A 51,839-nucleotide genomic window follows, 5' to 3' on the forward strand; every position below is an offset into this window, starting at 1 on the left:
AGCATGGGGTGCTAGGGGTCGAGTGTTCGAATCACTCCGTCCCGACCATATTTTTCAATGACTTAGCCCAATCTGCAAAGGTTGGGCTTTTTCATTGGTGGGGAGTTTTTCGGGACTTCATCCCATTTTCCTTTTCAAGATTGTCAGCACCGGTCCCCGCGAGTCGGTTGCTGATACCATATTGGCTGCCTCAATCAGATGCCCGAGCTCGGCGCCCGAGTAGTGGCTGGTGATGCTGCCGTTCTTGTGCCCCAGTAAAGCCTTGCGGTCTTCCTGAGAGACACCTGCCGCCCGAAGGCGACGGCCAAACGTGTGTTTCAAGTCGTGCACCCTGATGGATGCATACCCAGGGTGAGCGGGGCGAAGGTTTTCCTCCTGCCAGAGTTTCGCCGCTCTCACCCGTGCTTTCTTCCAGGCCGAGTCGTTCATGCGGTGCATCGCGGTACCGTTGTAGGGGAAAACCCACTCCTTGCTCAGGCCGCGCTGCTTATCAATGATCGACTTCGCCACGTTGTTGAGCACAACCAACCGCTCGTCGCCATTCTTCACACCTGACCGCTCGTTCCTCCCGCCGAAGTCGGACGGTATCAGGAACACGCTGGTGCCAAGCTCCGGCACCAGAATCTCCCAATCCCACCTCAGCTTGCAGACCTCCTGTTCACGGCAACCAGTGTTCACCTTGAACAGGGCCATCGTCTGCAGGTGTGCAGGCAATTCCCCGAACAGGATTGATTGCTCTTCCCAGGACATGGGGTAGGGCTCCCGCACCTTTTTCTTCAGGTCCAGCTTTGTCAGCATCGGCACCGAATCCAGCCAGGGCCTCCGCTCCTCATCCCGCCATTTCCTTGCACAAAGTGAAAGCACCCGGATCACCCGCTCGATCGATATGTTGATCGTGCGGGGCGCCACCGGCTTCAGCTGCTTACCGCACGGCAGCACCATTCCCTTCAAACGATCCCTCACGAATGGTTCAAGGGCCTGGTCATCGATGTGAGTCAATGGCAGGTCTTTGAGATAAGGGTGAAGTTGCTTCAGGTGATGTGCCGTCAGCTTGATCGAGGGTTGGTCCTTGCTCTCGATCAGGAACCTCGTAGCCGCTTCTTCCCAGGTGCGGGTACGCCGCACGCCGTATACCTTCTGCTGCCGAAGCTGCTCCAGACGGTGGATTAGGTACTGCTCGGCCTCCTGCCGGTCACTAGTGCCAGTGCTTTCTCGAAGTCGCTCACCTCTGAAAACCTTGTCGATTTGCCAGACTCCACCTTTCTGGTAGAGACCGGAGATCGCTTTTCTCGCCATGGTTTACCTCCTTTGAGTTCACCCTGGCGCTCGCTGCAAGGGCGATTGTTGTCCTGATTGGCTGCCTTTTCAATCGACTTGCTAGCGACGTATGCGTCTGCCCACTCGTCCAGTTCGATGCGATCAAACGCTACGCCTTGTTTCCCGATGGGAAATTCCCGCACGTTTGGCCTGACCGTTTTGTTGAATTCGTCCCGGCACATGCCGAGATATCCGGGTGCATCCATGAACCGGATGAACCGCGGCGCGATACTTGCGATTTTTGCCGCTGTGGCGTTTGCCATGTATTTACTCCACGGCGCCCAGCTACGGGCGCGCCTTTTGAATGATGTAGATGACGATGCAGCCGGTGGCGGCGAGCCAGGTCATCGAGCCGAAGCCCGCGGTGATCAGAGCAGCATCGGTGCCCGTGGTGAGCATTTCCGGAGCCACATAGGCGAACCAGAGGAGGGTGACCAGCAGGTAGGCCAGGGCACCCATCAGGATCTGGAATAGTTTTTTTGCAGACATGGGGGCTCCATGCCGCGCTTGGCGGCAGAAGGTGGTGATGGTTATATGTTTGTCTTGGCCAGAACGGCGTCAGCAACTGCCATTGCGGCCTGGGCGTCATCGACGTAAGCCGGATCAAATCCACCTGCAAGGTGAATCGTTGCCTGGCAGGCACGCAGGTTCTCGCGTGTGAGCTTCAGCGCCGCGATCAGCTCTTCGTGCAGTGCGCGTTCCTCCCGGCCGATATCCCAGAAGCGCTGTGCCCAGTGGCCGACAGGCGGCGGGTTGTTGTTCTGCGCACCGCAGGCCAGGGCCCCGACAACGCAGTCCAGAAGGTCGCGTTTGTAGGCGTTGTCACCATCAAGGCCCAGGCCTTGGCGGCGCAGTGCGTCGAGCGCGTTATTCAGGTTCGCTTCAGGCGAGGGCAGCACCAGGTCGAAGTCAGCCTTACCTGGCCGGCAGACGACAAGGAACATCTGGCAGTCGAGCGGCAGGGCCTGGGCGATATCGGAGATGGCATCAATCGCCACTTCACGCAGCAGGGATTTTTGATCAGGCATAGGAGTTCCTCGCCCGCCGTTCACCGGCAGGCTGTAGGGGGATTGGGGTTAGTGTCGAGTTGTCGCTGGCTTGCCTGATCCGATAGGCGACACAGCTACCATTGCGGCCAGCACCTCTCGCATGTCATTCCATGAAACGCCGGTAAACCTGCCGTCCGGGGCGCACAGCTCTAGCATTTTCTCGCCGCCGCGAAGCAGCATCAGGTCGGTTGGATTGAAGATGCTTTCGAATCGCTGGATTTCGCCGCGCAGGTAGACGATCAGATCGGCGCGGCTTTCCTCAATTGATGGCGCAGTGATGATTTCCCGAAGTTCCGCCATTGCAGCCCACCCATTCGCAAGCTGGATTGCCGAGGCTCCTCGGCTGGCGTCAGCAGCAAGAGCGGTAATCAATAGATCCAATGGCACGCTTACCATTTTTTCTTGTTCGCTCATGGCCTTGGCCCTCGATACACCAGCCAGGCCATGTAGAGCAGGGGGAGTATCATGGCTGAACCCTCTTGAACTCGACGACCCAGACCCAGGGGTTGGCTTTCCATGACTCGGCGCCGTTGATGGAAGACCAGAGGTCGGCGAAGTCCATCCGGGCGTCTTCAATAGCCTGATCGGGCGCATCTACCCACCACCGACTCCCCCACATCGCTTCGCCGCGAGTGCCCACGCCCTCGGCAGTTACCTGTTCTGGGCTGATGTCCTGCAACCGCTCGACGCGCACGTCCGTGATCTCCAGCAGGATCCGGCTGGCCCAGCGTGGCATGTGGATGCTCGGGCGGGACCGGCGCGGATAATCCCAGTGGGCAACGGTTCCGTCGTACTCCGGAGCATTGCTACCGGAGTACAGGACCGGCTCCCCGTCGGCGCTGTATCTGGAAAGCACGACGCCGTCACCGGTTTGCTCGTCGATCTCGGTTGTCTCGCGCACCCACAACCGGTCTCCGCGGCGTCCATAAGGGCAGGCACCGAAGGCGCCCAGCTGTGCGGCGCATTCATCCTCGGTGCTGGCCGAGACGACGAATCCATACCGTCGACCGTGCTGGCCTACCGCGACCCAAGGCCGTTCCCCGCCGCCCTTGCACAGGCGCGGAATTTGGTCGCCCTTGACCACGCGCCGCGTGACCGTTTTCCTTCCTTCCAGGATGGCGCGCACCATCGGGGCCGAGAACAGGATCGGCCGTTCCTTTATTTGAGTCATGAGTCGTCCTTGCCGCTATAGCGGCTGACTTTGAAAGGGGGAGGGGTTACGGCTTGATTGGGTTGAGGCGGGCTACTTCGGCGAGGGCAGCTTCATACGCCCGGTAGGCGAAGGTCTTCTCGTAGCTGCCGCCGCCAGCACGACAATACTGGCCATGCTCTTCCCACCAATATTCAAAGACTGCCTCAAGCTCAGGCATCACCACCGCTACCGGCGCTGGCTGCTCGGCGTAGAGTGGGCGTATCTCGCGCATTATTCCGAAGCGATTGAATTTGCCTGCTTCGTGCGAGTGCAGTGCGCGTTCCATTTCGCTGCACTGCGCCCACTCTGTCCACGTGGAGCCATCGCGATTGGTCTTTTTCCTGATCTGCCACGCCACGGGCTCTACTTCTTTGCTCATCACTCACCATCCTTCGCGGCTGGCGCGGATTGGTGGGCCATGTATGTGTGCATGCGATCAAGCAACCAATTCCATTCTTCTCCACGCTCAATGGCACCATAAGCGTGCTCGATCAACATCAGCGCCTTGGTCAGCTCGGATTGCAGGTAGACTATTTCGTCGACGTGCTTAACCGCTTGGGACGTGTGACGCTTTCGGTCCTGGCGCTGGTTTTCGAGCAGCCCATTCAGCCGCTCAACCTCAGACTGTAAAGCCTTGCGAGTTTCCTCGGCGGCTTCCATGTAGTCGTTCTTGTGCTGGCGAAGGTGTGCGACCTCAGCCTGTAGCCGGGTGACGGTTGAAGTGCAGGCATCAAGACAAGCGTTCCATATGTCGGCGCCATGCCAAACATTCACGACGCCATATTTACCGATGCGCTGCATAATTTCCGAACAATTCGCGTTCGTCGCACGATCTGGTATCGCCTCCCCGCCAGCAGGCGGCACAGGCTCAGCCAGGGCGGCGCGAGTGTACGAGCCGTTCCCGCCGCACTCCGGACACTTGCTGTTCTGGCAGAGAATCCCATTGCTGCACACGATGCGCTGGTTATCCAGGGCGGCTCGCAGCTCAGACAATGAATTTACTGCTTCACGGTGCAGCCTCGGGATGTACATGCCTGCCAGTCGCTCCGCCAGCTCCCGCGACAGGGTTACGGTTTCATTCTTCATGGCTTGCTCCATTCTTCGGCGCGCTGGCACTTGCCCTTGCAGCCATCGGTGATGTTCCGGCATGAGCCGCAATCCACATGGCTTGCTGCCTCGGCGGTGGGGTTGAGGGCGGCGCGCGCTACTGTGCCATCCTCAATGAAATCCGGTTCGTCCCAGCACCAGAGAATATTCGTCGGCTCGCCGCTTACGGTGTCCCAATTCCCACTTTCGAAGTGGTAATGCTCACCGTCCGCATAGAACTTCAACGCAGCTTCCAGCTCATCAACCCGCTGATCCTGCACTGTGAGGCGGGCTTGCAGGGCTTGGTTCTCGGTGGCAGTTCGCTCCAGCAGATTCGCCAGGCCCTCGATGTGTTCCTTCTCGGTCAGGCCGATATTGGGCTTGGCTGTGGCGAAGCTTCGGGAGTAATCGAGGGCAAGCTGAATATTCGGCGCGATTTTGTTTTCTGCGGGCATGGCTATGTCCTTTGCCGGGGCATGCCCGGGCGGTGGAGTGAGGGAGGTAGGTCAGCTGTACGGGCTGGGTGTGATCTGCTTGAGGAGGCGCTGGCCGATCCAGCGAACGACGGTGACGGCCTTGCTGTTGCCGATGGCCTTGTAGCGCGGGCCGTCTGCGTCTTTGACGTACCAGGCTTTGCTTTTCTTCGCCTGGCGAACCTCCATTCCAACGGCAATGCACTGTTCCGGAGTCTCGCCGGCGTCCAGCTTTCGCCATCCGTCCCAAGCGATAAGCGTGTAGTCATCAGGCATTCCCTGGAGGCGCTCACACTCTCGGGGGGTGAGGCGCCGAACACCAGCGCCGCTCTGGGTTATCGGTTGTCCGCGTCCTGTTCCGTCCTCGCTGCCGTCGAAGCCGTCGGCCTTCAGCGTGTGCGTAATGTCGCCAGTAATGCATACAGCAACCTGGCCACCTCCATTTGCGTGGCTGCCAGCGTGGTTCATCGCGCGGAGTGTTGGCGATATCGACCCAGCATCGGCGCCGTGGTCCTTGCAGGAAAACGCCAGCACCGCGTTTTCCTGACCGTTGTTTCTCCCGAGCGCGAAGGCGGTGGTATCGCTGACACCAGGGTCTTGCGTACCATGGACAACCAGTAGCCCAGATTCAGCATCCTGTTGGGTGGCGCTTCCGGCGGCCTTGCCGTTTGCATTCAGTGTTCCGGCGACGATGAACGCTTCGGAGTCGGCCCGATGGCTGCACTGTGCCTGGGCCCGGAGTGCTGGGGCAGTAATGGGGATATCGTCGAGCGAATACCCTCCGGACTTTCGACCGCCGCCGGCGATGGTCGGCGCGACGAAGAAGAACGTCTCGCTCTCCATGTCCATGCGGGTGTCTTTCGCGGTGAGCGTGGCCGATCTCTCAACTGATCCGCCCAGGCTGTGGCCGCCGAAGGCCGGGATGCCCCCGAACATGATCACCGCCGGGCCTTCGTCACCCTCGCAGTTCGGGCAGCCGTAATGCCCTAGGGACTCGGGGAAGACGTACCCGCACCCGCACTGGAGCGCAGGGCCGAAAGGAGCTGTTCCGGTAACGTCTTGCCCCTGGCCTCGGCCCGGCGCAGTATCCCGGCGCACGCCTTCGCGCTCAAAAAGTACCTCGGTGGGATCGAATCCGTCTCGAGCACTTGCGACAACGAACACACGGCGGCGTCGTTGGGCCAGGCCGAAATATTGGGCGTCCAGGACCCGCCACGCGATTGTTCTTTTGGGTCCATACACACAACCAGCGTCCGGCCATTTCTTCCCTGAAGGCTGCAGTTCGCAGTCTTCCCCAGCAAGCGCGCCAAGAAAACATCCGAAGGCGTTCCCTTTGTCGCTGAGGACGCCGGGGACGTTCTCCCAGACGATGACGCTGGCGGGCTTTCGCTGGCCGGCGCGAACATAGTCAACTGCATCTGCAAGCTCCACGTATTTGATGGTGAGGGCACCGCGGGGATCGGTGAGGCCTTCGCGCATACCGGCCACGCTGAAGGCCTGGCAGGGGGTGCCGCCGACCAGAATGTCCGGCGCGGGGATCTTGCCGGCCAGCACCTGGGCGCTGAGTTTGGTCATGTCGCCGAGGTTCGGCGTGTTCGGGTAGTGGTGCGCCAGGACCGCCGAGGGGAACGGCTCGATCTCGGCGAGCCAGGCGGCCTTCATGCCCAGCGGGCGCCAGGCCAGTGTCGCGGCCTCGATGCCGGAGCAGACCGAACCGTAGGTAATTTCCATGAGGGATCCTCGCCGGTTGGCGTGATTCGAGTTTGTGGGCTATTGGTTGATGGCCCGGCATGGGGCCGGATCAGGCGGCTGGCGCGGCGTCGTGGAAGACGTCCATCTGCGCTGCGCCGTCGAGCCAGGCCGCTGCGATGCGGCGTTCGGCCATGGCGGCGTATTCGGGATTCAGCTCACACAGGATCGACTTGCGACCCTCCTGCATGGCGACCACCGCCGTGGTACCGGCGCCTCCGAATGGGTCGAGAACGATGCCGCCTCGCGGCGCTCCGGCCAGGATGCAGGGCCGGATCAGGTCTGGCGGGAAGGTGGCGAAGTGGGCTTCCTTGAACGCATGCGTCGCTACCGTCCAAACGCTACGCTTATTCCGTGTCTCGATGTCCCATGAGCTTTCATCCCGGTCAGGCCGGTGCGTGCCTTTGGTCTGGCCCGGAATCGTTTGCTCTCGCTTCGAGTCATCTCGCTTGAAGCTGTCACGCCTGGAGCGCTCGGCGCCGTCTTTGTGAAAAGCACCGTGGCCACCGTCGCCGGTTGAGGTGTCCCAGCCGGTCGGTACCGTGACTCTCGATCGGTTGCGCTCCTTTGCATCAGTGCCATGGCCCCAGCCGACGCCGTTGTTCGGCGGCACCGTGTTTCCTGTTTGGGTTCGCTTACCGCCGTCCGCGTTGTCGAAGGTGGCGCCGTTGACATAGGCGCCGCCACGAAAACCATTGGAGCTTCCCTTGCCGGTTAGGTTGGCTGGCTCCCGAATCGCATCGCTGTCGTAATGGTACCGGCGCGACTTGCTGAGCAAGAATAGATACTCATGGGCCTTTGTGCATCGGTCCCGCGTCGACTCCGGCATAGGGTTCGGCTTGTGCCAGATTATGTCCTGACGTAGATACCAACCGTCATCCTGGAGCGCGAAGGCCAGCCGCCAGGGCATGCCCATAAGGTCCTTCGGCTTGTAGTCGGCATGAGTGGTGGCTTTCGACTTCCGCTGCGACGCCATCACCTGGCGCTGGCTAATGGTAGACACACCAACGCCCATATCGTCACGCCCATGTGCGCCCCAGCTCCCGGCATAGCTATCGCCCATATTCACCCAGGCGGTGCCGTCATCGCGAAGTACTCGTCGCACCTCGCGGAACACTTCGACCAGGCGAGCGATGAACTCCGCCGGCGTTTCTTCCAGGCCGATCTGTCCATCGACACCGTAATCCCGCAGCCCGTAGTAGGGCGGGCTGGTTACGCAGCACTGCACTGACTGGTCGGGCAAGGTCCGCATCATGTCGATGCAGTCGCCGACCAGGATCTGGTGGGAAGGGGTCATGGTTGATTTCCAAGCAGGCGCCGCCCTCCGTGACCGGTGGTGGCATTTTGGTTTTGGTTGGGGTATTACGGGTGACCGGCATGGAGCCGGACAGGGAGAAGCATTTGAGAAAATTGCTGTTACTTATAGCTGCCATGACACTGGCAAATTCGGCAGTGGCGGAAATCCTAGATCCTGTGCCTGCGAAAGTTTGTTCATTGCTTTCTGATGCCGGACTCAAAGGGCGAAAATGGGTCGAAGACTATGGCGATGGCTCCGCTGGATGCGCGAGTGATTACAAGGACATCGGAACAAGCAATGATTTGGCGAACAACTTAGCCTATTACGTCACCGGGGTTAGCCAGTACGTAATGGAAGTGAAGTTGGTCCTGAACTACAACCAGCCTCGCCAATCCAGTAAGGCAACCGCAGCGCTTCTAACCGCCTCAAAAAAACTCTCCGAGCGAGCCCTGGGTGCAGGCTTGCCTGAATCCGTTGTAACGCTGATCAAGCGCGGTGAGCATGGATCCGCAAAGGTTGGGAGCGGCGTGGTAGAAGTGGTGCGGGAGGATTGGCCGACTGGGAAAGGCTACGAAGTGCACGTCATGATGCGCTGACCCAAGGATCAATTATCTGATCTTCAGGTTCGCCTGGATCTTCGGCAAGCCGCTTCAAGCCAGCAGCCCGTATAATGCGTGACACTTTTTCATTAACAACAAAAGGTGTCGTGACATTCCTCAACATCCAAGTCTGCGTCTCGAAGTCGGCGCGGATTAGGTTCATCAGCAGGCGCTGGTGAACGTCCTGCTGGTTGTTGATGCCGTGAGCCTTCATGACCTTCTTCAGGTCTGGCTTGAACACGCCGGCTACTTCAACCGTGAACTTCTCGATGCCCAGCGCGGCGTTCTTGGCTGCTTCCTTCTCGCGCTTTCGCCGCTGCTTGAGGGCTTCCGCCGTGGGCTGTTGTTCTTCGGGCATGGCCTACCTCTTCAATTCCGCTGGATGGCAAGTCCAGCCAGGTCTGTCGTTTGCGTTGTTGAATGCGAAACCGTTTCACGCTGCTACCTTCACCTGGTTCCAGGCGCCGACGGCAGCCAGTAGCGCAGACAATCGCGCTTCGGGTACCGGCGTATCGCCGGGCACCGCCAGCCAGCCCATGCCGATCCGGTGATTCGGGTTACAGTCGGCCTTCACCTCTTCGTAGAAATGCTCAAGGACATCCGAGAGCCTTTCCACCATGTGCACGCCGTCCGGCCTGATGTCGATTGACTTGATGTACTGGGCGCCGTCTTGGCGGACGCAAATGCCTGCGATGTAGATTGTCCAGCGGTGAGCAACATCACAGAGAGCGTCAGCCACCGGCTTCGAAAGGATCTGCTTGCCGTTCTTCCAGTTGATCATCACTTGAAGCCCGCTCGGGTCGATGTTGATCACTGCTGCGTGGTTGGTGTTCACCAGGGCACGCATGCTGCGCTCTAACCGGACTCGCCGGTTGCATGGTTTGCGCTTGCTCATAGCGCGTCCGCCATCTTGCGAAGCGCTCGGCGTTCGGCCAGGGTCAGCTTGCGTGGTTTTCGCTTGAGGACCGTTTCAGGGTCTATCCGGGTTGAGCGGGGCGGCGGCAGGGGGTTGCGTGGTGGGCTGCGCAGTTCGTCGATCCGTCCACCGGCCGCCAGGAACTGGGCGACCTGGTCGGAGAGTGCGTCGGCTTGTGGCCGGTTGTGCTCGACCAGGCTGAGGTGGTTGCTGATCATGCTGCTTTACTCCTCAACTTGCGCTCGTAATCGTCGACCAGCAGCTTGAACTCCCACAGTTCTTCCTCGAGCTTTTCGATGTAGTCATCGTCACGCTGAAACTCTCGCAGCCAGAGTTGGCGGCCAACGGGTTTCAACAGGGGGCAGTACATCCCGAGGTGCCACCACTTGCGGCCTGTGATCCACATGCATCCCTGGACCTGGTCGATCACATCGCTGGCGTCATTGTCGATGTGGAAGGCCCTGAGTTTGTCCGGGGCCAGGAAGCACTTGTACTCAGCGCCACCGTCATCACCGATGAACCCGTCTGCACTGGCACCGAACACGCCGTCGTCCGTTTTTACCAAGCCCACCTGGGTGACGATCAGCCCGGTCTGGATTTCGTGTTCCATCCGCGCCTCAGGCTCCAGCTCATGACCCCGGCGCATTTGCCAGGTCTCGAACCCGCCTTCCAGCGGTGCACCGCCAATGCGCTCAACGGCCAGCTCGAATGCGTAGGTAAGCGCTGCGCTGGATGGCTCGCCGACTTTCTCGCCGTCCAGTGCGCGCTGGACGACTTCGGCTTTTGGCGCTGCCTTGTACCCGGCCAGATCCCGGGCGCGGGATTCGCTGTGGCCCGCAAGGAGCGCGTCGACGTAGGTACGCTGTTGCGCGGTGAGCTCGTTTACCTTGGAGCGAGCAGTGCTGAACATACTGGCTGTGATGACCCCGGCCCGGCCTTGCAGCCACTCGGCGGAGCCTTGCGTGCAATTAACGATAATCATTGGTCAGCCTCCGCGAATTCAACTTCATCATCGACCGCGCTTAAGGTGTCTTTTTCGGTAACTGGCTCTGGCTCTGGCTCTGGCTGCGAAGCTGCGTCTTTCAGCGCTACCCCCCGGGCACCGACTGCAAGCTTGAACGCTTCGTAGGAGGTCATGTCCTTGACCTCGTTGATGGCAGAGACACCGGACTTCCAAATTTCGGTGAGCGCTTCCGGCGTGGAGGCGGCTTCGGCCTGGATGATCCAGTGGGCCGCCAATGCAGGGTCGTGTGGTGCGGGTGTTGGTCTGCTGGCCTGCTGTGTTTCCTGCGGCCGAAGTTCCTCAGGCAGATCCTCAATATCCTGCGTGAAAATGTCCGAGGCGGCGGTGACGTTTAACGTCATGGCGATCATGGCTCGCTTGCAGGCCATTTTGAGCACGGTGTTAGCCAAGTCTGCTGCCTCGGTGCGCACCTGCTGGGCTGTTTCGACCTTGCCCTTGTATTTTTTGTATTTGGTGCGGCGCATCTTTTCAGGAGTCGAATCGAACTCCTCCTGGCAAACGGCGCCGCGCCATTTGTATTTCTCCTCGCCAGAGGAACACTCTCCAACCCCCTCGCCAAGGTCGATGCCTGTGGTCTGATGTCGACCAACACACGTCACCCGATAACGAGCCGTTGTTTCGGTGGAAAGATCTTCAATCCGGTAATTCTGGGCGACCCTGAATGTGACGCACAGCACCTCGGCGCCTGGTTTATACAGCGTGGGCTTTGGAGTGCCTGGGATCGTGCCGTAGTGAGTATCCCGCTTCATGATGCCTTGCATCACTTCCTGAACCAGGTTGACGCGCTGGCGGATCTCAGCGGCAGAGAAGCGATGAACCTCTGCCGCTGTAAGCCCGGCGCTCTCGCGTGCTGGCATTTGGATGATCTCGTTCATGACGACCTCAGTACTGAATGGAAATGGCTGGGATCTTGCGCTGGGCGATCAGAGTGATTGCCTGCTTCGCGCACTCCTCGGTCATGCCGCCGGCGATGAAGGCATCCAGGGCGGCGCGGTTGATCTTGGCTTTGTGCGCCTTGTCAGCCTCGCGCAGCCGCTCCTGGCGCAGGATTTCGTCCGCTGCGGCTTTCTGGCGGGCAATCTCGTCGAGGCGCGCCTTTTCGACGGCCTGCTTCTGATCTTCGATTGCTTGAAGGCGGTCGCGCTCGGCTTTCTGGTCCGCCTCGATCTTCTCCCGCCTTGCCTGTTCGGCTTTGCGCTCCGCTTCGGCGGCGGCCAGCTTCAGGTCGTTTTCGCGCTTCTCGGCCGCGGCCTTTTCGTCACGGGCTCGCTGCTCTTCTGCTTCACGCTCCCGCCTGGCTTTCTCTTCCGCTTCGCGGGTGGCGCGCTCGGCGGCTTCCCGGGCGATGCGTTCCTCGCGATCTTTTTGCTCCCGGGCCTCAGCCTCGGCGCGCAGGCGGGCCAGCTCGGCCTGTTCAGCCTCGAACGTTTCCCGCTTTACCAAGGCTGCTCGTAGCGCGGCCAGAACCTTGTCCTTGGCATTTGCTGCCTCGGCTTCGAATTCCTCCCAGTGGGCACCGAGCTGCATGCCTTCGGCTTCGGCGATCAAGCCTTTGATATGCAGCGACGTCAGCTCGCCCAGGTCGTCCGCAAGCGACTTCAGCCAGTCCAGGCGTTCGGTATGCTTGGCGACCCGGGCGTCCTCGGCTGCCTCCCACTCGTTCAGCGGACGGCGGACTTCTTCCTGCCATGCCTCCAGGGTATCCCGAACGCGCTTGCGCTCGGCATCGATCTTCTTGGGCACTTCCTTCAGGTCTGCCACTAGCTTCTTGCCGACGTCGTCCAACGCCGTCTTCGACCGGGCGACCTTGTAGGCCATCGACGCAATCGCCTCGCGACCTTTGCGGGTGCTGATGTCTGGCGTGAAGCCGTCGATTTCAGTGCGGATCTTTTGCAGCCACGGCTCCAGGCCTTTCGGGGCGCTGTAGACGGCCAGAGCTGTTTCGGCTGGCGGTACCGGGGCCAGTTCAGTAGATGCGGACACGGGGAATCCTTGCCGCGACATGCGCAGCGCTTGAAGGGTTGGTTTATTGAGTGATGTGACCGGCGTAGGCGCTGGCCAGCATCCAGGCGGTACACAACAGAAGGACGATGGCTGAGCCGCGCCAGGCGTAGAGCCTGCGCAGGCGTTGGTTTCTGGTCATGGATCATGCCTTCCTTCGCCGTTGCACTTGTGGCAGGCGCCGGTGGCGCTGTGATATGGGCCATGGCTAACGTAGCTTCCGGAACCCTTACATTCGCGGCACACAACCTTGCCACGCTCGCGCTGTAGCAGCTTGCGGAGGTTCGATACCTCGTTGTCGCGTGGATCCTCAACTGGGATATAGAACGCTTGGCTGATGTTCTCAGACCAGACAACCACATCCGCAGCAACCGCCCTGATCTGTTCAGGTGTTGCTGTAATGCCGTGCTCATCGAAGGATTCGGAGAGTCCCTCGGCATAGTAGTCAGCCCTTGAGTAGCTCATGGCCGAATCCTCACCGCAATACGGCCGCCTTTCATGGTCACCGCAAGGGGCGCCTTCAGGTCGCGCACCAGGTCTTCACGCTTGCGGCCAATAACCTCATTGAACGGCAGGCCGAAGCCGAGGATTGCGATTCGACGCTCGATGTCGTCCATCTGCTCGTCGATCAGGGATTTAACCGGTGCAGTACTCATGACAACTCCTTGCGCCTAGCTACGATCTTGTTGAGGCGCTGGCAGTAGTGGTTGAATTCGTCGATGCTGATCAACTCGCCAGTCATCATGTTGTTGATCATGTTCTGGACGACGGCTTGGGCGCCTGGCTCGCTGTCGGGGTGCTCCAGGCTTTCCAACGCTTGGTCGATGAGGATGTGAGGACTCACAGCACGTCGTCCTCGGCCTGGGCGATCAGGGCGTCGTCGGCCAAGGGCTCAAGCAGGGCCTGTGCGATTTCGCCTCGCTTTCCGAATGGGTGGTCGCTTGGCCCCAGAATCTCTGCGACGGCGTTCTGGTCTGGCCGGCTGTCTATGGTCATCAGCAGCCAGCCGAGCGCCGGGGTGACCACATCGCCGTCGGCAAGCCTGCCATTCGCATACTCATCGATTGCTAGGGCCAGCTCAGCGACCGTGACGCCTTGCGGCTTGCGCATGCGGCGCTGGAACATTACGTCGGTCTTGAACCGGACCAACTGCTCCACCGCGTTGTACAGCCACTCAGCCCGTGCTACCTCTTCCCGCGTCTCACTGACCGGAGGAGGCAACTTCGCGTCGTGCATGGCCTGACAGATATTCAGTGCTGCGTTCATGGTTGCCTCCAAGTGGCGTTATCGGTGGGCGCGCTTGATTTCAGCGTCCCGGTCGATGCTGCTCAGGCGGGCCCAGCGGTCGTGCTGATGGTTGTGATCGTCCAGCGCCGCCTGATTGCCGTTGCAACACTGCTCGCAATATCCTTCGTGCAGCGTTTCTGTAGGGTCGCCGCACTGTGGGCAATGGAACTGTTCATCGCACATGGCGACCTCCAGTGTTTGGGGTTAGGCGGCGTCGGCTTTCGGCTCGTCCTTGTCGTACTTCTCGCCGCAGAACATGCAGTAGCTGCCGAGCATCGACATGTCCTGCTTCTTGCGCTGGAACCCGTCGCCTTTCTTCTTGGGCACTTCGTACTCGATGTGCAGGTTCAGCTTGTTCTTCATGCTCACGGTGCCGCCCAGGAGCCAGGCGAACCCTTGCAGCTCGACGGAGAAGTCGCGGGAGCCTTCTGGCAACTTGGCGCGAATCTTTTCCTTGGCTGCCGCTTCAACTTCGGTTGCGCAATTGCACATGCTGGTTTCCTCAGTGGTTGATCCAACAAAACTCGCAATGCACTCGTCCGCTCCGCTGGTTGCCGTTGGGCGCGGAGGGGAGTGCATTCGGGTGTTGTCGGGGAAGGGGATGCCGGTTACGTCTCCGGCGCGGGCTCTCACCGCCGTATTACCTCGTCGTCTGGATCACGCACCAGATCATCGAAGTGTCCAGGCTTATCCGCAGGGGCGGCACCCAACCACCCGGGTCAACTGGCCGGTGCTGTAACCATGCAATGGAAACCGTAACGCTCCAGATGCTTCCGTTATAAACCCACGGTTTGCTTGGGTGATGCAGGTGGGCGGTTATAGGCCGCAGTTTCGTCCGCATCGGAAGTCACACATAGCCGGGGTCATGCCTTACTCGTGCGGCGGATCACTCTGTGAGCTGATCGCCCCCTTTCTCCCAGGTGCCGGCTAGCGCTTTCGCGGTGCCGTGTGACTTCCGATACGGCCTGAGCATGCCTTCCGGCGACAGGGGATCGGGCAGTTAACGACAGGCTGTCGTGGCGCTGGTTGTTCAGTCGTAAATGCCGTAGCTGAAGTCGTCTTCATCACAGTCGACGATGATCTTGGATTTACCGAAATAGAGTGCTGCGACCATCTTTTCGAATGGAGTGCGGAATTTCAGGGTTTGACTGATCTTCTCGTTGTCAATTTTGGCGGCGTACACCGATCCGACCTCATGACCCTTTTCGTTTCGGTCTTTCCCGTACCGGTCGAAGCTGATGTGGATCGCGTTATCGAGCATGTACTCGCTGCGCTCGGAGCTTCGGGAGTAGGTTGAAATCCCGTGATCCTTTGGCTTCTTGTCGAAGTAGATGTGCATGCCACCGTAATCGGAAGGCTGGAAGCGAATATCCGGGGCCTCCCAATGCTCTTCGGCTGCGGATTCTTTGTGATCCTCGACGAAGGCTTCCAGCAGATCCTGCAGGCTGATCACTTCCGGCATCGCATCTTTGGTCAGTACCTCATCGATGTGCTGTTGGGCCAGGCGAACCATGTCGGCCTCAACGCCGCTGTTTTCCCACTTATCCTTCAGCGCGGCGGCAATCATGGCGTTGTAGCGGGTCAGTTCGAAGATTTCGGTCAGATTGGCCGGTAGTGCTGCCTTGATGGCTTTCGTAATCTGCTCACCCATATCGCCATAGCGGCCGAAGCAGCTATCGATCACGCTGGTGAACATTTTCTTTACGTGGTCGTCGATGATTTCGACCGGCTTATCGCTGGCTGCGAAAGCGCTGACGCGCTCAACGAGAAGCTGTTGAAGTGTTTGCTCGCTCATTTGGTGCTCCGTGCTTGATCGGTTGTTTTCCCAATGCCCACCGCTCTGGATGGGCATCAGTGAAAAGGTCCGTCATGCTGCGAACAGCTCTTGCTGGTGCGGCTGGGGCGTGCAGCGCTGGATTCCGGCACGAATGGCTGACTCCAAAAGCTCGGCGCCTTGCTCAAGTTCAGGGAAGGCCCCGGCGAACTCGCTCACTGCACCGCGAAGTGCTGTCGCCTCACGCTGCAGCGCTGGGATCACGATGCTGCGCATGTTTCCGACGGTGCGCAGGTCAAGGCTGCATTCCCGGCAAAGCCGGATGTAGTCGAGCATGTATTTGGGCATTTCCGTCTCTCCGTTGATTTTCCGGATGACCCTGTCGCCAAGGCCAGCCAGTGAAATCAGATACGCTGAGAAATAAAATCCAGCGCCTCAGCGTGGCTTTTTATGAAGATCGACTGGGTGTCTTCACGTGCTCCAGAAGAGCCAAATACGATTCCACGCTCGTGGATAACAACCGCGCTTGGAGTCTTCTCAGGTTTGAAACCTTGGTGGGAAAGGGTTCGAAAAATTGCTGTTCTTTCTGCCGCTTTGTACGCGCCAAACCTCTCTGCGTCATTGGATTGCCAAGCCCCGCTGGCGTGGCAGGAGCAATAACCAGACCCTTGTTTCACTGCAAAATCAAACTGCTCAGCGCCTAGTACCCGCTGAGCCATTTCTTCCGGCATAGGGTCGCGCCAATAATCATGCTGCGTGCTCATGATGTGTTCCTCCGTTGATTTCCAATGCCGCCTCATAGAAGCGGCATCAGTAAATCTGTGGTCTTGCTTTCCAGTCGGGGCCCGCTGCTGGCGTCAGCTTCCGACTATCTTCTGATTGTTCTTCCAGCCGCGGCCTTGCCCGCCAGAAAACTGCTTTCGGTGCTTTACGCTGCGCACCCGGGTCAGTTGCCAACCCTCTGAACCGTTGAGGCCGGTTCATCGCTGCCTTTGAATCTGGGCCGGTGGTTATCCGGCAAGAGGTGTCGCTAAAGAGCGGCGGGTCTGTTGAGGCCCTGGCGAGTCGCTGTGGCGTCTCGATGGATGTAGTTAACCATCGGTATATTTATGCGTCAATACCGATGGTTAATTTATTTTCGATGAGTGTGCGTTATGCTTCGCTTACTACTGGATGTTTGTACAGTTATCAGGAGGTGGTCATGAGCGAACAAGAACAGCAGGCGCCCCACGGGGGGTACGAGATGTCCGGAATAGAGAGGCTAGGGCTAAGGGTCTCAAACATGATTAATCACCCGGTCGCGCAGATTCAGCGCTGGGTGACTATCCATCGCCTGGACAGCGACGGAGACAGGGAGTGGGAGGAGGTGATGGATTTGCTATCCGAAACGGACGGCATAGACATGACGTTCAACGACGACGGGTCGGTGACGCTGAGGTGGGAGGCGAGTGCCGAGGAGGGTCGGCCGGTCGAGGTCATGGAAAGGGCAGAGGAGCTGGCACCTTTCTGATGGACGAAAAGGCCCGCCAAGGCGGGCTTAGCTCATGCTTCAGTGATAAAAAGCCTGTGCAATTCACCGTCTTTGAATACCGGTCGCGCTCTGACCTTTAACGGTTCGTGACGATTGAGTGCTTGGGTGTAGGGGTTATTAGGCTGGGTTAGCGCTACATCGTTGATCTTTCCATGAAAAGTTCCGGAAAATCCTTCGATCTCGACTCTGCATACCCCGCTGTCGACGCTTAGCGAATAAATTCTCGCAACTACATAATTGCCAGGTTCTCCAACGACAACGTCACCATCAGAACGGATTGCGAGCGCTTCGGGTTCAGAAATTACCACCGGGTGTTCGGAGTCGGAAAACTGGGTGATCTGATTGCAGCTTTTCCCAACTGGAGTGAGCGCTGCCCTCATAGGTGATTTCGCAGCTTCGATCAAACCAGGAATCGAAACCATCATTTTTTCGTGAAGACTGGCCAGGTTGTCATTCGCTTTTATCAGTCCATTGGCTAAGAGTGTATTCAGCTCGGATGACGACTTCGCCTGCTCCTTGATGACGTCGACTAATTCCTTCACGTTTGATGTCCCCGACAGCGCTTCTTTGATATGTCCCATCACCTTTGCCACGAGCCAATCGAACGCTTTTTTGTAGACGTCGTTGAAAGCAGGGTATTGATGGGTAAGTGCTGTAAGTATAACCAGTGTTGACTCGAATGAGCCCTCTCTTGACGGCGCCGAGAAGCACCGTAGGTCAGATTGTTTCTTTCCCGAGAGAACCTCGCCGTGCAGGCAGTAATGGCTAACGAGACGATACAAGCGCCCGGATCCGTCAACTGAGCGAGCGTATTGGGCAGAGTCTAGTAAATGCCTATCCGCATCACCTCCGTCATATTTGAGGTCCATGTGGCCGGCAACACCAGTCATCGAATCCCATTTCATAATATCGTCCTTGAAGCCGCGGGGCGTCGGCCCTACAAATTGGAGGTTATATGGAGATCAGCGTAGCGCCGAATGCCTCACACAAGATGCGCATTCCAAACCAGGAGCACCCGCGCCTGGATGTAGGTTTCTTCTGCGCGGATCGTCCTCGGCGGATGGAGGGCGTTGTCCGAGATCATGCTGAACTGGTCATCTCCTATCCATTGGAGCCGTTTTATATATAGGTGACTATCCCAGGAGAACATGTAGATCCCGTCCCCGACGAACTCACGGATGCTGATGTCGACCAGCAATGGGTCGCGGTGCTTGATCGTCGGTGCCATGGATTGGCCCCAGCCGGTCACAATCTTGAGATGGAAGTGTTCCTTGAACTCGACGCCCATCTCGCGCAGGTGCTGCGGGCTGACGCGCACGTCCTGCAGCAATTCAGGGTAGTCGTGAGGGATCTGCCCTCCGCCCATCGCTGCGCGGATGTCGTAGTGTGCGATCCAAACCTCGTCCCCGACGACACCTGGGCGGTAGTAGTCCAGCTCAATCGCACCGCCGCCATCCTCAGCCTGCGCCACGGCCAGCAATCGCCGGCGGGCATCCTCGGAAAGGTTCTTCCCGCTTCGACTCAGCATTTCTCGGACCACGTCGGACGCCGTGCCGCCGACTGAGTAGCTGGCACCGTTCTCCCGCACAACCGGCGCGCTTGTCAGGCTGCGAATCTCTTCAGCCAGACGCGGACTGAAAGCCTCAACCGGTTCCTGAATCAGCCGGGCCAAAACCGCTGCGAACTGAGCATTCAAGGGGTTGATCCCTTTGAAGTAGAGGTTTACCGCAGCGGGTGTCATGCCGGCCGCATCGGCGATTTTTTTCTGACTCAGCTTCAGCTCGTTCTTCTTTGAGAGGAACAGTGCGTGCGCGGCTTCGCACTCAGCCAGGCGGTCAGGAGGCAGGATTCGTTTTTTCGTCATCGCGCGAATGTATACCAACGGTTAAAAATAAGAAGAAACCATCGGTATTGATTAAAAATTAACAGATGGTTAATATCGGCCTCATCTACAACCGAGGCCTGATCATGAACGAGACCCCCCTCGACAAGTTTGTTGCTGAAAAAGGGCAGTCCGAAGCCGCACGGCTTCTTCGTGTCACCGCCCCGGCAATTCACAAAGCGCTCATCGCGAAACGGGACATCCGCGTCTTGGAACTGCCTGACGGCAGCTTCAAGGCCCAGGAACAGCGTCCGTTCCCGTCCCAGAAAACCGCCGCCTAACTCATCTCAATAGCCAGGAGCACCGAAGCATGTACATGGACCCCAATCAGAAGCGCGCCATCCCGGTGAAGGTTCGATTTGAACCTGTGCTTGATCGGATTCTGCGTAAAGCCGCAACCAAGACCCGCATGCAGCACGCGACCTACCTGTACGAAATCATCGAGTGGGCCGTAGCCAACGGCGTGATCGAGGAACTGATGCAGGACAAACAAGAAGATATCGCGGGCTGAAGCCCCTTTGGAGGGCCGAATGACCGTAGAGCTTGAAAGGTTGCCTGCGCCGACGCGAAAGCGGGTGGAGGAGCTGATGCGCGTGAACGGCTGGAGCTTCAGCCGTGCGATCAACGAAATGACGGAAACCGCCATTGCCTGTGGCGCGCTTTCCGAAGTGGGAAGGAAGAAGGCCCAGGTCCTTCAGCTGGTGCCCCCAATGAGGGCCTCAGGCAGGGACTCTTCGGGGTAACTCGGAGGGCCTCTGCCAAATTCGAGACGAAAAAAAGCCGGGATTGCAGCCCGGCTCTCTTAAACACGTTGTGGAGCAAATCATGCACCAAACAAACCAAACGATCAATACCCCGGCCAATGTCGCGACACGTTTCGCCGGATCTGAAAACGTGTCGCGCACCACCATGTCGTCACGAGAGATCGCCGAGCTGGTTGAAGCACGACACAACGACGTGATTGTCACCATTGAACGCCTCTTCAGCAAAGGACTTTTACGATCAGCTCGTAAAACCAGAAGGGAGGCTACCGGCGGGCGTCCTACTGATGTTTATGACCTGATCGAGCGTGACACTCACCTGGTGGTTGCCGGTTACAGCGATGAACACCGCGCTCGGGTTATTGATCGCTGGCAGGATCTTGAAACGCAAGTCGCGCCACCTGTGGCAATTCCGTCTTACGCCGAAGCCCTGCGCCTGTATGCCGACCAGATCGAGCAGACGGCGGTGCTGCGCGTCGAGAATCACCAACAGGCCACCAAGATCCATTCCCTGGAAAACCTGTTCAAGGAAGGCATGACCCACACCCAGTTCTGCAAGGGCCTCAATGGGGTCAACGTGATGCAGGTGGGCAAGTACCTGGAAACCCGTAACTGGCTCTACAACGAGAGCAAGACCGGCCTGCGGCTGCGTGTGGCGTCCTACGCCCGCGACAAGTACATGACCGAGCACCAGCAAGAAGTCACTCCCCACGGCAAGGATCCGTTCATTTCCTTCACGCCTGTCCTGCTGAAGAAGGGCGCCATTCGCCTGTATGACCTGTACCTGGCCGGCGAGCTTCCGATGAAGAAGACCTGGGACGGCCTGTTCACCCATGACAAAGCACTGAGGGCCGCGTAATGGCCACATGGTTGAAGTTGAACGCAGATCTTCTGCACAAGCCGGACTTTGCTGTCCTTTGCTCACGGCTGGATCTCAGTGAAGGCGAGGCGCTGATCGCTCTTTTCAAAACGGCTGCGTGGTTTGAAACCCATGGCCACTACGGAAAGGTGCCCGGCACCGTCGGGATGATCGATCAAGTGACCCGCGTGAGTGGTCTTGGCGAACAGCTCGTTGAGGCTGGATGGCTGGAAACGCTCAATGGATCGCTGGTTTTGAAGGGGTTCAGCGCGCCGTGCGCCACTCGGAAAAGCCTCGGCGCCAAGGTGAGGGCCGAGGTTCTTTCCGTTGGAGAGTGCGCGGCGTGTGGATCCCCCGATGAACTGGTAATCGACCACATCATTCCTGTTGCGCGAGGTGGCTCATGCGAACAATCGAATCTTCAGGCCCTGTGCGCACCGTGCAACAGGCAGAAGGGCAAGAAACTCCCGGAAGAATGGAGGACGAACTGATGGCCAATCCATGGTTCCGGCTTTACTCAGAGTTTGCCACTGACCCCAAAGTCCAGATGATGTCGGAAGCTTATCAGCGCCGATATCTGATGCTGCTCTGCATCAAATGCAGTAACGGCGATGAAACGTTACAGGATGATCAAGTAGCGTTTCAGCTTCGAATCTCCGAAGACGAATGGGCGTCCACCAAGTCTGCATTCATAGAAAAAAACCTCATCAATGAAAATGCAGTTCCGCTCGCGTGGAACAAGCGCCAATACGTCTCCGACTCAAGCACGCCGAGGGTTGCAGCATATCGTGAGAAGAAGAAACGGGAGCGTAACGTTTCAGTAACGCCACCAGATACAGAAACAGAATCAGATACAGAACATAAAAAGCATGGTGCTGGCGCACCGGCGAAGTCTGGCAAATTCGATCCGCTCACTGCCAAGCCCGAGAACGTGTCGGAAAAGGCTTGGGCCGACTGGTGCCAGCACCGCAAGGAAATCCGCAAGCCGCTGACCGCCAAGAGCTGCGAGCAGCAGGCCAAAGCGTTGCTGGGTCACGCTGCGCCGGATCAGGTGCTTGCCACCTCGATCTCCAACGGTTGGACCGGCATCTTCCCGGACAAGGTCGCCAGCAATGTGCACCCGTTCCCGCAATCCCGCCACACCGGTTTCGCTGAACGCGATTACACCTCCGGCCTGAAAATGCGGGAGGACGGCAGCTATGCGCTCTGAGCCAGTCCAAACCACTCCAGAACTGCCGCCGGGCACTCGCATCCAGCCCGCTGAGTGCGAAACCCACGGCGCATACGAGCAGCGGGTCTTCTCCGTACTGAACAGGGAGCTGAGAAGCAACTGCCCTGAATGCACCCGTATCGCCCGCGAGAAGTCCGAAGCCGCTGAGCAAGCCAACAAGGCGATGGAGCTTCGCATGTCTCTTGCCCGCAAGCTGGGCGATGCGCTGATACCGAAGCGATTCACCACTCGTACCTTGGGCAACTACCAGGTCGAGAACGAAGGCCAGCGCAAAGCCCTCAGGTTCTGCCAGCACTACGTGCAGATCTTCGACGAGATCCTGAAGACCGGCCGTTGCATGGTGCTGATCGGCAAGCCCGGTACGGGGAAAACTCACCTCGGCGCAGGCATGGCCAACGAGCTGCTGCACAACACCTCCCACACTGCCGTATACCGTACTGTCGGCGCGATTTTGCAGGCGATCCGTGCCACATACGACAAACACAGCGAACGCAGCGAGGCCGAGATTCTGTCGAGCCTGATCGATCCCGACCTGCTGGTGCTGGACGAGGTTGGAGTGAGCAAAGAAACCCCGAGCGACTTCGAGCTAACGACCCTGTTCGCAATCATCAACGGCCGGTACGAGCAAGAGCGCCCCACGGTGGTGATCTCCAACCTCGAAGCCAGCCAGTTACCGGGCGCCATGGGTGATCGCTGCGTAGACCGTCTGCGCGAAGGCGGAATGATCGTAGTCCCGTTCGATTGGGAATCACAGCGCGGCAAGGAGGGCTTCTGACATGAGACTCGACAAAACCAAACTGCAGAAGCTGCTGTGGGCCGAGGCCGCGTCATTCCGGGCTGACTGTGCAGACTGGAAACGCAACACCGAGGCCCTCCAGGAGTTTCTGGGCGAGAAGACGCTCGAGGAGGTGGCGCTGGAGCTGTTGGCCGAGAATGAAACGATCAAGTCTCAATTCGACGAATGTGCGCGGTTATTTGTCGATGCAACTGAGCTGGCATGTAAAGCCCAGCGCGAGCGCGACCAGTTCAAGGCTGATAACGAAACCTGGCGTCTCAGCATTGAGGCTGAACGCTGTGTGCACAGAGCAACGGTAAAAGGCCTTCAGGATGAGCTGGACCGGCTGAAGGGGCCAGCGTTCGACGCAGAGTTGGCGGCAATGCGCAGAGATGCTGAGCGCTGGCGAGCATTGATTAGCTGCGCACGCATCAGGTTCTTAGGTTCGGCCGGGTATTGGGAGAAAGACCCTTACGGAAATAGCCCAGGCAACTACCGGCACTTCGGCGCCGAGTTCTGGACGATGCACGAAGCCCCGACCGCCGACAAGGAAAGGGCTGCCGAGATCCTAAATGGGTTTGCTGACGCTGCAATCGCCGCCATGGGCCAGGGAGGGCAGTCATGAGCGATGTAATAGGGACCACATTCATTATTCTCTGCCTTTTGCTCATGCTTCAAGGAGGGCAGCCATGACTGACAAGATCAGCGTCAACTGCCAGGCCAAGCTCTCCGAAGCTATCACCAGCCTGACCAACATGTACAAGGCCAAGAAGTTCGTGGTCGTCTCGTTGCGCCCGGGCAAGGACCGCACGCTCGACCAGAACGCCCTGTGGTTCGCGATGTACAAGCGGATCTCCGAAATGACCCAAATCGGCGACCCGGCCGACGCCCGGCGGTACTGCAAGCTGCACTTCGGCGTCCAGATCCTCTTGAACGAGGACGCAGGATTCCAAGCGGCCTGGTACCGGGTCATGCGCCACCTGCCGTACGAGGAAAAGCTGGCCTTGATGGGCGAGCACAAGCTGTTCGGCCCGGACGGCTTCCCAGTGACCAGCCTGTTCAATCGTGCCCAGGGCATCCAGTACACCGACCGCATGGCCGCGTACTTCACCGGCCAGGGCGTGGTGTTCTCCGACCTGCTGAGCGAGGTGGCCGCATGAACCATAACTTCAAGTCGGGCGACCTGGCGCTGATCCTCAACTCGGGGTCTCCAGAGAACATCGGGAAGACAGTTCGCCTCGTTGAGTTCATAGCCGCCCATAGCGAGGGATTCATGTGGGAAGGCGTGATTTTTTCTTCCATTGAGGTGGACGCGTGGATAGTGGAAACCTTGGATGGATCAAAGACCCTGATTGGTGGATACATCCAGAGGAACATCATGGTCAGCTCTGGACCGTGCCGGCAATCCTGGCTCATGCCACTGCGCGGCGACTTCGAGCCAGAACAGCAGAAAGCCAAGGAGGCCGGGCCATGCGCGTAGCTCTCAAGGGGAAGAAGGCGCCCCGCCCGAAGAAATGCCGCGTCTCAACATGCAGGGCCTCTTTCGTCCCTCGTGCCAGCTTTCAAACCTGGTGCTCGCCTGACTGTGGTGTCGTCATTGCCAGAGCCAAGGCGGAGAAGAAGCGCAAGTCCCTGGCCCAGGTCGAGCGCCGTGAGATCAAGATACGCAAAGAGAAACTGAAGACCAGGGCGGACCACCTGCGCGAGGCCCAGGCCGCGGTGAACGAGTACGTCCGCCTGCGTGACGCTCAGTTGCCGTGCATTAGCTGCGACTCGATGCCGAACGACAATGACCTCATGACTGGCAGCAGGTGGGACGCCGGCCACTACCGATCCGTCGGCGCCTGCCCAGAGCTGCGATTCGAGCCGCTGAACATCCATCGCCAGTGTGTGAAGTGCAATCGCAACCTCTCCGGCAATGCCGTGGAGTATCGCATCCGTCTGGTGCAGCGCATCGGCGCCGATCTGGTGGAATGGCTCGAAGGGCCTCATGAGCCCCGAAAGTTCACCGTGGAAGAGATCAAGGCCATCAAGGCCGAATACCGGGCGAAAACCAGAGAACTCAAGAGGGCCGCAGCATGATCTATCGAGACGTTATTTCCGCAGTAATCCGTGCGTTGGCGTCCGAGACGATCAACAGCGCCGGAGGTTGCGACTACACCCCGAAGGTGCAGGCCAACAAGCTCAAAGGAGAAATCGTGGGTAAGGAGGCTGCCTTCTTGACCGATTGCTGGGTGTTTGGTCGGTTGCATTCCTGCCTTGAGCCAAAGCACTGGATAGCCCTGAACGCCTGCTATTCGACGCACATGGCCTCTAAAGTGGGCGCCATTGGCCGGATCGTTTCGCACGTATCTTCGCCGGCGCCGCGTCTGTTTTTGACCAAGGCTGTGACAGCCTGGGCATACCCGCAGCTGAGCGGTGCCGAGCGTGCGCCCGCCGGGAAGGTTGCTATCGAAGTTGATGATGGCGCACCAGCCTGGAGAAAGGCGGCCGTGGCGAAAGCCCAGAAGACGATTAACGCCAAGCTGAAGCAGCGTCAGGAGGCGCCGTGCGAAGGAGTGATCATTCTTCCGGCGCACAACTACGACATGAACACTTGGGACCTCGACGGCACGCCGGAGCGCACGCGTCGGGACTGGCGCCGAAAGATATTCAAGGGCCTGGATAAGTTGGTCAATGAGGCGCTTCTTGAGGCGACCGAAATTCTGACGAGGGAGGGGGTTTTCTTCGATGATCAAGATGCTGCGTAGAGGGCCTTGACAGGGCCTGCCGGTTCGCCGATTATTCACTCATCCTGTCATTCCTGCGTGTGTAGGATTGACCAAAGAAGCCCGGCCACTGAGCCGGGTTTTTTTATGCCTCAGATTTACCTGTAGCCAGGGCAGCCCTCGGGACGGCCTGGACGTCGATAGCCGGACAGTGCGGCGTACGAAAAACAACACCGGCAGCCCGCGCACCCTTACCTCAAACTTGCTGTCGGGGTGGCGCGAGACTGGAGCGGCGAGATCGATGCATTGGGGCGTCGACGCTGGGCCAGTGTACGGCGGACCGAGGGGAAAGACCCTCACATCATGCGGATGAATGCGCAGGCTGATGCGCTAATCAGGTGAGCGAGAGCTGTTCGGGGCGGGTATTAGTATCCATAGGCTGAACAGGTGCGGAAGGTATGTGGATTGCAGTACGCACACCCGCAGCTATAAAACGAGGCGTCCCGTCCACGCCTATCGTCACTAAGCTGGAGATCAGCACCGGCCATCCGCACCTATTCAGGCCGCTTCGACCGAAACCGAAAGACGTTTCCCGAGCGCGGCCAGTGCATTCTCCAGGGCTTCCATCTTGGAAGTGTGCAGGAAGTCGACCAGGCGATCGCCTTGGGTCTGAGCAATACCCAGCAGCCGGCACAGATCAGCCTTGCGCATATCGCGCTCCATCATGGCGTTCCACAGCACGATCTTCGCCACGGTCACCGCTGGCAGGTGAACGACATGCTCGCCTTCCTGGGGATCGGATGCGGAAGGAATGGCCCGGCGCTGATCGACGTACAGCGACAGGGTTGTACCGATAGCGTCCATGGCTTCACGGACCGCGTGTTCGATGTCATCGCCAAAGCTGTTCAGCTCGGGCAGATCCCGGCAGAAGACAGCCACACCGGTGGCGTCCTGTTCAAATCGAATTGCAAAGTCGTACATGAGTCACTCCCTTGGAGGTGATCGTCCAGCATTCAGATGTGGTGAAGGGGCTCTCAGAGCCCCAGTTGTTTAATGATCGCCTTGCGGGTCGGTTCCGGCATTTCCTTGGAGCCGTGGTCCGCGAAGGTTGTCTTGTTGCCGTTTGGGGCGGTGACTTTGAAGTGGCTTCCTTTGCCTGCTTCGAAGGTCACCCCTTGGGCCTTCAACCATCGTCTGAACTCGCTGAACTTCATCACCTCGCCTCGTTGTTTGGATGAGTCCATTCTACAACAAATTTGTGTTAATACAACAAAAATGTTGTGTTTGGTTTGGCCCTTTTCAGGCCCTCTTTGAGCGCCTTCTTTTTCTCAATCATGCACAGTCGGAGTCGAAGGCATGGAGTTTCTACAGCGCCTGTTCGAAAAACTCGACTGGGCATTCGCCGGATTTCTGGGTGCGATCACTGCCAGCTTCTGGCACCGGGACGACCTGGTAGACCGAAAGGCCTGGGCGATCTTCATTTTCTCGGGTGCAGTCTGCGCCCATTACCTGACGGGCCTGATCAGTTCCTACTTCGGAGTAGTCGAGCCGCGCAGTGTTGCCGGTGTCGGGTTCCTCCTGGGCACCTTCGGCGGATCGCTCATCGCAGCAATCACCCGGGCCATCAAAGCCGCTGACCTCTGGGCATTCATTCGCCAGCGGTTCGGGGGAGGCAATCCACCATGAATCTTGAACTGATCAACTCCATCGCCTGCGGCTTCATTGCCTTGTGGGCGTTCTGGTGCGTGGTGAGCGGTAAGGTGAGGGACGGCATCCTTGGGAAGCTGATCTACTCGACTATCGCCATCAGCGCCTATGTCGTGACCACAGGGCACAACAGCTTCCTGTTCGGTCCCACCGTTGCCGGGTTGACGCTGCATATTGCCCTGGCGCTGGCCGGCATCCGCCACTTGTTCATGGTCACCTACTGGCAGCGGGTCAAAGCCTGGATCTGCCGGCACCTCAACTGTGAGCACTGCATGGGCTGTGACAAAAAGCCATGAGGCGTGATGGCCTTTTCCCATCTACACTCATTTCAAACAACCGCAGCGGGTGAGGCTATGAGCGATGGCGAAGGGGTGGGGTTTGAAATAAGGGGGCTAGATGCCTCCAACATCACCATGGGTAATATGGTTTTCAACGGAATGAAGGTGGGCATGAAGGTTACGAACTGTATTAATGTCGAGGCCGATAACGTCGTCGGCATTGATACTGAGACGCTTGCTTTCGTGCGGGGAACTGACGGATTCAAAGCTCGAAACTTCAGAGAGCTTGAACGCCCGTTTCAACCTCAGATAAAGGCTCTCGCGATATCTGTCAGGGAGGCTATTTATGGCTATGTTTGAATTTAAGGATTCGAAAAATATTGACCTGGAGGATTGCAAAACTCCGTGTGAAACCCTGATGAAGGGAGAAAATGTCGAAGGATTTGTGGCAACGAATTGTGAGGCGGGCAGTGCACCCGATGCGGCTAAACCTTCTCCAAGATCAATATGGGCTAAGATACTGGCAGTGATTGCGGATCATATTGGGAAGATAATCACTGGACTAATTATCGTCGCAATCGCGGGGGCCATGGGGCTCCGATGATTATCTAGGTCAGGCAGGCCCCGCTTTTGTTGGGGCTTTTTATTTTTGGGGGATACATGAATCGGCCGTATCCTCCATCATCCCTTGTTGAGTTGGCGGACCTCACCAGCTTCGGTATCCGGCTTGCTCCGGCGCCCGAGGTGTGGGAATGGCTCCAAGCCGAGATCCTCGCCGACACCGGCAGTATCCACAACGAAGATCATGCTCACCTGATAGACGCCGACGTGCGGGTCATGTGGGCATCGTCAGCATTCGAGAAGCAGGGCCGCACCGTCCTGGGCCAGGCCGAGCAGGTAGCGTTCCGCGCCGGTGGTTGGCAGAAGGCTCGGATGGAACAGCAGATGCGTGATTGGTTCGGCGATGTGCCGGCTTTCATCATCACCCTGGCTGCCGACTACTGCGCCCAGTGCAGCGACCTGGAGTTCTGCTCCCTGATCGAGCACGAGCTTTATCACCTGGCCCACGCCAAAGACAAATACGGCCAGCCAGCCTTCACCAAGGAAGGCGCACCCAAGATCGAGATGCGCGGCCACGACGTCGAAGAGTTCGTCGGTGTGGTCCGCCGCTACGGTGCGAGCCCTGACGTTCAAGCGTTGGTGGATGCTGCAAACAGTCCTGCTGAGGTGGGGAAATTGAACATTGCGAGGGCCTGCGGAACCTGTCTGCTCAAGTCGGCCTGATCCTTGACAGGACCTTGACGGAATAAACCCATATGGCAGCCCTGAAAGATGAGGTGAAGCGCTTCATTGTGCAGGCGTTGGCCTGCTTTGATACGCCCACGCAGGTAGTGCAGGCGGTCAAGGAAACATTCGGGATCGATGTAACTCGCCAGCAGTGCGAGCTGTACGACCCCACGAAGTATGCCGGTCGTGATCTTGGAGTGAAGTGGCGGACCGTATTCGAAGATACCCGCAAGCGTTTCCGCGAGGACACGGCTGAGATCCCGATTGCCAATCGCGCATTCAGGCTGCGCGGTCTGGGCAGGATGGCCGAGAAGGCCGAGAACATGCGCAACCTGGCCTTGACTGCCCAGCTTTACGAGCAGGCTGCCAAGGAGTGCGGCGACATGTACGTGAATCGCCGCCTCGAACCTGAAAAACCCCTGGGCTCCCAGGCGGACCAGCAGCACGCAGTTGCTGAGTACACGCTGGAGCCAGATGAAAATGTCCCGACTACCCCGTACCTATGACCCGCCGGTAAAGCTGACGCCGAAACAGGCGAACATCTACGTCTGGGGTTATCAGCGCAACGCACGCTTCCGTGACGCGGTTTGCGGTCGCCGGTTTGGCAAGACCTTCCTCGGCAAGGCAGAGATGCGCCGCGCGGCGAGGCTGGCTGCCGAGTGGGGCGTTAGCGTCGAGGATGAGATTTGGTACGCCGCTCCGACTCAGAAACAGGCCCGCCGGGTTTTCTGGCGCCGCTTGAAGCAAGCGATCCCCCGCGAGTGGAGAGAGTGCAAGCCGAACGAGTCAGACATGCTGATCACGCTCAAGAGCGGTCACCTGATCCGCTGCGTCGGCCTGGAAAACTACGATGATCTGCGCGGCTCCGGCCTGTTCTTTGTCCTGGTGGATGAATGGGCGGACTGCAAGTGGGCTGCGTGGGAGGAAGTCCTGCGGCCGATGCTGTCAACGTGTGAGTACGTCGTTCCAGGTGTTGGCAAGTGCAAGGGCGGCCATGCGTTGCGTATTGGCACCCCAAAAGGCTTCAACCACTGCTTCGACACCTACCGCGATGGGCAGCCTGGCGGCGAACCTGATCACAAGAGTTGGCTCTACACCTCGCTACAGGGTGGCAACGTTCCGGCTGAAGAGCTTGATGCGGCGCGCCGCAAGATGGACCCGCGAACGTTCCGGCAGGAGTATGAGGCCAGCTTCGAGAACTACGCCGGCGTCGTCTACTACACCTTCAGTCGAAGCGAAAGCCGGACCAGCGAACGCATAAAGCCTGGAGAAGCGCTGCATATCGGCATGGACTTCAACGTCATGAAGATGGCCGCAGTTGTCTACGTGGTGCGCGAAGGGCTGCCGCTTGCTCTGGATGAGTTCCATTCAGTGCGCGATACGCCAGAGATGATCGAGAAGATCCAGGCGCGCTTCCCTGGTCATGGCATAGCGGTATATCCCGACGCCAGCGGTCAGAACACCAGCAGCAAGAATGCCAGCGAATCGGATCTGTCCCTGCTGCGTAAGGCTGGGTTCACTGTGATCGTGGACAGCCAGAACCCGGGCGTAAAAGACCGCGTCAACTCGCTCAACGCCATGCTGATGAATGCATATGGCGAGCGCAGGCTGAAGGTGAATATAGACCAATGCCCGCAACTGACTTTGTGCCTGGAGCGGCAGACCTATGACAAGCATGGCGATCCCGACAAGGACCCAAAAAAGGGTCATGACCACATGAACGACGCCGCTGGCTACTTCATTGCCAAGCGCTACCCGATCAACGCCGACATGACAGCCACCCAGCCTCTGAGAATGTAACCATGAGCAATAACCCAAGCGACACGCTCCCGGCCGTTGACGCCATGCGCAAGTACTGGGACGTGATTACTCCGCTTATGGGTGGAACGATGGCGATGCGTGCGGCAGGCAAGAGCCTTCTACCCCAGTATCCAGCCGAGGCTGACGAGTCGTACAAGGAGCGCCTGAGGCTGTCCACGTTGTTGCCGGCCTACTCGGAGACCGTCGGCAACATGACCTCCAGGGTGTTTGCCGAGCCTTTGCAGGTCGGCGACGATGTTCCTGAGCAGCTCAAGGAAATGACCAAGGACATCGATCACGCCGGCAATGACCTGAACTCGTGGGCCGTCGAATTCTTCCGTGAGGGCCTGAGCCATGGCCTGTGCCATGCGTTCATCGATCACCCAAGGGTGGAAGGAGTGCGGACCCAGGCTGAGGAAGTCGCGGCTGGGGTTCGCCCGTACGCAGTTATGGTGAAGCCTGATCAGTTGCTGGGCTGGAGGTCGAAAGGCGGCCAGCTCACCATGGTTCGCTACATCGAAACCGTCGAGGAGGAGGACGGGGAGTTCGGCGCCAAGTGCGTCGATCAGATCCGCGTGCTTGAGCCTGGTTCCTGGCGCACGTACCGCATGGGCTCCAATGGCGGTGCCTGGGCGCTGCACGATGAAGGCACCAACAGTCTCAAGAAAATCTCCTGGGTGACGTTCTACACCGGTCGAACAGGCTTCATGACGGCAAAGCCGCCACTTCTGGAGCTGGCCCACCTCAACGTCAAGCATTGGCAGAGCCAGAGCGACCAGGACAACATCCTTCACGTCATCCGCGTGCCGATCCTGGTGCGCATCGGTGTGCAGGCCATGTTCGATAACCAGGGCAAGCCTGTGCCGCCTGAATTCAAGGTGGGTACCGGCGCACTGACTGACCTGCCAAAGGATGGCGACCTCAAGTACGTCGAGCACACCGGGGCGGCGGTAAAGGCGGGAAGGGAAGCGCTGCAGGACTTGCTCGACGAGATGCGCATGGCTGGTGCGAAGCTGCTCACGCCAGAAAAGAGCGCAACCAAGACCGCAACCCAGGCGGACGAGGAGGCAGCGCAGGAGTTGTCGCCGCTGGCAAGGATGGCAAACCACTTTGCTGACTGCCTGGCCCAGCTTCTTCAGTTCATGGCCGACTACCGTGGTCTTGGCGATGGCGGCACGGTCGAGATGCGAGGCAACTTCGACGTGGACTACATGCCTGAAGTGTCGCTGCCGACACTCGTTGCTATGGCGAATGCCGGGATGCTGTCCAAGGAAACCCTGTTCGCTGAGATGCAGCGCCGCGGCGTTGTCAGCGATGAGTACGAATGGGCCACGGAACTGGCGAAGATCGAAGCCCAAGGCCCCGCAATCGGTACCCTGTGATGAAGACCGCCAACGAGAAGCTACTCGACAAGCTGATCGGGCATGAGGTCGACCTGCAACACCTGAGCAACGCCCAGGTCGTGGCGATCATCAAGATCCTCAACAGCAAGGACGCCGAGCTGCGTGCGGCGCTGATCGAGGCAATCGACAACCTCGGCGCTAATCTGTCGGTGGCCTCAGTGGATGCGGCACTGTCCTCTGTGCTGCGCCTGAACCAGTCCACGTTCGTGGAAGTGCGCCAGGCATTAGACCAGGCCACCGACGGCTTGATCAGCTATGAGATTGCCTTCCAGCAGGGCGCGCTACAGGCTGTTATCCCTGTCGTCGTGCAGGAGGCCTTCCCGATTGCGGCGGCGCAGTTCAGCCAGGTCAAGGCGGTTGCCCAGGCCAGGCCATTCCAGGGACGCCTGCTCCGGGAGTGGATGGATGGCATTGAGGCGTCTCGCGCCGCCTTGGTTCGTGATGCTGTGCGTGCTGGCGTGGTCGAAGGGCGAACCACTGCCGAAATCGTCCGCAACATCATGGGTACCCGGGCGGAGAAGTACGCCGACGGCATCCTGCAGAAGTCGCGCCGGGAGATCGAGGCCGTTGTCCGGTCTGCTGTTTCAAGCACGGCTGAGGCTGCAAGCGACAAGGCCTACGAGGCGAACAGCGACATCATCAGCCACGTTGAGTGGATCAGCACTCTTGATACCCGCACCTCGACCACCTGCCGAATCCGGGATCGGCTGCCCTATACGCTTGGCACCTACTTGCCAATCGGGCACAAGATTCCCTGGCTGGCTGGCCCTGGGCGGATCCACTGGTGCTGCCGCTCGACCAAGCTGCCAATCCTCAAGAGCGCATCGAAGCTTGGATTCAGCGATGGCGCTACACGGGCCTCCATGGACGGCCAGGTGCCGCAGTCAACGACCTACGCCCAATGGCTGGGGAGGCAGTCAGCGGCACGCCAGGACGAGATCCTGGGCCCCGAGCGGGGAAAGTTGCTGAGGCAAGAGAAGCTCAAGCTCGACGACTTCTACAACGACAAAGGCAAGTTTCTGACGCTTGATGAGTTGAGGGAGCGGCTGTAATTCCCTGCGACACGAAATGCCGGCATTCGATTTTGTGCCGCAATCCAAGCCTCGCCAAGTGCGGGGCTTTTTTCTGCCTGCGGTTCGGATGGACGGGGCGACAAGGAGCCGGATGGCTCATCAACTGGCCGGATGGCCCAGAGAGACGAGATGAAACTGAAGACTGTTGAAGTGGATGGCAAGCAATACGCTGAGATCCAGGATGGCAAGCCTGTGTATGTCGAGGACGACGGCAAAGAAGTCGCCTTTGATGCCGTGGGCACTCGCAGCACCATCACCCGCCTGAACGCTGAGGCCAAGTCTCACCGCGAACGCGCCGATGGTTTCGAGAAGGTCGCTAAGGCCTTCGAGGGCATCGACGATGCCGCTGCCGCCAAGAAAGCCCTGGAAACCGTCGCCAACCTCGACGCCAAGAAGCTGGTGGATGCCGGTGAGATCGAGAAGGTGAAGGGCGAGATCAGCAAGGCCTTCCAGGCTCAACTGGATGAAGCCAATGGCAAGGCGCAGACACTCGAGCAGCAACTGTACTCCGAGAAGATCGGCGGCAGCTTCGCCCGCTCGCAGTTCATCGCCGAGAAGATGGCTATTCCGGCAGACATGGTTCAGGCAGCGTTCGGCAGCAACTTCAAGATCGAAGAAGGCAAGGTTGTCGCTTACGACGGCCAGGGCCAGAAGGTCTTCAGTCGTGCGCGCCCGGGCGAATTGGCCGACTTCAACGAAGCGCTTGAAACCCTCGTTTCGCAGTACCCCCATCGTGACCACATCCTCAAGAGCTCCGGCGCCAATGGCGGTGGCGCTCCCAATGGCGGTGGCCAGAACAAACCCATGAAGGGCAGCTTCGGCGGCTCCAAGGCTGAACGCCTGGAAGCCATCAAAGGCCTGACCGCAAGCGAATAAGGAGGCCCAATGGCCCTTTCGAACATGAAGGTATTCAACGAATACCTAAAGCGCACCACCATCGAGACCCTGGCGCAGGACGTTGAGAAATTCAACGCCGCTTCGGCAGGTTCCATCCGCCTGACCACTCAGGGCATTGACGGCGACTTCTTGCAAGAGTCGTTCTGGGCTGGCCTGCATGGCGCTCAGCGTCGTGTTGATCGGTATGCTGCCAACGGAAACCAGGCCGCAACCCCTCTGGCCCAAAAGCAGTATGACTCCGTGAAAATCGCGGGCGGCTTCGGCCCCATTCTGTGGGAGCCGGCTCAGCTGTCGTGGGTGCAGAAGAACCCGGAGGAAGCGCTGGAAGTAATCAGCCGCAACCTGTCCGAAGCCATCATGTCGGACCAACTGAACACAGCCATTGCCGCCCTGGTGGCCGCGATCGGTAACCAGCCGTCCGCCACCAACGATGTTTCGGCTACCGCTGGCGTGAGCTACATCGCCATTAACAACGCCCATGCACTGTTTGGTGATGCATCGCAACGCTTGGTTGCCCAGGTCATGACCGGCGCGATGTACCACAAACTGCTGGGCCAGAACCTGGCCAACGCCGAAAAGCTGTTCACCTTCAGCGGTGTGCAGGTGGTCGACATCCTCGGCAAGGCGGTGATCATCACCGACGCCGCGGCTCTGTACGAGGCCGGCACGCCGAACAAGCAGAAGGTGCTGAGCCTGGCCGACGGTGCGGCGGTCGTGATGGATGGATCCGACCTGATCACCAACATCGAGACCTCCAACGGCAAGGAGCGTATCGAAACCACCATGCAGGCCGACTACACCTTCGGCCTCGGTCTCAAGGGTTACACCTGGGACACCGCCAACGGCGGCAAGTCGCCGACCAGCGCCGAGCTGGCCACCGGCACCAACTGGGATCTGGTTGCGAACAGCATCAAGGCCTCGGCTGGCGTTCTCACCATCGGCGACGCAGCCCAGTAATCAATAGCGCCCTTCGGGGCGCATTCCCAGGAGAAGGGTAATGTCCGAGAAAATCGTTTACGAGAAACACCCGGTAACTGCTGAACGCAAGGCTGAACTGCGCCAGAAGGGCTACAAGATCATCGACGCCAGGTTCGCGCCGGAGGACTACAAGCACCCGGAACCAATGAAGAAGGGGGCTTCGGGTGGTGACAAGCCGTCCAAGGGCCTGCGGGTCGAAGAGATCAAGGTGAAGCTGACCGAGAAAGGCATCCCGTTCGATGATAACGCCGAGCGTCCAGCCCTTGCCGAACTGCTCGACAAATCGGCTCAGGAGTAAAGCCCCGTGACGACTTACATCAGTGTTGAGCAGGTGGATGCCTTGCTGGGTGCCAACTGGACCACGGAAGACAAGAAGCCGCGCGCAGTGCTGATGGCGAACACCTGGCTTACTAATCTCGGTCTGCCAGAGTTCGACCCAGTGCCGGACGATGTTGTTCAGGCGGGCGCCGAGGTTGCCATGGAGGCGGCGGCCGGCAGGATCTACGGCTCGAAGGAAACAGGCGTGACGGAGAAGTCCGTGAGTGCCGACGGCGTGTCTAGCAGCAAGTCGTTCGCCGAATCATCCCGGACCATCAGTGCCGGCGAATCGTTCGCCCTGGCGCTGCTGTCCCATTACCTTGGCTCGGGCCAGGTCAAAGTCGTGAGGGGCTGATATGGGACTGCGCGACGATCTACAGCGGGATCTGGTGGAAGCCTTTGATACCGACCTGGCCGATGCTGTGAGCCCTGTTGTTGGCATGCGCAAGGTTCAGGGTGAGTACGACCCGGACTCAGGCACGACGCCGGAAGTCATCACGACCTACGCCGGGCGCGGCGTGTTTGGCAGATACCTCGCCAAAGAGATCGATGGATCACTGATCCAGACCTCTGACGAAAAACTCACCGCCCTACAGAACGAGCTTTTCGTCACGCTGCTGGGTGAGCCCACCGAAATCCAGGCCATCCCTGAAATCGGCGACGTCATCGGCGGTAAGCGCGCAATTAACGTCAGCCAGGACCCTGCCAAAGCTACCTGGACAGTTCAATTGAGGAAATAGCCATGCCGCGCGGATCGCACATGACGGGGCGCTACGGCGGCAGGAGTGGAAGTTTCGAGTTGCAACTGGCTGAGTTTGCTGCGCAGGCGAAAGGCGCTATCGACGCGAGTCTGCGAGAAATCATCATTGAGCTTGGCGGGTCACTGATCCGGATGTCACCCGTTGATACGGGGCGATTCCGTGGAAATTGGCAGTTCAGCATCGCAGCGCCCGCCGGCGGCACCCTTGATGTGATAGATCCCACCGGGGCAGAGGCAACGGCGCGCCTTGTTGGCGAATCAATTGAGTTTCGCGCCGGAGCCACGGCTTTCATCGTTAACAACCTTCCGTATGCAATTCCGCTCGAGTACGGACACTCCGATCAAGCCCCGGGCGGGATGGTGCGCATCACCCAGGCCCGCTTCCAGCAAATCGTGCTGGAGGCCATCAGGAACAACCAGGTATGAGCCACAAGATCATTCGCTCCCTGCTGGAGGCTCGCCTCAAGGCCTGGGCGGCGGCCCGAACGCCTGCGCTGCGCATCGCCTACCAGAACGTGCCATTCACTCCGAACAGCGGTGAAACGTACCTTAGGGCTTTTCTGCTCCCCGCCGGGACCGACAGCAACGACCTGGCCGGCGCGCACCGGCTCTACACCGGACTGTTTCAAATCACCATTGTGACGCCGGCCGGCAATGGTCCTGCCGGCGCAGAGACGATCGCCGACGAGCTCGCCGTGCTGTACCCCCTTAACTATCGACTGACTCGCGACGGGCTGACGGCCCTTGTGATGACCCCGGTTGAGCCCGGGCCCGAACAGGCAGAAGACACGTCATTCACCTTGCCAGTGTCGTTTCAGTACCGAGCCGATACCAACTAATCCGCCCATTGGGCAAACCCAGAACCCGCCTTTGAGCGGGTTTTGTCATTTCTGCATAGAGGAATCCCCATGGCCGTAAAATTGCCAAACGGTGCGACGTTCGAGCACGCCGCCACCTACGCCGCCGCACTTCCTGTCACCGCAACATCCAACGCATCTGAAGCCATCTGCACCGTTTCCGGTGCGACCTTGGTGGCCGGGGATATCGTGCTGTGCACCTCGACCTGGACGGCTCTGAACAATAGAGTCGTTCGCGTGAAGGCGGCAACTGCCACCGCAATCACTCTGGAATCGATCGACACCACGGATACCACCGTTTACCCGGCCGGCTCCGGTGTGGGCAGTCTCAAGAAGGTCCTGACCTGGGTGCAGATCCCGCAGGTGACCGACTTTGCATCGGCCGGTGGCGAGCAAAACTACACCGACGTCGCGTTCCTCGAAGCCCAGCAAGGCTTCCAGATTCCGACCGACAAGTCTGCCGCCAGCATGACCATCACCGTCGCCGATGACCCGACCCTTCCATACGTGCCGGTAGTCACTGCTGCCGATGCGGCTCGTACCGTCCAGGCTGCGCGCCTCAACCTTCCTGGCGTCGACAAGATCTACTACGGGGTCTACACGTCGTTCTCGAAGCAGCCGGTGATCTCTCGCAACAACGTGATGACCAAAACGGTTTCGTTGGCTCAGCAAGCAGACCCAACCCGCTACACGTCGTAAGGAAACCACATGGCCAGTTTCAAGATCGCGCAAAACGCTACGTTCAAAGCCCAGGTCGAGATTCCTCGCGTTGGGCTCGACCCGGTCGCAGTGGAAGTCGAGTTCAAGTACCGCAACCGCAAAGACCTGTCCGCCTACTACGACAAGTGGAACGCGGAACGCGATGCGGCAGCCCGTGAAGCCATGAAGGACGGCGCAACCTGGGAGGCGGCAACCGCTGCTCAGATCGCGCTGGAGGTAGCCCAGCTCAAGGAAATTCTGGTCGGCTGGGATTTCGAGGAGGCATACAGCGATGAAAGCCTGCTCGAACTGGTTTCCGGCTTCCAGGGCGCTCCTGCTGCGCTACTCGAGGCATACCAGAAGGCCTACACGGTTGCTCGCCGGGGAAACTGATAGCCGCGGCGCGAAGCCTGTACGAGCCTAGCGCCACAGCCGAAGACATGGCGAAGCTTGGCCTGACGCTGGCAGACATTGCAGAGGACGATGTGGAGATTTGGCCGGACAACTGGCCCGTCTTCCGCCTCTTCAACGCCCTGTCCACCCAGTGGCGCACCGGTACCGCCGGCGCTACAGGGCTGGACTACTCCGTCATCCGCGAAGTAGCAGTGCTCATCGGCATCAAGAAGCGGCAAATCCCCGAACTATTTCCTGACCTTCAAGTAATGGAGGCCGAAGCGCTCGCTGTCATGGCCGAGATGAAGTGAAAAACATTGTCAGGAGAATGGCATGACACAAGACATTGCCAGCCTTGGGATCAAGGTCGAAACCGGCGACGTTGCCAAAGCGTCAACTGAGCTTGAAAGCCTGACCCAGGCCGGTGCCAAGGCTGAGAAGGCCACGGAGAGCCTTTCCACTGAGACCAAGAAGGCTGGCGCATCCATCAAGGCCATGGCGGCCGAGACGAAAGCAGCGGAAGCGGCCGCGGCCAAGCTTGAAAAGCAAACGAATGCCACCGGGATCTCCGCCAAGCAGACAGCCAACGCGTTGCGCGGTGTGCCTGCTCAGGTTACTGACATTGTCACCAGCTTGCAGGGCGGCCAGGCCCCGCTGACCGTGCTGCTCCAGCAGGGCGGCCAGTTGAAAGACATGTTCGGCGGCATCGCGCCGGCGGCTCGGGCGCTTGGCGGATATGTTGCAGGGCTGGTCAACCCCTTCACCCTGGCAGCGGCTGCAGCGGCAGCGCTGGGCCTGGCCTACTTCAAGGGCAGCGAAGAGGCCCCAGCGTATAGCAAGGCTCTGACCCTCACAGGGAACGCCGCCGGCACCAGTGGTGATCAGCTCGCCTACCTGGCTCAGCAAGTGTCTGCCACCATTGGGACGACCGGTGCCGCCGCCGAGGTCCTGGCCAAGCTGGCAGGGAATGGCAGGATCGCCGGGGAAAGCTTCGGTGAGATCTCCACTGCTGCACTTGAGATGGAGAAGGTCACCGGCAAGGCGATTGATGAGACGATCGCTGAGTTTGCCAAGATCGCCAAGGACCCGGTCGCCGCTGCGAAAGAGCTCAACGACCAGTACAACTTCCTCACCGCCTCGGCCTATTCGCAGATCGTTGCGCTGAAGGAGCAGGGCGACACCATCGGCGCGGCCAAGCTGCTGACCGATACCTATGCAGATACCATCAAGACCAGGACTGCGGACGTCACCGCCAACCTTGGGCTGATCGAAAGAGCCTGGAACAAGGTGAAGTCCGCCGCCTCTGGTGCGCTTGATGCGACCCTTGATGTGGGGCGCACACAGAGCATGGGCGAACAGCTTGCTGAAGCCAGGGCAAAGCTGGACGATCTTGAGCGCAAAACCGGTGGGAACAGTATTGTTTCCAGAAGCGGCGCAGTTGCACAGGAAAGAGAGCTGCTGAAAAGCACCATCGAAGCTCTTACAAATCAGCTTCAAACCCAGCAGAACATTGGCAAAGCCCAAAAGAACTACAACGACATCCAGCGCGAAGGCATCGATGCCGCCGCCAAGCTGAAGGCCATCAGCGACTCCAACCTCACCAACGAGGAAAAGCGCAACAAGCTGATCAAGGAGTACAAGCGGGATGTCGAGGCGCTGCGCAAGGCAGACCCCAACAGTCCGCTGATCCAGGCCGATGTCGTCGCCAAGAACATCCAGAACATCAAGGACAAGAACAAGGACCCGGCCGGGAAGGCCAATCAGCTCAACCTGAGCGGATACAACGACGCCCAGAATGCGCTCAAGGATCTGCTGGCCACCTACTCGAATTCCGAGAAAGAGCTTGAGGCCCAGCAGAAGGCCGGGCTCATCACCCAGCAGAGCTACATCGATCAGCGCACTGCGCTGATTCGGGCCGAGCGAGAAGAGGTGACCGGTGCCTACCAGGCCGAGATTGCCGCGCTCGAAGCAGTCAAGGAAAAAACCGGCACGACTGGGCAGCAGCGCATCGAACTGGATCAGAAGATCGCCGACGCGCGCACCAACATGGTCAAGGCGCAAAAAGATGCCGACAGCCAGCTGGAAGTGCTCGCCACCAACGAGGAAGGCCGCCTCAAGAAGCAAACGCTCGCCATCCAAACCTATACCAGCGCGCTCCAGCAGCAAGTCATCACTCTGCGCCAACAAGGTCAGCGGGAGGCGGCGAGCCTGGGCATGGGTGACCGCCAAAGGAACTTGCAGAGCCAGCTCAACGGCATTGACGACAAAGCCAATGCCCAGCGCATCGACTTGGCAAACCAGTACGGCGACGGCTCCCGTGGCATGAGCCTCGACGAATACAACGCCAAGCTCCAGGCAATCGCGAAGAGCCAGAAGGACTTGCGCGACACAGTCACGCTCAATTTCGACGACATGACAGAGGCCCAGGGCAGCTGGACCGCCGGCGCGTCATCGGCATGGCAGAACTACCTGGAGTCGGCGCGGGACGTTGCGGGCCAAACTCGAAGCCTCTTCACCAATGCCTTCAGCTCAATGGAGGACGCGGTAGCAAACTTCGCCATCAGCGGGAAATTCTCGTTTGCCAGTTTCACCAAGTCGATCCTGGCAGACATGGCGCGAATTGCGACCAGGCAGGCCAGCTCTGCGTTGCTGAACAGTCTGTTTGGCGCAGGGCTGAATTACCTGTCTGGCGGTGGATCCGCCTCGGTTGGCTCAACCCAGGCTGGGTATTCCGGTGACCTGTCCGGTTTCACCCCTGGAAGTATCCAGGCCAACGGCGGGGCCTGGTCGGGCGGGGTGCAGATGTTCGCCAATGGCGGCGCCTTCACCAACTCCATCGTCAGCAAGCCGACAGCGTTCGGTATGGCTGGCGGGCAAACTGGTGTGATGGGCGAGGCTGGGCCGGAGGCGATCATGCCGCTTACCCGCACGGCCGGCGGTCAATTGGGCGTGCGAGCACTCGCCGGAGGAAGCGGTGGCGGGAACGTGTACAACTTCCCGGTTGCTGTATCGGTCCAGACCAGTGGCGCCGGCGGCACAACCCAGGAGGATACAACCCAATTGGGCAAAGGCATCCAGCAAGCTGCCAAGGCTGAAGCAGAAACCGCAATTGCCAGAGGCTTGCAGCCAGGCGGCGCCATCTGGCGCGTTATCAACGGGAGGGGCTGATGGCTATCGAAACGTTCACTTGGCCCACCCAGCGCGGCGACTCGCCCGAGATCACCTACCGGGTGCGGACCTCGCAGTTCGGGAACGGCTACAAGCAAACGGCGGCCGACGGGCCGAACAACAAGGAAGACTCCTATCCGATAACGGTCATCGGCCAGAAGGCCGTGGCGCTGGAGATCATGGGCTTTCTTGACCGGCACGCCGGCGCGAAGGCCTTCCTCTGGACGACGCCGCTCGGGGAGCTCGGTCTTTTCACCTGCGTCAACCCCGTGCCGACTCCAATCGGCGGTGGGGTTTACAAACTCACCGCCACATTCAACCGGGCTTTCCAGCCATAAGGGGCAACCATGCCGCTGATCAGTGACATCCAGGCCCTCGAGCCTGGCAGCGAAGTGCTGCTCTTCGAATTGGACGGCTCGGACTATGGCGCGGACGTGCTGCGCTTCCACGGGCACGCGATACCGCACACGGCGGCGGAGTTGATTGCCGCCGGTGTGGCTAACGATGAGCTGCCGGCCAAGTCCATTTGGTGGCAGGGCAACGAGTACGGCGCCTGGCCGGTGCAGGCTGATGGCTTCGAGGCGAATGGTGACGGCACGGCGGTTCGACCCACGCTGTCGGTTGGCAATGTGAACGGCCGGATCACAGCTCTGTGCCTTGCCTTCCAGGATCTTGCAGACTTCAAACTGACGATGCGTCACACACTGGGCACGTACCTCGACGCGGAGAACTTCACCAACGGCAACCCACAGGCCGACCCTACCCAGGAGACGATCGAGGTCTGGTACATCGACCAGAAGACGCACGAGGATGGGGAAACGGTGACCTGGGAGCTTGCCAGCCCGGGCGACGTGGGCGGCGAGTCCATTGGGCGCCAGGCCACGACGCTCTGCCACTGGTGCCTCACCGGCGGTTACCGCGGGCCGAACTGCGGCTACACCGGGCCCTACGTCACCAAGGATGGCGTAGTCACCGACAACCCTGAACTGGACGAATGCGATGCCACGCTGGGCCGCGGCTGCACTCCACGCTTCGGCGAGGGTAATCCGTTGCCACATGGCGGATTTCCCGCCGTGTCGCTGATCGCCCGGAGCTGACCATGCGCAAACACATCTTGAGCGCGATCCAGGCACACGCAGCGGCTGAGTATCCGAAGGAATGCTGCGGGCTTTTGCTGGCCGTGGGCCGAAAGCAGCAATACTACCCGTGCAAAAACACCGCGACCGAGCCGAACGAGGAGTTCCGCATCGATCCGGAGGAGTACGCCGCGGCTGAGGACTTGGGCGAGGTTATCGGAATCGTACACTCCCATCCGGACGCGACCAGCCGGCCGTCGCCGCGGGACTTGGCGATGTGCGAGGCCACGGAGCTGCCCTGGCACATCCTGAGCTGGCCGGAGGGTGACCTGCGGACGGTAGTACCCACGGGCGAGACGCCGCTGCTGAAGCGGCCATTTGTCCACGGCGCCTGGGACTGCTGGCAGGTCTGCGCCGACTGGTACAAGCGCGAGTGGGGGCTGGAGTTCGAAGCCTTCAAGCGCGCCGACGGCTGGTGGGAGAGCCAGGACAACACCAGCCTTTACGAAGCGAACTATGAGGCTGCAGGCTTCTACCGGGTCGACCAGCCGCAGCGCGGCGACATGATTGTGATGGAGGTAGGACGAACGGTGCACCCGAACCACGCCGGGATCTTCCTCGGTGCCGATCCGACGCTTCTCGGCGAGGACGCCGAGACGTTCGGCCCTGGGCCTTTCCTCCTGCATCACCTGTATGGCCGACCGAGCGAGATCATCGTTTTTGGTGGGCCTTGGTGGCAGAAAACTAGATTAATTTTGCGCCATCGGGATGCGAAGTGAGAAGGCCAGGAATTATGGCGCTTGCGATGGAAGATGGTAGCATCTTGTCATTAGTCGTGGGTTATCCGCGACCATTGAGCAAGGAGTTCAAATGTTTGTAGTCCGGCTATTGGTTTTGAGTTTTCTCTCCTTTTTCAGCTACTCCATGGGCATGGAGCGAGGGGAGCTTAATGCGTTTGGTAAATTGGTCGCAATCAGCGGGGTAGTGTTCGTTCCGGCACTTTACATGCTCCCTACCATCGAGGCGGCAATTCGTAAGAGCAACAATCTTCCAGCGATAGCCGCGGTGAACTTTTTCCTGGGTTGGAGCCTGATCGGATGGGTGACTGCTTTGGTGTGGGCATTCAAAAACCCTACGCCAGTTATTTTGACAGAAGCTACTCCGTATCCGGCTTATAAGATGAGCACCACCACAGATGTAAAGCCGAAAAAAGACTGCCCATTCTGTGGCGAAGAGATCTTAGCAGTGGCCGTGAAGTGCAAACACTGCGGCAGCGAGCTAACCGGAACCAGTGGAGGTGTTGCGTGAAGGCGGTGATTTTAGTTATAGCTGGCTCTTTGCTGGCAGGGTGTGCCACCTCTCCAGTTCCTTCCAGTGAAGCCGATCCAGTCCCGTCATCCAGGCTGTTTGCGCTTCAAGCCCCAGCGCAGGGTGATTCGACACTGATCGTCACCCGGGACAAAGGTTTTGTGGGTGGCGGCTGCAATACTACGTTGAGCATCGACGGCCGCAAAGCAGCAGAAATCGGTGCCGGTGAGACTGCGAAATTCCGTGTTGCTCCAGGCGAGCACATTGTTTCGGCTTCAGCCTGCGGGAGCGGCCTGAAAGAACGGGAAACAAACATCAAGGCCGGTAGCACGAAAAAATTCAGGATATCCATAGACTCAGCGATGAGCATGGACTTATCACCCACCATGCAGTGAGAAGAAGCCGCCTCCGGGCGGTTTTTTTACGACCGGAGAAAGCCATGGCGATAGCTTTCAGCAATAACCCAGCAATGACCACCATTCTTCTTTCTGGCCCGCTTATCAAGCTGTTCGGTCGGGTCCACTACCGCGAGCTGGGCAGCAGATCCGTTGGGGAAGCCTTCAAGGCGCTCAAGTGCACCCTGGACGGATTCGAGTCGGCAATCAGAGATCTTGAGCGGAAAGGGATGCGGTTCGCAATCTTCCGCAACCGCAAAAATGTTGCGGAAAAGGATTTTACCCTGGGCGGCGCGCAAGAGATCCGCATCGTGCCGGTAGTCTCTGGTAGCAAGCGTGCGGGCCTGCTCCAGACGATCATCGGCGCCGTCTTGATCGTTGCAGGAACCTATTTTGGACAGCCATGGGCTGTACAGCTTGGGGTCGGCCTCGCCGCCGGCGGCGTCATCCAGATGCTCAGTCCTCAGGCCTCAGGCCTCAAACAGAGTGCCGGTCCCGAGAACGCACCGTCCTACGCCTTCGGCAGCGCCAAGAACACCACGGCCAGCGGCAACCCTGTCCCAATCTGCATCGGTGAGCGCCGGTGGGGCGGGATGATCATTTCCGCCTCGATCTACGCCGAAGACAAAACGTAAACCGAACGCAGCAAGCAGGCCGCCCATGAGGCGGTTTTTTTTCGCCTGGAGGAAAGCATGGGCGCAGCACAGAAGATCGACATCCGCGGCGCAAAGGGCGGAAGCAAAAAGCCGAAGACGCCGATTGAGGCAAGCGACAACCTCCGCTCAACGAACATCGCCAAGCTGCTGATTGCGGTAGGTGAGGGTGAGTTTGAGGGCGTGCCGACGGACGCCGACATCTACCTGGACAACACACCGATCAAAGATGCGAGCGGCAACGTCAACTTCCCGAACGTCAAATGGGAATGGCGCTCCGGCTCGGTGGATCAGACCTATATCCCCGGCATCCCCTCGGTCGAGAACGAGACATCGCTGAACATCGAGCTGCGCAGCGATGCGCCTTGGGTGCGCTCCGTCACGAACATCCAGCTTTCTGCCGTGCGCATTCGGTTCGCCTGGCCGGTGCTCCAGCGCCAGGACGACCAGGGCAACATTGGCGGCTATCGCATTGAGTACGCGGTCGACGTGGCTACTGACGGCGGCGCGTATCAGCAGGTGCTGACCGATGCCGTGGATGGGAAGACCACCACCCGTTACGAACGCTCCCGGCGCATCGACTTGCCGGAAGCAACCATCGGCTGGCAGATCCGCGTGCGTCGCATCACGCCGAACCAGAACAGTAACCGTGTCGCCGACACCATGCTGATCGCCGGCTTCACCGAAGTCATCGACGCGAAGCTGCGTTACCCGAACACCGCGCTTCTGTACATCGAATTCGACGCCGAGCAGTTCACCAACATCCCGGCCGTCACTGTGAAGTGCAAAGCCAGGAAGTGGCAGGTCCCGAGCAACTACGACCCGATCAGTCGGACCTATACCGGCACCTGGGACGGCAGTATGAAGCAGGCCTGGACCAATAACCCGGCCTGGATCACCTATGGCATCTGCACTGAGGACCGTTTCGGCCTCGGCAAGCGCATCAAACCGTGGATGGTCGACAAGTGGGAGCTGTACCGGATCGCCCAATACTGCGATCAACTGGTACCGGATGGCCTGGGCGGAACCGAGCCGCGCTTCCTCTGCGACATGAACCTGCAGGGCAAGGCAGACGCCTGGACGCTGCTGAGGGACATTTCCGGTATCTATCGTGGCATGACCTACTGGGCCCAGGGCCAGTTGATCATGCAGGCGGACATGCCGCGTGCCCAGGACTTCGACTACGTGTTCACCCGGGCGAACGTCATCGACGGGAAGTTCTCGTACGGCAGCGCCTCGGCCAAGACTCGGTACACCCGGTGCCTGGTCAGCTACGACAACCCGGCGAACAACTACGACACCGACGTCATTCCGTTTGCTGATCTGGATCTCCAGCGCCGCTATGGCGACCGCCCAACCGAGGTGAGCGCCATCGGCTGCACCAGGGCGTCCGAGGCCCAACGCCGCGGCAAGTGGGTGATCCTCAGCAACAACCTGGACCGGACTGTTACGTTCAAGACTGGGATGGAGGGTGTAATCCCGCTCCCTGGACACATCATCCCCGTGGCTGACTCGCTGCTGGCTGGCCGGGAGATTGGCGGACGGATATCTGCCGTGGCAGGTCGGGTGATCACGCTCGACCGCGACACCCAGGCCAAGGCAGGCGACCGGCTGATCATCAACCTTCCGGGCGGACGCGCCGAAGGCCGCACCGTGCAGAGCGTGGCCGGGCGAGCCGTGACCGTGACGGTAGCCTACAGCGAGGCGCCGCGGGCGCAGCTTCAGTGGGCGCTCGACGCTGACGACTTGGCGATTCCGCTTTACCGCGTGCTCCGGACCAAGCGCACGACCGAAGGGGATTTTGAGATCTCCGCTCTGCAGTACGAGCCGAGCAAGTTCGCCCACATCGATACCGGCGCCCGCCTGGAAGAGCGGCCGATCAGTGTTATTCCGATCACTGTCGTTCCTCCGCCGGCCAGCGTTGCCCTGACAGCGACCTCGGTTGTTTCTCAAGGCATCGCCGTTGCGACAATGACCATCACCTGGCCTGCCGTGCCAGGGGCTGTGGCCTATGACGTGGAGTGGCGCAAAGACAGCGGCAATTGGGTCAAGGTGCCGCGCACCGGTTCGACTGGCGTGGACGTGGTCGGCATCTATGCCGGCGCCTACGTGGCTCGGGTGCGTGCAGTGAGCGCCTTCGACATCTCTTCGATCTGGCGCAATTCCGTGCTCACAGAGTTGAAGGGCAAGGAAGGCCTGCCGCCGGCGGTGTCGTTCCTGACAGCTACCTCACTGCTGTTCGGCATCGGCCTGAAGTGGGGATTCCCTGCTGGCGCCGAGGACACCCAGCGGACCGAGATCTGGTACGGGCCCACCAACGTCCTGGACAACGCCACGAAGCTGGCAGACCTGGCGTATCCCCAGAGCGACTACAGCATGCAGAGCCTGCTGGCGGGGGCGACGTTCTTCTTCTGGGCGCGGCTGGTGGACAGAACCGGGAACATCGGACCCTGGTACCCAGTCGGCAACGGTGTCCTGGGCCAGGCCAGCTCTGAGGCAGGTCCAATTCTGGACATCATCGAGGGGCAGATCACCGAGACGGAACTCGGGCAACACCTGCGGGATGAGATCGAGAAAATCCCAGGACTCCAAGCCCAGATCGACGCGTTCGACGGCTTGTCTGCCTACAAGCCTGATCAGGTCTACGAGCAGGGCAAGATGGTGGTCGAGGATGACCGTATCTATCAGGCGAAAGTCCAGGTTCCGATCAACACGCCGCCGCCAAACGCCACTTATTGGCTGGACGTAGGCCAGTCGGTTCAGACGGCCAACGGCCTTGCGCAGCAGGTGGCGACCAACACCGTAGACATCACGGAACTCGAAGCCACGGCCACCTCTTTCGAAGCGCTGCGAGCTTCCTGGCGCGATGACGACGGGGAGGGCGATCTGTCTGACGCTATCAAAGGGTGGACCAGCACGGCAGCTATTGCGTCGGAAAGCAGCGTCCGAGCTTCAGAGAGTGAGGCGACGGCGCGCAGGCTGACCACCTTCGATGCCCAAATCGATGAGAACGCTGCGAACCTGACCACGCTTGAGCAGGTGGTCGCGACGAACGAGTCAGCCACGGCCACGAAAATCGACCAGTTGACTGCGACGGTGGGACAGAACACTGCAGCGATCCAACAGACCTCCACGGCTTACGCTGACACGAGCGGCAAGCTGAACACGATGTGGTCGGTGAAGATGCAACTCACCGCCGACGGGAAGTATGTCGCCGCCGGCATTGGCCTCGGTATCGAGAACACGGCGACCGGGCTCCAGAGTCAGTTTCTGGTCAGTGCCGATCGGTTCGCCATCGTGAACACCATCTCCGGCGGGGCCATATCGGTTCCGTTCGCCGTTCAAGGCGGCCAGGTGTTCATGAACTCCGCTTTCATCCAGGACGGCAGCATCACGATGCTGAAGATCGGCCAAGCCTTGCAGTCGGACAACTACGTTGCTGGTGTGCAGGGCTGGCGCCTGGATAAGGCGGGGAATTTGGAGTTCAACGGCCCGGCCCCTGGCGGCGGTCGCCTGACCATGACTAATCGCGCAATCAAGGTATACGACGAAAATGGTGTGAAGCGGGTTCAGCTCGGAGATCTATCAGCATGAGTTATGGGTTGGAAATCCGGGATGAAAACGGCAACGTCACCCTCGATCCATCTTCCTTCACGATGCGGGTCGTATACAGCGCAGTAGTCACGGGGTCGAATTCAATATCCTATCAAACAATATCGGTGCCTGGAATTACTCCGTCCAATGGCACCGCCTTTGTGGTGCCAATAGGGAACTACAACGATGCGGTGGATATGCAACTGGAAACTGAAGTCATAAACAACGCTGTCAGGGTGTATAGCTATATTCGAGGCAGGGAAGAATATAGCAACAAGACCGGCATCACCATGCGGCTGATTGTTATAAGGTACTCATAATGTCGTTCGGATTGGAGTTTACGAATAACAGCAACGTCGTGACGGTTGATTCCGAGTTCTCGCGGCTTGTTGTGTTGGCGAAAGGAACGTATGTACCGACCGAAGAGTGGGGCTTGGGATCAGTTACGACTTTCCCTAGAACGATAACGAGCCAAGAACCACCCCTGGTCTTCATTCGTCCTTCGGGAAGTAGCGGCATTGCTGGGTTATGCCAGATGCGGGTGATTGGTTCCCCAGGAGCATGGACGGGGTTTTATGTCAGGGCTTACGACGTCAATACGTTGCAACCCAATGGCTCGTACTTCGCCTGTGGCTTCGCTGCGACCGCTCTGGCTGATTATGGAATGAGGTTGTGGGATGGAAACTCCAAACTGCTGTTTGATAGTGGAACGCCTTATGCCCGTTTTACCCGAGCATTTCAGAACTGGACGTATGTTAGATCCGATCATACGTCGAACGGGACGCCCAGGAATTACTATCGAGTAGCGTTCGATTTTCCTGCGGGTGAGTACATGCTGATAAACAGCTTTAGCATGCCGATGCTTGATAACGATAACCAGAGTCGAATGCTCTATTGCTGGTGGGACTTCTCCGGTAACAATCTGTATGCGCTGACAGTAGGCCCGTTCAATCCAACCGTACTTTACCTTCCTGCCGTTTTTGCAAAACTTTAAGGACACTTTCCTATGCCCTGGTACAAAGCGGGGACGGTTTCCGTCGCCCTGAATTCCAATGCCGTCACGGGCGTTGGTACCGCGTTTATTGTGAACTGCCGGGTCGGGGATGCGTTTCGTGGCCCCGATGGCCGTTGGTACGAAGTCACCAACGCCCCGAGCAATACCTCGCTTTCCATCGATCCTCCGTATCAGGGGCCGACAGTCTCTGGCGGTACTTACGCACTGGCGCCGATGCAGGGCTACGTGAAGGATTCTGCCGATGCGCTACGGGCAATCGTAAACACCTATGGCGCGAAGCTCGCCGCACTGGGGACCACCGGCAACTACGACATCCTGCCGGTGAGCAAGGGTGGTACAGGTGGGAACACCATCTCTGATGCACAGGCTGGCCTGGGGCTGGTTCCCCAAACCACCACCAATGATGCGACTGGCGGGCGCTTGATGCTCAATGGCGCCCATGGCTGGGGCAGCTCTATCACGTTGCCGGTGATGCCTACGCTGCTGACCCATCTTCCAACGGGGGTCTATCGAGGGGTAGGTGGGACCACTGCTGGCTCCCCCTTCAGCACTGCGTCCGGCTTCATGGCGTACGCCAAGCGTTATTCCACAAACGATACTTTTTACACAATCTCCGCCACCTCGGTCGGACGAGTGTTCGAAGGGTGGTACACCACCGGCGCGGCGTCGATTGATTGGTTCGAGATTTACACGACCAATAACTCCGTGGGGGCGGTATCGCAAACTGGCGGGATACCAACCGGGGCACTGCTTCAGCGGGGCACCACCACCACGGGCACGTTCTCTAAATATGCCTGCGGTACGCTGATCTGTTCGGGGTGGTCGACGACGGCGGCTACTGCTAGCGCTGCTGCTGGTGGCGTTTTTATCGGTTCCGGATTTACCAACTTCACCTTCCCGCATGCGTTCAGCTCACCTCCGGCATGTAGCGATGCTTCACGATTTCAAATCTCGGGAGGTGCTGGTGCAGGCAACAGTCGAGGGTGGGGCACGATTGGCGTGGTGACGGCTACAACGGTGTCGCACATCGTTTACGGCCATGCGTCGACCTCATCGATGTATCCGGGTTATGTGGCCCATGGGAGGTGGTACGAATGAGGATTGATCTGATGCCCCAGGTCGGTGCCGCTCCATTCACGGTAGTGAAAAGCGGAGACACGCTGACCATAAATAACGAACTGTTCGACCTGTCACCCATTGGGGAAGGAGACACCCTGCCACACGGATCCATCGACTCGGTTTGGTTCGCCGGGGACATCACCCGCCAGGGAGGGGAGCTGAACATCAAACTCCTGTTTCCGATCCCCTCGAACTACAGCCAGGAACAGGCGTTTCCCAATCCGCTGTGGAGTGTTGCCGATGGCCTGTTGGTTTTTCCGCCCCCGAAGATGCCCGCCGGCGAACTGTACATACCGCCCAAGCCTGATCCGGATGCTGTGATCGTCGAAGTCACCATCGATTGGACGAAGTTGATCACCAAGGCCATGAAGGAATCCGCTTTGCTGGACCAGCAGTTCAAGGAGGTGAAGACGGAACTTGCCGAGAAGAACGTTGCAGCGATGGCTCAGATCACTCGTATCCAGGATCGCATCGACACCCTGGGTTATGGCATCGAAATCGGGGAGGCGACTCCTGAGGAGGAAGCTGAGCAAGTCGCCCTGGCCGCACCGCTGAAAGCCTGGAAGACGTACAAATATGCGCTGGGCAAGGTGACAAGCCAGCCTGGCTGGTTCGAGTTTCCGGTCTGGCCGACGGAGCCGCCGGTACCGGATATCGCAGCCGCACCGATGTTGGCCTCCACCGAAACCATGTAATCCGCCCAACACCGCAACCCGCCATCGAGCGGGATTTTTTTTGCCTGGAGAAAAGTTATGACTGTTTCCGAAAGGGACCGCGACATCCTTGCCCGCACGCTGTGGGCCGAAGCAAGAGGCGAGGGCTTGGCCGGGCAGATTGCCGTGGCCTGGACCATCCGCAACCGCGTGGAAGATGGCAAGACCAAGTCCTGGTGGGGGGAGGGCTATGCCGGCGTCTGCCTGAAACCGTACCAGTTCAGTTGCTGGAATCAGAATGATCCGAACTATCCGTTCCTGAGCGGCGCCAAGCCGATCCCGCCGAAGCAGATCGCCCAGGCGCAGCGGGCGGCGGATCTGGTTATCTCCGGCGCCGAGCCTGACATCACGAAGGGCGCGACTCACTACTACGCGACAACGATGCCGAAGCCACCGGCCTGGGCCGCCAAAGCCACGCAGACCCTGCGCCTGGGTAATCACATCTTTTTCAAGGATGTGCCATGAACCCCGTGGCCGTGAAGGCCTGGGTCGTTGGCGTGCTGGTACTTGTGCTGCTGGCGGTCGGCGCGACCTGGAAGGTCCAGGACTGGCGCTATGGAGAACGGTTGGCGGAGCAGGCCCGCCTGCACCAGTCCGACCTGGCTCAAATCAGCAGTGCGGCAGCGTCACAGGCCCGGACGGAGCAGGACAAGCGCCTGGCCCTAGAGCAGCGGCTGTCGGCAAGCGAACAAACCCATTTCAAGGAACTGAGCGATGCTCAAACCAATCAGGCTCGCTTGCGCGATCGCCTTGCCACTGCTGATTTGCGGCTGTCAGTCCTCCTCGAGGATTCAGCCAGTTGCAGCCCATTGTCTACCACCCCCGGCGCCAGCGGCG

At 59.3% G+C, this 51,839-nt stretch carries 77 protein-coding genes (1 of these 77 running past the window's edge); 47 read left to right on the forward strand and 30 right to left on the reverse strand.

Going from position 1 to position 51,839, the window contains the following annotated elements:
- Positions 1-117: 117 nt before the first annotated feature.
- The 11 genes from LCU97_RS25690 to LCU97_RS25740 form a co-directional block, all read right to left on the reverse strand.
- Entirely contained in the window at positions 118-1,281 is a 1,164-nt protein-coding gene (locus tag LCU97_RS25690; RefSeq protein WP_232778159.1) for a tyrosine-type recombinase/integrase, read from the reverse strand.
- Entirely contained in the window at positions 1,167-1,580 is a 414-nt protein-coding gene (locus tag LCU97_RS26700) for a hypothetical protein (protein WP_232778089.1), read from the reverse strand. Before LCU97_RS26700 ends, LCU97_RS25690 begins: the two co-directional genes overlap by 115 nt.
- A gap of 22 nt (positions 1,581-1,602) precedes the next feature.
- Positions 1,603-1,806 (reverse strand): hypothetical protein, encoded by a 204-nt coding sequence (locus LCU97_RS25700; protein WP_232778090.1) that lies wholly within the window; start codon positions 1,804-1,806, stop codon positions 1,603-1,605.
- 41 nt (positions 1,807-1,847) lie between these two features.
- Positions 1,848-2,345 carry a hypothetical protein gene (locus LCU97_RS25705; protein WP_232778091.1) on the reverse strand — a complete coding sequence of 166 codons (498 nt, stop codon included), beginning with the start codon at positions 2,343-2,345 and terminating at the stop codon, positions 1,848-1,850.
- Positions 2,346-2,393: 48 nt separating this feature from the next.
- A complete protein-coding gene (locus LCU97_RS25710; RefSeq protein ID WP_232778092.1) occupies positions 2,394-2,780 on the reverse strand; it encodes a hypothetical protein in 387 nt (128 codons plus the stop codon).
- 49 nt (positions 2,781-2,829) lie between these two features.
- The gene (locus tag LCU97_RS25715) at positions 2,830-3,537 is read right to left on the reverse strand and encodes a hypothetical protein (protein ID WP_232778093.1); all 708 of its coding nucleotides are present in this window, start codon (positions 3,535-3,537) and stop codon (positions 2,830-2,832) included.
- Between the two features lie 46 nt (positions 3,538-3,583).
- The gene (locus tag LCU97_RS25720; RefSeq protein WP_232778094.1) at positions 3,584-3,937 is read right to left on the reverse strand and encodes a hypothetical protein; all 354 of its coding nucleotides are present in this window, start codon (positions 3,935-3,937) and stop codon (positions 3,584-3,586) included.
- Positions 3,937-4,644, reverse strand: coding sequence for a hypothetical protein (locus tag LCU97_RS25725; protein WP_232778095.1), 708 nt, complete (start codon positions 4,642-4,644; stop codon positions 3,937-3,939). Before LCU97_RS25725 ends, LCU97_RS25720 begins: the two co-directional genes overlap by 1 nt.
- Positions 4,641-5,099 (reverse strand): hypothetical protein, encoded by a 459-nt coding sequence (locus LCU97_RS25730; RefSeq protein ID WP_232778096.1) that lies wholly within the window; start codon positions 5,097-5,099, stop codon positions 4,641-4,643. Before LCU97_RS25730 ends, LCU97_RS25725 begins: the two co-directional genes overlap by 4 nt.
- A gap of 51 nt (positions 5,100-5,150) precedes the next feature.
- Positions 5,151-6,848, reverse strand: a complete 1,698-nt coding sequence (locus tag LCU97_RS25735) for a DNA cytosine methyltransferase (RefSeq protein WP_232778097.1) — start codon at positions 6,846-6,848, stop codon at positions 5,151-5,153.
- Positions 6,849-6,918: 70 nt separating this feature from the next.
- Positions 6,919-8,163, reverse strand: a complete 1,245-nt coding sequence (locus LCU97_RS25740) for a DNA-methyltransferase (protein WP_232778098.1) — start codon at positions 8,161-8,163, stop codon at positions 6,919-6,921.
- Between the two features lie 2 nt (positions 8,164-8,165).
- On the opposite strand from LCU97_RS25740, the gene LCU97_RS25745 reads away from it, so the two are divergent.
- Positions 8,166-8,759: a hypothetical protein gene (locus LCU97_RS25745; RefSeq protein ID WP_232778099.1), complete on the forward strand. Its 594-nt coding sequence runs from the start codon at positions 8,166-8,168 to the stop codon at positions 8,757-8,759.
- Here the strand turns inward: LCU97_RS25745 and LCU97_RS25750 are convergent.
- The 15 genes from LCU97_RS25750 to LCU97_RS25820 form a co-directional block, all read right to left on the reverse strand.
- Positions 8,746-9,120 (reverse strand): hypothetical protein, encoded by a 375-nt coding sequence (locus LCU97_RS25750; RefSeq protein WP_232778100.1) that lies wholly within the window; start codon positions 9,118-9,120, stop codon positions 8,746-8,748. The two genes, LCU97_RS25745 and LCU97_RS25750, sit on opposite strands and share 14 nt — an antisense overlap.
- Positions 9,121-9,195: 75 nt before the next feature.
- Positions 9,196-9,657: a hypothetical protein gene (locus LCU97_RS25755; protein WP_232778101.1), complete on the reverse strand. Its 462-nt coding sequence runs from the start codon at positions 9,655-9,657 to the stop codon at positions 9,196-9,198.
- Complete coding sequence (locus LCU97_RS25760) at positions 9,654-9,896, reverse strand: hypothetical protein (RefSeq protein ID WP_232778102.1); 243 nt, start codon at positions 9,894-9,896, stop codon at positions 9,654-9,656. Before LCU97_RS25760 ends, LCU97_RS25755 begins: the two co-directional genes overlap by 4 nt.
- The gene (locus tag LCU97_RS25765; RefSeq protein ID WP_232778103.1) at positions 9,893-10,660 is read right to left on the reverse strand and encodes a lambda exonuclease family protein; all 768 of its coding nucleotides are present in this window, start codon (positions 10,658-10,660) and stop codon (positions 9,893-9,895) included. Before LCU97_RS25765 ends, LCU97_RS25760 begins: the two co-directional genes overlap by 4 nt.
- A complete protein-coding gene (locus tag LCU97_RS25770) occupies positions 10,657-11,577 on the reverse strand; it encodes a hypothetical protein (protein ID WP_232778104.1) in 921 nt (306 codons plus the stop codon). The genes LCU97_RS25765 and LCU97_RS25770 overlap by 4 nt, the downstream gene beginning before the upstream one ends.
- 7 nt (positions 11,578-11,584) lie before the next feature.
- The gene (locus tag LCU97_RS25775) at positions 11,585-12,685 is read right to left on the reverse strand and encodes a hypothetical protein (protein WP_232778105.1); all 1,101 of its coding nucleotides are present in this window, start codon (positions 12,683-12,685) and stop codon (positions 11,585-11,587) included.
- Between the two features lie 156 nt (positions 12,686-12,841).
- Positions 12,842-13,168 (reverse strand): hypothetical protein, encoded by a 327-nt coding sequence (locus tag LCU97_RS25780; RefSeq protein ID WP_232778106.1) that lies wholly within the window; start codon positions 13,166-13,168, stop codon positions 12,842-12,844.
- Positions 13,165-13,359 carry a hypothetical protein gene (locus LCU97_RS25785; protein ID WP_232778107.1) on the reverse strand — a complete coding sequence of 65 codons (195 nt, stop codon included), beginning with the start codon at positions 13,357-13,359 and terminating at the stop codon, positions 13,165-13,167. Before LCU97_RS25785 ends, LCU97_RS25780 begins: the two co-directional genes overlap by 4 nt.
- The gene (locus LCU97_RS25790; RefSeq protein ID WP_232778108.1) at positions 13,356-13,547 is read right to left on the reverse strand and encodes a hypothetical protein; all 192 of its coding nucleotides are present in this window, start codon (positions 13,545-13,547) and stop codon (positions 13,356-13,358) included. Before LCU97_RS25790 ends, LCU97_RS25785 begins: the two co-directional genes overlap by 4 nt.
- A complete protein-coding gene (locus LCU97_RS25795) occupies positions 13,544-13,969 on the reverse strand; it encodes a hypothetical protein (RefSeq protein WP_076406693.1) in 426 nt (141 codons plus the stop codon). The genes LCU97_RS25790 and LCU97_RS25795 overlap by 4 nt, the downstream gene beginning before the upstream one ends.
- Before the next feature lie 18 nt (positions 13,970-13,987).
- A complete protein-coding gene (locus LCU97_RS25800) occupies positions 13,988-14,173 on the reverse strand; it encodes a hypothetical protein (RefSeq protein WP_076406695.1) in 186 nt (61 codons plus the stop codon).
- Positions 14,174-14,194: 21 nt separating this feature from the next.
- Positions 14,195-14,482 carry a hypothetical protein gene (locus tag LCU97_RS25805; RefSeq protein WP_076406697.1) on the reverse strand — a complete coding sequence of 96 codons (288 nt, stop codon included), beginning with the start codon at positions 14,480-14,482 and terminating at the stop codon, positions 14,195-14,197.
- A gap of 538 nt (positions 14,483-15,020) precedes the next feature.
- A complete protein-coding gene (locus tag LCU97_RS25810) occupies positions 15,021-15,785 on the reverse strand; it encodes a hypothetical protein (protein ID WP_232778109.1) in 765 nt (254 codons plus the stop codon).
- A 72-nt stretch (positions 15,786-15,857) separates the two neighbouring features.
- Positions 15,858-16,112 (reverse strand): hypothetical protein, encoded by a 255-nt coding sequence (locus LCU97_RS25815; protein WP_232778110.1) that lies wholly within the window; start codon positions 16,110-16,112, stop codon positions 15,858-15,860.
- Between the two features lie 56 nt (positions 16,113-16,168).
- Positions 16,169-16,528 carry a hypothetical protein gene (locus tag LCU97_RS25820; protein WP_232778111.1) on the reverse strand — a complete coding sequence of 120 codons (360 nt, stop codon included), beginning with the start codon at positions 16,526-16,528 and terminating at the stop codon, positions 16,169-16,171.
- A gap of 437 nt (positions 16,529-16,965) precedes the next feature.
- Between LCU97_RS25820 and LCU97_RS25825 the strand changes: the two genes are divergently transcribed.
- Positions 16,966-17,274: a DUF1654 domain-containing protein gene (locus tag LCU97_RS25825; protein WP_232778112.1), complete on the forward strand. Its 309-nt coding sequence runs from the start codon at positions 16,966-16,968 to the stop codon at positions 17,272-17,274.
- A 32-nt stretch (positions 17,275-17,306) separates the two neighbouring features.
- On the opposite strand, the gene LCU97_RS25830 is transcribed toward LCU97_RS25825, so the two are convergent.
- Both LCU97_RS25830 and LCU97_RS25835 read right to left on the reverse strand, forming a co-directional pair.
- Positions 17,307-18,200, reverse strand: coding sequence for a DUF7946 domain-containing protein (locus LCU97_RS25830; RefSeq protein WP_232778113.1), 894 nt, complete (start codon positions 18,198-18,200; stop codon positions 17,307-17,309).
- Positions 18,201-18,277: 77 nt separating this feature from the next.
- The gene (locus LCU97_RS25835) at positions 18,278-19,159 is read right to left on the reverse strand and encodes a LexA family transcriptional regulator (RefSeq protein WP_232778114.1); all 882 of its coding nucleotides are present in this window, start codon (positions 19,157-19,159) and stop codon (positions 18,278-18,280) included.
- A gap of 104 nt (positions 19,160-19,263) precedes the next feature.
- Here LCU97_RS25835 and LCU97_RS25840 point away from each other — a divergent pair, with 104 nt between their 5' ends.
- The 12 genes from LCU97_RS25840 (at position 19,264) to LCU97_RS25895 (ending at position 25,553) form a co-directional block, all read left to right on the forward strand.
- Entirely contained in the window at positions 19,264-19,458 is a 195-nt protein-coding gene (locus tag LCU97_RS25840) for a Cro/CI family transcriptional regulator (protein ID WP_232778115.1), read from the forward strand.
- 29 nt (positions 19,459-19,487) lie between these two features.
- Positions 19,488-19,688, forward strand: coding sequence for a hypothetical protein (locus LCU97_RS25845; protein WP_039012569.1), 201 nt, complete (start codon positions 19,488-19,490; stop codon positions 19,686-19,688).
- Between the two features lie 19 nt (positions 19,689-19,707).
- A complete protein-coding gene (locus tag LCU97_RS25850; protein WP_232778116.1) occupies positions 19,708-19,920 on the forward strand; it encodes a hypothetical protein in 213 nt (70 codons plus the stop codon).
- An 82-nt stretch (positions 19,921-20,002) separates the two neighbouring features.
- Positions 20,003-20,797: a Rha family transcriptional regulator gene (locus LCU97_RS25855; RefSeq protein WP_408636443.1), complete on the forward strand. Its 795-nt coding sequence runs from the start codon at positions 20,003-20,005 to the stop codon at positions 20,795-20,797.
- Entirely contained in the window at positions 20,797-21,288 is a 492-nt protein-coding gene (locus LCU97_RS25860; RefSeq protein WP_232778117.1) for an HNH endonuclease, read from the forward strand. The genes LCU97_RS25855 and LCU97_RS25860 overlap by 1 nt, the downstream gene beginning before the upstream one ends.
- A complete protein-coding gene (locus LCU97_RS25865) occupies positions 21,288-22,007 on the forward strand; it encodes a hypothetical protein (RefSeq protein WP_232778118.1) in 720 nt (239 codons plus the stop codon). Before LCU97_RS25860 ends, LCU97_RS25865 begins: the two co-directional genes overlap by 1 nt.
- Entirely contained in the window at positions 21,997-22,803 is an 807-nt protein-coding gene (locus tag LCU97_RS25870; protein WP_232778119.1) for an ATP-binding protein, read from the forward strand. The genes LCU97_RS25865 and LCU97_RS25870 overlap by 11 nt, the downstream gene beginning before the upstream one ends.
- Before the next feature lies 1 nt (position 22,804).
- Positions 22,805-23,428 (forward strand): hypothetical protein, encoded by a 624-nt coding sequence (locus LCU97_RS25875; RefSeq protein WP_232778120.1) that lies wholly within the window; start codon positions 22,805-22,807, stop codon positions 23,426-23,428.
- 64 nt (positions 23,429-23,492) lie between these two features.
- A complete protein-coding gene (locus LCU97_RS25880) occupies positions 23,493-23,963 on the forward strand; it encodes a hypothetical protein (RefSeq protein ID WP_232778121.1) in 471 nt (156 codons plus the stop codon).
- Positions 23,960-24,283, forward strand: a complete 324-nt coding sequence (locus LCU97_RS25885; RefSeq protein ID WP_232778122.1) for a hypothetical protein — start codon at positions 23,960-23,962, stop codon at positions 24,281-24,283. Before LCU97_RS25880 ends, LCU97_RS25885 begins: the two co-directional genes overlap by 4 nt.
- The gene (locus LCU97_RS25890; RefSeq protein WP_232778123.1) at positions 24,274-24,885 is read left to right on the forward strand and encodes a recombination protein NinG; all 612 of its coding nucleotides are present in this window, start codon (positions 24,274-24,276) and stop codon (positions 24,883-24,885) included. The genes LCU97_RS25885 and LCU97_RS25890 overlap by 10 nt, the downstream gene beginning before the upstream one ends.
- Positions 24,882-25,553: a hypothetical protein gene (locus LCU97_RS25895; RefSeq protein ID WP_232778124.1), complete on the forward strand. Its 672-nt coding sequence runs from the start codon at positions 24,882-24,884 to the stop codon at positions 25,551-25,553. Before LCU97_RS25890 ends, LCU97_RS25895 begins: the two co-directional genes overlap by 4 nt.
- Positions 25,554-26,069: 516 nt before the next feature.
- On the opposite strand, the gene LCU97_RS25900 is transcribed toward LCU97_RS25895, so the two are convergent.
- Both LCU97_RS25900 and LCU97_RS25905 read right to left on the reverse strand, forming a co-directional pair.
- Complete coding sequence (locus LCU97_RS25900; RefSeq protein WP_232778125.1) at positions 26,070-26,492, reverse strand: type II toxin-antitoxin system HicB family antitoxin; 423 nt, start codon at positions 26,490-26,492, stop codon at positions 26,070-26,072.
- Between the two features lie 53 nt (positions 26,493-26,545).
- A complete protein-coding gene (locus LCU97_RS25905) occupies positions 26,546-26,725 on the reverse strand; it encodes a type II toxin-antitoxin system HicA family toxin (protein WP_072458260.1) in 180 nt (59 codons plus the stop codon).
- Between the two features lie 142 nt (positions 26,726-26,867).
- Between LCU97_RS25905 and LCU97_RS25910 the strand changes: the two genes are divergently transcribed.
- From LCU97_RS25910 to LCU97_RS26070, 33 genes are all read left to right on the forward strand, one after another.
- Complete coding sequence (locus LCU97_RS25910) at positions 26,868-27,197, forward strand: MFS transporter (RefSeq protein ID WP_072458261.1); 330 nt, start codon at positions 26,868-26,870, stop codon at positions 27,195-27,197.
- A complete protein-coding gene (locus tag LCU97_RS25915; RefSeq protein ID WP_232778126.1) occupies positions 27,194-27,514 on the forward strand; it encodes a hypothetical protein in 321 nt (106 codons plus the stop codon). Before LCU97_RS25910 ends, LCU97_RS25915 begins: the two co-directional genes overlap by 4 nt.
- 6 nt (positions 27,515-27,520) lie before the next feature.
- Entirely contained in the window at positions 27,521-27,856 is a 336-nt protein-coding gene (locus LCU97_RS25920) for a hypothetical protein (RefSeq protein WP_232778127.1), read from the forward strand.
- Positions 27,843-28,100, forward strand: a complete 258-nt coding sequence (locus tag LCU97_RS25925; RefSeq protein ID WP_232778128.1) for a hypothetical protein — start codon at positions 27,843-27,845, stop codon at positions 28,098-28,100. Before LCU97_RS25920 ends, LCU97_RS25925 begins: the two co-directional genes overlap by 14 nt.
- 56 nt (positions 28,101-28,156) lie before the next feature.
- The gene (locus LCU97_RS25930) at positions 28,157-28,780 is read left to right on the forward strand and encodes a putative metallopeptidase (protein ID WP_232778129.1); all 624 of its coding nucleotides are present in this window, start codon (positions 28,157-28,159) and stop codon (positions 28,778-28,780) included.
- A gap of 32 nt (positions 28,781-28,812) precedes the next feature.
- Positions 28,813-29,289, forward strand: coding sequence for a DUF2280 domain-containing protein (locus tag LCU97_RS25935; protein ID WP_232778130.1), 477 nt, complete (start codon positions 28,813-28,815; stop codon positions 29,287-29,289).
- Entirely contained in the window at positions 29,264-30,583 is a 1,320-nt protein-coding gene (locus tag LCU97_RS25940; RefSeq protein ID WP_232778131.1) for a phage terminase large subunit family protein, read from the forward strand. Before LCU97_RS25935 ends, LCU97_RS25940 begins: the two co-directional genes overlap by 26 nt.
- 2 nt (positions 30,584-30,585) lie before the next feature.
- Positions 30,586-31,965 carry a DUF4055 domain-containing protein gene (locus LCU97_RS25945; protein ID WP_232778132.1) on the forward strand — a complete coding sequence of 460 codons (1,380 nt, stop codon included), beginning with the start codon at positions 30,586-30,588 and terminating at the stop codon, positions 31,963-31,965.
- Positions 31,965-33,038: a phage head morphogenesis protein gene (locus LCU97_RS25950; RefSeq protein WP_232778133.1), complete on the forward strand. Its 1,074-nt coding sequence runs from the start codon at positions 31,965-31,967 to the stop codon at positions 33,036-33,038. Before LCU97_RS25945 ends, LCU97_RS25950 begins: the two co-directional genes overlap by 1 nt.
- Positions 33,039-33,188: 150 nt before the next feature.
- The gene (locus LCU97_RS25955; protein ID WP_232778134.1) at positions 33,189-33,935 is read left to right on the forward strand and encodes a DUF6651 domain-containing protein; all 747 of its coding nucleotides are present in this window, start codon (positions 33,189-33,191) and stop codon (positions 33,933-33,935) included.
- Positions 33,936-33,944: 9 nt separating this feature from the next.
- Positions 33,945-34,913, forward strand: a complete 969-nt coding sequence (locus tag LCU97_RS25960) for a major capsid protein (protein ID WP_232778135.1) — start codon at positions 33,945-33,947, stop codon at positions 34,911-34,913.
- Positions 34,914-34,953: 40 nt separating this feature from the next.
- Positions 34,954-35,232, forward strand: coding sequence for a hypothetical protein (locus tag LCU97_RS25965; protein WP_232778136.1), 279 nt, complete (start codon positions 34,954-34,956; stop codon positions 35,230-35,232).
- 6 nt (positions 35,233-35,238) lie between these two features.
- Positions 35,239-35,607 (forward strand): hypothetical protein, encoded by a 369-nt coding sequence (locus tag LCU97_RS25970; RefSeq protein ID WP_232778137.1) that lies wholly within the window; start codon positions 35,239-35,241, stop codon positions 35,605-35,607.
- Position 35,608: 1 nt separating this feature from the next.
- The gene (locus LCU97_RS25975; protein WP_232778138.1) at positions 35,609-35,992 is read left to right on the forward strand and encodes a hypothetical protein; all 384 of its coding nucleotides are present in this window, start codon (positions 35,609-35,611) and stop codon (positions 35,990-35,992) included.
- Between the two features lie 2 nt (positions 35,993-35,994).
- Complete coding sequence (locus LCU97_RS25980) at positions 35,995-36,438, forward strand: HK97 gp10 family phage protein (protein ID WP_408636444.1); 444 nt, start codon at positions 35,995-35,997, stop codon at positions 36,436-36,438.
- Positions 36,435-36,851, forward strand: a complete 417-nt coding sequence (locus tag LCU97_RS25985) for a DUF4128 domain-containing protein (RefSeq protein WP_232778139.1) — start codon at positions 36,435-36,437, stop codon at positions 36,849-36,851. Before LCU97_RS25980 ends, LCU97_RS25985 begins: the two co-directional genes overlap by 4 nt.
- A gap of 69 nt (positions 36,852-36,920) precedes the next feature.
- Entirely contained in the window at positions 36,921-37,568 is a 648-nt protein-coding gene (locus LCU97_RS25990; protein ID WP_232778140.1) for a phage tail protein, read from the forward strand.
- 9 nt (positions 37,569-37,577) lie between these two features.
- Positions 37,578-37,961, forward strand: coding sequence for a phage tail assembly chaperone (locus LCU97_RS25995; RefSeq protein ID WP_232778141.1), 384 nt, complete (start codon positions 37,578-37,580; stop codon positions 37,959-37,961).
- A gap of 47 nt (positions 37,962-38,008) precedes the next feature.
- Complete coding sequence (locus tag LCU97_RS26000) at positions 38,009-38,272, forward strand: DUF1799 domain-containing protein (protein ID WP_232778142.1); 264 nt, start codon at positions 38,009-38,011, stop codon at positions 38,270-38,272.
- Between the two features lie 22 nt (positions 38,273-38,294).
- The gene (locus LCU97_RS26005) at positions 38,295-41,129 is read left to right on the forward strand and encodes a phage tail tape measure protein (RefSeq protein ID WP_232778143.1); all 2,835 of its coding nucleotides are present in this window, start codon (positions 38,295-38,297) and stop codon (positions 41,127-41,129) included.
- Entirely contained in the window at positions 41,129-41,467 is a 339-nt protein-coding gene (locus tag LCU97_RS26010) for a phage tail protein (RefSeq protein ID WP_232778144.1), read from the forward strand. Before LCU97_RS26005 ends, LCU97_RS26010 begins: the two co-directional genes overlap by 1 nt.
- Before the next feature lie 9 nt (positions 41,468-41,476).
- On the forward strand, positions 41,477-42,226 hold the full coding sequence (locus tag LCU97_RS26015; RefSeq protein WP_232778145.1) for a phage minor tail protein L: 750 nt from the start codon (positions 41,477-41,479) through the stop codon (positions 42,224-42,226).
- A gap of 2 nt (positions 42,227-42,228) precedes the next feature.
- A complete protein-coding gene (locus LCU97_RS26020; RefSeq protein WP_232778146.1) occupies positions 42,229-42,984 on the forward strand; it encodes a C40 family peptidase in 756 nt (251 codons plus the stop codon).
- Positions 42,985-43,075: 91 nt separating this feature from the next.
- Positions 43,076-43,513: a superinfection immunity protein gene (locus tag LCU97_RS26025; protein ID WP_232778147.1), complete on the forward strand. Its 438-nt coding sequence runs from the start codon at positions 43,076-43,078 to the stop codon at positions 43,511-43,513.
- A complete protein-coding gene (locus LCU97_RS26030) occupies positions 43,510-43,908 on the forward strand; it encodes a DUF2846 domain-containing protein (protein ID WP_232778148.1) in 399 nt (132 codons plus the stop codon). Before LCU97_RS26025 ends, LCU97_RS26030 begins: the two co-directional genes overlap by 4 nt.
- A gap of 44 nt (positions 43,909-43,952) precedes the next feature.
- A complete protein-coding gene (locus LCU97_RS26035) occupies positions 43,953-44,543 on the forward strand; it encodes a tail assembly protein (RefSeq protein WP_232778149.1) in 591 nt (196 codons plus the stop codon).
- Between the two features lie 57 nt (positions 44,544-44,600).
- Entirely contained in the window at positions 44,601-48,155 is a 3,555-nt protein-coding gene (locus LCU97_RS26040) for a phage tail protein (RefSeq protein WP_232778150.1), read from the forward strand.
- Positions 48,152-48,475: a hypothetical protein gene (locus LCU97_RS26045; protein WP_232778151.1), complete on the forward strand. Its 324-nt coding sequence runs from the start codon at positions 48,152-48,154 to the stop codon at positions 48,473-48,475. Before LCU97_RS26040 ends, LCU97_RS26045 begins: the two co-directional genes overlap by 4 nt.
- On the forward strand, positions 48,475-49,149 hold the full coding sequence (locus LCU97_RS26050; RefSeq protein WP_232778152.1) for a hypothetical protein: 675 nt from the start codon (positions 48,475-48,477) through the stop codon (positions 49,147-49,149). Before LCU97_RS26045 ends, LCU97_RS26050 begins: the two co-directional genes overlap by 1 nt.
- Positions 49,150-49,161: 12 nt before the next feature.
- Positions 49,162-50,268, forward strand: a complete 1,107-nt coding sequence (locus tag LCU97_RS26055) for a phage tail protein (protein ID WP_232778153.1) — start codon at positions 49,162-49,164, stop codon at positions 50,266-50,268.
- 386 nt (positions 50,269-50,654) lie between these two features.
- Positions 50,655-50,984, forward strand: a complete 330-nt coding sequence (locus LCU97_RS26060; protein ID WP_232778162.1) for a phage tail protein — start codon at positions 50,655-50,657, stop codon at positions 50,982-50,984.
- Positions 50,985-51,041: 57 nt separating this feature from the next.
- Positions 51,042-51,467: a cell wall hydrolase gene (locus tag LCU97_RS26065; protein ID WP_232778154.1), complete on the forward strand. Its 426-nt coding sequence runs from the start codon at positions 51,042-51,044 to the stop codon at positions 51,465-51,467.
- Positions 51,464-51,839 carry the 5' portion of a lysis system i-spanin subunit Rz gene (locus LCU97_RS26070; protein WP_232778155.1) on the forward strand. It continues 137 nt past the right edge of the window, so the window shows 376 of its 513 coding nt (coding positions 1-376); its start codon is at positions 51,464-51,466; its stop codon lies beyond the right edge, outside the window. The genes LCU97_RS26065 and LCU97_RS26070 overlap by 4 nt, the downstream gene beginning before the upstream one ends.

Source organism: Pseudomonas uvaldensis (assembly GCF_021271205.1).
Classification (GTDB): Bacteria; Pseudomonadota; Gammaproteobacteria; order Pseudomonadales; family Pseudomonadaceae; genus Aquipseudomonas; species Aquipseudomonas uvaldensis.

Bases quoted from the DNA above. Each gene is read 5' to 3' on its own strand.
- LCU97_RS25835 (WP_232778114.1), bottom strand. From the start codon at position 19,159: ATGACGAAAAAACGAATCCTGCCTCCTGACCGCCTGGCTGAGTGCGAA.
- LCU97_RS25925 (WP_232778128.1), top strand. From the start codon at position 27,843: ATGGCTATGTTTGAATTTAAGGATTCGAAAAATATTGACCTGGAGGAT.
- LCU97_RS25825 (WP_232778112.1), top strand. From the start codon at position 16,966: ATGAGCGAACAAGAACAGCAGGCGCCCCACGGGGGGTACGAGATGTCC.
- LCU97_RS25920 (WP_232778127.1), top strand. From the start codon at position 27,521: ATGGCCTTTTCCCATCTACACTCATTTCAAACAACCGCAGCGGGTGAG.
- LCU97_RS25980 (WP_408636444.1), top strand. From the start codon at position 35,995: ATGCCGCGCGGATCGCACATGACGGGGCGCTACGGCGGCAGGAGTGGA.
- LCU97_RS26040 (WP_232778150.1), top strand. From the start codon at position 44,601: ATGGGCGCAGCACAGAAGATCGACATCCGCGGCGCAAAGGGCGGAAGC.
- LCU97_RS25990 (WP_232778140.1), top strand. From the start codon at position 36,921: ATGGCCGTAAAATTGCCAAACGGTGCGACGTTCGAGCACGCCGCCACC.
- LCU97_RS25840 (WP_232778115.1), top strand. From the start codon at position 19,264: ATGAACGAGACCCCCCTCGACAAGTTTGTTGCTGAAAAAGGGCAGTCC.
- LCU97_RS25860 (WP_232778117.1), top strand. From the start codon at position 20,797: ATGGCCACATGGTTGAAGTTGAACGCAGATCTTCTGCACAAGCCGGAC.
- LCU97_RS26700 (WP_232778089.1), bottom strand. From the start codon at position 1,580: ATGGCAAACGCCACAGCGGCAAAAATCGCAAGTATCGCGCCGCGGTTC.
- LCU97_RS25770 (WP_232778104.1), bottom strand. From the start codon at position 11,577: ATGAACGAGATCATCCAAATGCCAGCACGCGAGAGCGCCGGGCTTACA.
- LCU97_RS25820 (WP_232778111.1), bottom strand. From the start codon at position 16,528: ATGAGCACGCAGCATGATTATTGGCGCGACCCTATGCCGGAAGAAATG.
- LCU97_RS26025 (WP_232778147.1), top strand. From the start codon at position 43,076: ATGTTTGTAGTCCGGCTATTGGTTTTGAGTTTTCTCTCCTTTTTCAGC.
- LCU97_RS25720 (WP_232778094.1), bottom strand. From the start codon at position 3,937: ATGAGCAAAGAAGTAGAGCCCGTGGCGTGGCAGATCAGGAAAAAGACC.
- LCU97_RS25760 (WP_232778102.1), bottom strand. From the start codon at position 9,896: ATGATCAGCAACCACCTCAGCCTGGTCGAGCACAACCGGCCACAAGCC.
- LCU97_RS25905 (WP_072458260.1), bottom strand. From the start codon at position 26,725: ATGAAGTTCAGCGAGTTCAGACGATGGTTGAAGGCCCAAGGGGTGACC.
- LCU97_RS25995 (WP_232778141.1), top strand. From the start codon at position 37,578: ATGGCCAGTTTCAAGATCGCGCAAAACGCTACGTTCAAAGCCCAGGTC.
- LCU97_RS25735 (WP_232778097.1), bottom strand. From the start codon at position 6,848: ATGGAAATTACCTACGGTTCGGTCTGCTCCGGCATCGAGGCCGCGACA.
- LCU97_RS25960 (WP_232778135.1), top strand. From the start codon at position 33,945: ATGGCCCTTTCGAACATGAAGGTATTCAACGAATACCTAAAGCGCACC.
- LCU97_RS25935 (WP_232778130.1), top strand. From the start codon at position 28,813: ATGGCAGCCCTGAAAGATGAGGTGAAGCGCTTCATTGTGCAGGCGTTG.
- LCU97_RS25800 (WP_076406695.1), bottom strand. From the start codon at position 14,173: ATGTGCGATGAACAGTTCCATTGCCCACAGTGCGGCGACCCTACAGAA.
- LCU97_RS25955 (WP_232778134.1), top strand. From the start codon at position 33,189: ATGAAACTGAAGACTGTTGAAGTGGATGGCAAGCAATACGCTGAGATC.
- LCU97_RS25755 (WP_232778101.1), bottom strand. From the start codon at position 9,657: ATGAGCAAGCGCAAACCATGCAACCGGCGAGTCCGGTTAGAGCGCAGC.
- LCU97_RS25940 (WP_232778131.1), top strand. From the start codon at position 29,264: ATGTCCCGACTACCCCGTACCTATGACCCGCCGGTAAAGCTGACGCCG.
- LCU97_RS25730 (WP_232778096.1), bottom strand. From the start codon at position 5,099: ATGCCCGCAGAAAACAAAATCGCGCCGAATATTCAGCTTGCCCTCGAT.
- LCU97_RS25815 (WP_232778110.1), bottom strand. From the start codon at position 16,112: ATGCCCAAATACATGCTCGACTACATCCGGCTTTGCCGGGAATGCAGC.
- LCU97_RS25785 (WP_232778107.1), bottom strand. From the start codon at position 13,359: ATGAGTACTGCACCGGTTAAATCCCTGATCGACGAGCAGATGGACGAC.
- LCU97_RS25740 (WP_232778098.1), bottom strand. From the start codon at position 8,163: ATGACCCCTTCCCACCAGATCCTGGTCGGCGACTGCATCGACATGATG.
- LCU97_RS25900 (WP_232778125.1), bottom strand. From the start codon at position 26,492: ATGTACGACTTTGCAATTCGATTTGAACAGGACGCCACCGGTGTGGCT.
- LCU97_RS25975 (WP_232778138.1), top strand. From the start codon at position 35,609: ATGGGACTGCGCGACGATCTACAGCGGGATCTGGTGGAAGCCTTTGAT.
- LCU97_RS25705 (WP_232778091.1), bottom strand. From the start codon at position 2,345: ATGCCTGATCAAAAATCCCTGCTGCGTGAAGTGGCGATTGATGCCATC.
- LCU97_RS25795 (WP_076406693.1), bottom strand. From the start codon at position 13,969: ATGAACGCAGCACTGAATATCTGTCAGGCCATGCACGACGCGAAGTTG.
- LCU97_RS25950 (WP_232778133.1), top strand. From the start codon at position 31,965: ATGAAGACCGCCAACGAGAAGCTACTCGACAAGCTGATCGGGCATGAG.
- LCU97_RS25850 (WP_232778116.1), top strand. From the start codon at position 19,708: ATGACCGTAGAGCTTGAAAGGTTGCCTGCGCCGACGCGAAAGCGGGTG.
- LCU97_RS25845 (WP_039012569.1), top strand. From the start codon at position 19,488: ATGTACATGGACCCCAATCAGAAGCGCGCCATCCCGGTGAAGGTTCGA.
- LCU97_RS25725 (WP_232778095.1), bottom strand. From the start codon at position 4,644: ATGAAGAATGAAACCGTAACCCTGTCGCGGGAGCTGGCGGAGCGACTG.
- LCU97_RS26010 (WP_232778144.1), top strand. From the start codon at position 41,129: ATGGCTATCGAAACGTTCACTTGGCCCACCCAGCGCGGCGACTCGCCC.
- LCU97_RS26035 (WP_232778149.1), top strand. From the start codon at position 43,953: ATGGCGATAGCTTTCAGCAATAACCCAGCAATGACCACCATTCTTCTT.
- LCU97_RS25945 (WP_232778132.1), top strand. From the start codon at position 30,586: ATGAGCAATAACCCAAGCGACACGCTCCCGGCCGTTGACGCCATGCGC.
- LCU97_RS25880 (WP_232778121.1), top strand. From the start codon at position 23,493: ATGACTGACAAGATCAGCGTCAACTGCCAGGCCAAGCTCTCCGAAGCT.
- LCU97_RS25930 (WP_232778129.1), top strand. From the start codon at position 28,157: ATGAATCGGCCGTATCCTCCATCATCCCTTGTTGAGTTGGCGGACCTC.
- LCU97_RS26060 (WP_232778162.1), top strand. From the start codon at position 50,655: ATGAAGGAATCCGCTTTGCTGGACCAGCAGTTCAAGGAGGTGAAGACG.
- LCU97_RS25870 (WP_232778119.1), top strand. From the start codon at position 21,997: ATGCGCTCTGAGCCAGTCCAAACCACTCCAGAACTGCCGCCGGGCACT.
- LCU97_RS25830 (WP_232778113.1), bottom strand. From the start codon at position 18,200: ATGAAATGGGATTCGATGACTGGTGTTGCCGGCCACATGGACCTCAAA.
- LCU97_RS25710 (WP_232778092.1), bottom strand. From the start codon at position 2,780: ATGAGCGAACAAGAAAAAATGGTAAGCGTGCCATTGGATCTATTGATT.
- LCU97_RS26015 (WP_232778145.1), top strand. From the start codon at position 41,477: ATGCCGCTGATCAGTGACATCCAGGCCCTCGAGCCTGGCAGCGAAGTG.
- LCU97_RS26065 (WP_232778154.1), top strand. From the start codon at position 51,042: ATGACTGTTTCCGAAAGGGACCGCGACATCCTTGCCCGCACGCTGTGG.
- LCU97_RS26045 (WP_232778151.1), top strand. From the start codon at position 48,152: ATGAGTTATGGGTTGGAAATCCGGGATGAAAACGGCAACGTCACCCTC.
- LCU97_RS25910 (WP_072458261.1), top strand. From the start codon at position 26,868: ATGGAGTTTCTACAGCGCCTGTTCGAAAAACTCGACTGGGCATTCGCC.
- LCU97_RS26050 (WP_232778152.1), top strand. From the start codon at position 48,475: ATGTCGTTCGGATTGGAGTTTACGAATAACAGCAACGTCGTGACGGTT.
- LCU97_RS25855 (WP_408636443.1), top strand. From the start codon at position 20,003: ATGCACCAAACAAACCAAACGATCAATACCCCGGCCAATGTCGCGACA.
- LCU97_RS25885 (WP_232778122.1), top strand. From the start codon at position 23,960: ATGAACCATAACTTCAAGTCGGGCGACCTGGCGCTGATCCTCAACTCG.
- LCU97_RS26005 (WP_232778143.1), top strand. From the start codon at position 38,295: ATGACACAAGACATTGCCAGCCTTGGGATCAAGGTCGAAACCGGCGAC.
- LCU97_RS25895 (WP_232778124.1), top strand. From the start codon at position 24,882: ATGATCTATCGAGACGTTATTTCCGCAGTAATCCGTGCGTTGGCGTCC.
- LCU97_RS26055 (WP_232778153.1), top strand. From the start codon at position 49,162: ATGCCCTGGTACAAAGCGGGGACGGTTTCCGTCGCCCTGAATTCCAAT.
- LCU97_RS25780 (WP_232778106.1), bottom strand. From the start codon at position 13,168: ATGAGCTACTCAAGGGCTGACTACTATGCCGAGGGACTCTCCGAATCC.
- LCU97_RS25700 (WP_232778090.1), bottom strand. From the start codon at position 1,806: ATGTCTGCAAAAAAACTATTCCAGATCCTGATGGGTGCCCTGGCCTAC.
- LCU97_RS25890 (WP_232778123.1), top strand. From the start codon at position 24,274: ATGCGCGTAGCTCTCAAGGGGAAGAAGGCGCCCCGCCCGAAGAAATGC.
- LCU97_RS26000 (WP_232778142.1), top strand. From the start codon at position 38,009: ATGGCGAAGCTTGGCCTGACGCTGGCAGACATTGCAGAGGACGATGTG.
- LCU97_RS25765 (WP_232778103.1), bottom strand. From the start codon at position 10,660: ATGATTATCGTTAATTGCACGCAAGGCTCCGCCGAGTGGCTGCAAGGC.
- LCU97_RS25715 (WP_232778093.1), bottom strand. From the start codon at position 3,537: ATGACTCAAATAAAGGAACGGCCGATCCTGTTCTCGGCCCCGATGGTG.
- LCU97_RS26020 (WP_232778146.1), top strand. From the start codon at position 42,229: ATGCGCAAACACATCTTGAGCGCGATCCAGGCACACGCAGCGGCTGAG.
- LCU97_RS25810 (WP_232778109.1), bottom strand. From the start codon at position 15,785: ATGAGCGAGCAAACACTTCAACAGCTTCTCGTTGAGCGCGTCAGCGCT.
- LCU97_RS25750 (WP_232778100.1), bottom strand. From the start codon at position 9,120: ATGCCCGAAGAACAACAGCCCACGGCGGAAGCCCTCAAGCAGCGGCGA.
- LCU97_RS25915 (WP_232778126.1), top strand. From the start codon at position 27,194: ATGAATCTTGAACTGATCAACTCCATCGCCTGCGGCTTCATTGCCTTG.
- LCU97_RS25985 (WP_232778139.1), top strand. From the start codon at position 36,435: ATGAGCCACAAGATCATTCGCTCCCTGCTGGAGGCTCGCCTCAAGGCC.
- LCU97_RS25865 (WP_232778118.1), top strand. From the start codon at position 21,288: ATGGCCAATCCATGGTTCCGGCTTTACTCAGAGTTTGCCACTGACCCC.
- LCU97_RS25805 (WP_076406697.1), bottom strand. From the start codon at position 14,482: ATGTGCAATTGCGCAACCGAAGTTGAAGCGGCAGCCAAGGAAAAGATT.
- LCU97_RS25965 (WP_232778136.1), top strand. From the start codon at position 34,954: ATGTCCGAGAAAATCGTTTACGAGAAACACCCGGTAACTGCTGAACGC.
- LCU97_RS25875 (WP_232778120.1), top strand. From the start codon at position 22,805: ATGAGACTCGACAAAACCAAACTGCAGAAGCTGCTGTGGGCCGAGGCC.